This is a genomic window from Peribacillus sp. 05N428 (genome assembly GCF_056397085.1).
Map to the genome: position 1 here is coordinate 57030 of NZ_JBFTMS010000019.1, position 47322 is coordinate 104351.

Genomic DNA, 47322 nt, shown 5'->3' on the forward strand with positions numbered 1-47322 from the left:
AAGTTTCCTGAGAAACGTATGGTCATCATAAGCTGTATGGACACTCGGCTCGTTGAACTATTGCCAAAATCCTTGAATGTCAAAAATGGTGATGTCAAAATCCTGAAGACTGCCGGGGCAATCGTCTCCCACCCATTCGGAAGTGTCATGCGGAGTATCCTTGTTGCTATTTATGAGCTAAAGGCAGATGAAGTATTGGTCATACCTCACCATGACTGCGGGATGGCATCAGTCGATGCCGATGCTGTAATGGACAAGATGATCGAACGTGATATACCGAAGAGCACCATCGATACACTGGGAGCTGCAGGAATCGATATCCGCAGTTGGCTTCGCGGATTTGATGATGTTTATGAAAGTTGTAAGAACAGCGTCGAAGTGATTAAAGGACATCCATTGATTCCTAAAAATATTCCTGTGCATGGTCTAATCATTTCGCCTGATACAGGGAAGCTGGAATTGGTAGTAGATGGGTATTCTCAAGAACAAAAATAATATATTCATCGAGGCTGTCGGGAGCATTTCCGACAGTTTTTTTCAAATTTTTATCATTGCTATTTATTTTTATCCTTTTTTTTGTTAAAATCGCCAAGTGTAGTTTGTCACTAATACAAACGGGTGGGCGAGGGATAAATTTGATAAGGACACAACATGAAGAAATTAAACTTGGAAACGTTTTTTCATTTTTCCGACTATGGAACGAATGGAAAACGTGAAATCCTTGCTGGAGTGGTCGGCTATTTTACGATAGTCTATATTCTCATCGTGAATTCCCTGATTTTATCGGAAGCGGGCATACCGATTAATGGTGCAGTGATTGCCACGATTCTTTTATCTGCTTTAAGCTGTGTCATGATAGGATTTTGGGCGAATGTCCCAATCCTTCTCGTTCCAGGAATGGGCGTCAATGCCCTATTTGCTTATACCATGGTTCAAGGAATGGGTCTATCATGGCAATCGGCTCTTGGTGCTGTGTTTATCTCAGGGGTAATTTTTGTAATCATCGCTTTTACAAAATACTCCAAAATCATCAGTGATTCGATTCCAAGTTCGATAAAAGAAGCCATATCTGTTGGTCTTGGCCTATTCTTGATGCTGATCGGACTTGAAAAGGGCGGGATAATCACAAGAGGTTCATCATCAATCGTCGCACTGGGAGATTTAAGCGATCCAGCGGTGTTTGCAACGGTGTTGACCTTTTTACTGGCAATCACGCTGTTCATCAAGAATATCCCCGGTAATTTCATGATAACCATCCTGGCAGGCAGCCTCATTGCCTATTGGTTCGGGACGGTTCAACTATCGGAAATCCATTTTTCAGGCATTAACACAGCTTCCTACGGCGATCTCTTCTTTTCATTATCGTTCTTGGAAGCGAACCGGATTGAATTCTGGATAAGTGTATTTGCGATGACGATGGTTCTTGTTTTTGAAAATATTGGTCTTGTACACGGGCATGTAGACAGTATCAACCGCCAGGATGCATATAAAAAGTCGCTGCAGGCGACAAGTGTGTCCGTTCTATTATCAGGCTTATTCGGTTCGAGTCCTACCGTCGCAACAGTAGAAACGGCAGCAGGAATCGCATCGGGAGGCAGGACTGGTCTTACTTCAGTGGTGACGGGCGTGCTATTCATCCTATCACTGTTATTTATACCGGTGATTAAAGTAATCCCTGATAGCGCCATTGCCCCCATCTTGATTATCATTGGCATTTTGATGCTCGGAAACATAAAAAAGCTGAATTTCAGTGATTTAACCGAGAGCATACCTGCAATCATGATCATCACGATCATTCCTTTCACATACAGTATTGCCGATGGAATGGCATTCGGTTTCATCCTGTACCCATTCTTGAAGCTTGTAACCGGAAAAGCGAGAGAAGTGTCAGCCCCGATGTATGTGAGTGCCGGAATGTTTATTGTCTATTTCATCATTGGTATGATCGGTTAAAATTCAAAAGAGCGGTTGGAATGAGTTAATTCTTATTCCAACCGCTCTTCTTATTGGTTTTTTCGTCGAAAAAAATGGATTTAATGTGATTTACGCGATGACACATCCATCTTGAAAATGCTATGATATAGAATATTAAAAAAATGATAAATGACAAGCAGCTTATTAGAGGATGTGACAGGATGATTATTGAAGGTTTAAAAAGCCATGGTTCAGGAAATGATTTCTTGATAATTGATGAATTGACTACGACCCTGATGTTTACGGAAGAAGAGCGGAAAAATTTCGCAAAGGCCCTATGCAATCGGGAGAGGCTCGGAGCGGATGGTATTTTGTTCGTAATGAAAAGTGAACATGCTGATTGCCGGATGCGTGTCTTTAATGCGGATGGATCGGAAGCCTCGATGTGCGGCAACGGACTTCGCTGTGTGGCACGTTACGCGAACGACGTTCTGGGGCTAGATAAAATGATCGTGGAAACCATGAAGGCAAATTTACTAGTCGAAAAAACGGAAGATATTTATGAGGGCATTCCGACTTTCAAGGTGGAAATTTCACCAGTAAGTTTTAATGTGAAGGATCTACCTCTTATATTGGCTAAAGAACAGCTGCAAAACGAAACATTGCCGGAACTTCATGATACCCTGCTATTTTCGGCATTGGCGGTTCCTAATCCACATTTGATCACACTCGTCGATAGTGATGTTTTACAAAGTGATTTGCAGGAAGAACTTTCAACAAAGGTCAATCAACCGAATGAACTTTTCCCTGATGGTGTCAATGTCAGCTTTGTGAAAGAGTTGGAACCAGGGAGCATTTATGTGCGGACATTCGAACGTGGAGTAGGCTTCACGAATGCATGCGGAACGGCGATGTCGGCTTCTAGCCTAGTAACATGCTCTGTTGGGTTAAACGCGTTGGAAAGTGAAATATCTGTCTACAATAACGGCGGAAAAGTTAAATGCGTGGTCCACCATGATGTAGAAAGCCAAACGTATTCAATTGATTTAATCGGGAATGCAACCTATGAATTCAAAGTATCGATTGAAATGGACTTAGATCAGCCTGAAAAATTTGAAATACTTGAAAAAGAGGATTTTGAATTGGAAACAAGCTTATATGCCAAGCTGCAGGATGAAGTGCAAAGTTATTTGAGAACAAAATTATTATGAAATTTTTAAACTGCAGGCGAACTCGAAAAAAACGAGTTTTCCTGCAGTTTTCTTATTTTAAAAAAGTTGCAGTTGATTTCAGAGATCCGTTCACTTTCCGCCGACTGTCTGCCAAGCCTCCTCGGCTCAAGAGCCTGTGGGGTCTCGACTAGCCAGTTATTCGGCAGGAGTGTCGCAAATTTCTTCAATTCATTAAAGATTATAGTAAAAAACATGTAGGTAACCTAGTCTTAAACATTATACGGATGAGACTAGCCTAGAGTTTTTCTTAAAGAAACGCCCCAGTTGATTGGCCGTAAGGTACGGGACTCCTGCGGGAAAAGCGTTGCCAAGGGAGACCCCGCAGGCCAGCGCCGAGGGCGGACCGCCCGTGGAAAGCGATTTTCTAGAGCAAATTTCCATCTTACCAATTAGTTATGGGTCTTTTTTTGTTTTAGGAACGATAATACTTCCAAAAAGGCTGGTCCATTATCCACCAGTCGGTAATCCATAAACGCACACCCGTCCCTTTTTATTCTGTTTGGTATGGTTTCAATCGTAAAGTCCTTTAACTGGAGACTTTCGTTCACTTCCTCCCAAAACAAAGGTGTAGCCACACCAGCGAAAGAATTTCCCCGTGGGGAATAAGGAAGAATGATGGTTTTTCCTTCACTATGCTGCACAAAGTCCAAGTAAAGTCGATTATGCCGATTTATTTTCATTCTTTCCGTTGTAAAATCATTCGAGTGGGAACTTGTTAAATAATCACCGAGAAAGTCAGTGAATATGCGTGTCTCCTGATAAGTAAATGTGTCTTCAGGCAGAGGGATGTGAATTTGCAGTCCTTTGTTACCTGAGGTTTTTACAAAAGCTTTTATCCTTAATGATTCCATCACCTTTTTTATTTCCTGTGCAGCCTTTACCGCAAAGGAGAAATATTCGATGGAAGGAGGGTCCAAGTCCAGGACGATTTCGTCGGGTCTTGTTTTACCGGCTTTCTGAAATGGGGCATGAAATTCCAATGCAAGTTGATTACCAAACCAAAGGAGAGTTTCAATGTCGTTACACAGCATATACTCGATATCCTCATCCATGAACGTTTTAATAAAGTCCGGCGCATAATCAGGTTTGTTTTTTTGGAAAAATCTTTCTTTATCCAAAGTTCCATGAGGATAGCGGATCGTGGTAAGAAGCTTATCCTTCAAGAAGGGTAAGAAGAAAGCTGAAACCTCCCGTAAATAATGTAGGTATTCTACTTTTACCACCTGTTTACCTTCTGTTTTCCAAAGCGGTTTATCCTTGGAAGTTATTTGTACAGTATCTGGAAATGTATATTGCCCTAGCACGAATTTCTCCCAGGTACATTCGTCGGGAGAAGTTTGTAAAAGCCACTGTGAAAACTGAGGTTCACGCAATTCATTTTCCTCATATACGTGTAAGAATTGAACTTCAATGCAAATGGATGGATGGATATAAAAAAATTGTTCGTCTTCATCTGATGCATTTTGTTTGATCAATTGATGCAATATACTTTTATCTCGAGCACTCAGTCCATTTTTGACACTCCCGATTTTCGTCACGGCACCTTCTTTGAAAACTGCGAGGGACACGTAGCCATTTTCTTTGTGCAATGCTGTGATGAAACAAGAAACGGTCTTCCAATTTTTCACCTTAATCCAAGATGTTGTACGTCTTCCTTCTTGCCAAGCACCCCGGATTTCCTTAGCGACAATCCCTTCGCCATCTAACAAGGTGACCTTATTCAAGGCATTATCCAAAACGTCAAAACTCTCTATTAATTGTATCAAAGCCTTATCGTTGGGATCGGGAGGCATAGGTAGACCGAGTTTTCCCCCCATATTCAACATCAATTCCCTTCGTTCCACCATTGGATTAGCTGCTACATCTTTTCCGCTGATGCGAAGCAGGTCAAACGCTATAAACCGACATGGGGAAAAACGGGCATTTTCTGAAATTAAGGATTGTTTCCCAAGGCGTCCTCGCCACTGTATTTGAAAAAAGTCCGCTTTCGCTTGATTGGTAAGCCAGACCAATTCTCCATCTAACTGAAGCGGGAGATAATCTTCCAGGTCCAGGTCTTTGATGTAAGCAATGATTTCTGGGAATTGAGGTGATAATTCCTTTTCATTTCGACTCGAAATGCTTATGGTATCGGATTCTATCGTTAATATAGCCCTAAAGCCGTCATATTTGACTTCATAACGCCAATCCTTGGAGTTGGGGGCTTCAGGGTAATAGGTAGGCAGCATCGGTTTCATATTTGTATTTACCTCCGCAAATAATTGATAACATTATTTTGCCAAAAAAACGAAGTGTTACAGTTGGCAATTGTTTTTTCGGTTTTTTTTGAACAAAGGGGAATAATAAAATTGTTCTTCTCATCAAAAATAAGTTATGAGGTGACGAATATGCATACGATGTGGAAGGGAAGCATATCATTCGGCTTGGTGAACATTCCGATCAAACTTCATGCTGCAACGGAGGATAAGGATATATCTTTAAGGACGTTGCATAAGGAATGTCATACACCGATTAAATACGAGAAGGTTTGTCCAGTATGCGAGAAAGAAGTGGGGAAGGATGATATAGTCCGCGCTTTTGAGTATACAAAGGGAAAGTTTGTTGTATTGGAAGACAATGAACTAGAACAACTGAAAAAACAAAACGAAGAAAAAGCCGTGGAAATCGTGGATTTTGTTAAAATTGAAGAAATAGATCCCATTTATTTTAACCGGAGTTATTACATGTCCCCAAATGACGGGGGGATAAAAGCTTATTCCCTTTTGAGGCAGGCCCTCAAGGAATCGAATAAGGTGGGGTTGGCAAAAATCATCATTCGATCCAAAGAACAAATGGCGGTAATCCGAGTCGTTGATAATACCTTGGTTATGGAAACGATTCATTATCCGGATGAAGTCCGCTCCACAGCGGATGTTCCGAATATCCCTGCCAATGATACCATAGTAAAAAAAGAAATCGATACTGCCGTATTATTGATAGATCAATTAACGACTACTTTCGATCCGACAAAATACACCGATGACTATCGAACCGCGTTACTAGAATTGATTGAATCAAAGAAAACGGGACAGACGACGATTACAGCGAAAACAAAAGAACCAGTTTCCAACAATGTAACTGATTTAATGGAGGCATTACAGGCATCCATAGACCGTACAAAACATGATGAACCGGAAAAGAAAAAGACGACCCGAAAGAAAGCGGCACCGAAAAAAAAGAAACAAGCGTAAACAGGAAGCTGAGCGGAAGACGGATGATGTCGCTCGGCTTTCTGCTTGTTTTTGCAAGGAATCAGGCTTCTAATAAGGAAATGAAAGGGACTTGATAAGGAGGGAAGGAAAGTACAAATAGGTGAGTCGATCAAGATGCAAGAAACTGAATGGAATTACAGGGAATTAGTGGATATTAATGAAAGCAAAAAAAATTCGCTCCCTAAAGAGCGACAATGAGGAATTCAATCGTGAAAATCAACATATAGGCGAACGGTTGTAGTTTTCGACTATATATTGTGTTCATATTCTACCATATTTAATTCTGAAATAGCAACTAAATTACTGAAACTAACCTATGAATTTTTCTGGAAATCAATGATATTTCGCCCATTAACTGCTCATATGGCTTTTTCATTTCATATACATATAAAAAGGTACTGAATAAAATGGATTTTTAGTATAATTTATACATATAGGATGATATAAATTTAATATGAATGGAAGATGCAAAATGGAAAATGGAAAAATCAAATCACTACATGCGGGGAAGCCGAAACATGAAATTTTTTCGAATATCGATATCTTTTCAGCCATGGATAAACAAGCACAGAATAATTTGACAGTGACTAAAGCTGGCATAATCGGCGATGGTGTCGGTAATGTAAAGTTCCATGGAGGTCCTGATCGGGCTTTGTGCTTTTACCCATTTGAGCATTATTCATTATGGAATGAAAAATTCTCTAAAAAGCTGGATATCCCTGCATTCGGTGAAAATTTAACTATAGCGGGGATGAGGGAAGAAACAACGTATATCGGCGATATTTATCAAATAGGCGATGTGATTGTTCAAATTAACCAAGGGAGGATACCTTGTTCGACCATTTCCTTCTTCAATCAAGAACCTAAGTTTTTGGAACGCGTGCTGAAAACGAGTTTCACTGGTTATTTTGCAAGAGTACTTCAAGAAGGAACGATAAATAAACAAAACGAGATTGTGCTAATAGATCGTCTACAAGAAAAAATTTCTGTCCATTACGCAGCAGAGGTCATCCTTCATAAACGGGATGGGCTGGAAGGTGCTAAGGCTTTACTTACACTAGACTCGTTAGCGGAAGACTGGAAACAAAGGATCTTGAAGAGGGTTCAAGCAGCAAAAAATTGAATGATTTTTGCAAAAGTGAAAAAAATGTCGATCAGGTATTGAAATTGACAGATTATTAATGTAAATTAAATATAATCAAATTTTGAAATCTTATGAAAATTATATAAATGGATCTTATCGAGAGAGGTGGAGGGACTGGCCCGAAGAAACCTCAGCAACCAGCTTAGGCAAAGGTGCTAAATCCAGCAAGCAGAGCTTGATAGATGAGGAGAATGTTTCAAAAACCTTCTTCTTTGAGAAGGTTTTTTTTCCTTTTCTCTCATACTCATAGACTACTACAAAAACAGGATTGTTTTTGAGAGAGGGTGTAATGATGAATTTTCGTAAAGAATTAAAAGAAAGAATGCTGATTGGAGAAGGGGCAATGGGGACCTTGCTTTACTCTAATGGCATTGATCAATGTTATGAGGAATTAAACTGTACGAACCCAGATCAAATAGAGTCCATCCATCGAGCCTATCTGGAAGCTGGTGCAGATATCCTTCAATCGAATACATACGGAGCCAATTTCAATAAATTGAAGCGGTATGGACTTGAAGATGAAGTGAGCAGAATCAATCGCCAGGGAGTTATTCTTGCTAAAAAAGCGGCAAAAGGAAAAGCATACGTCTTCGGTACCATAGGGGCCCAGCGGAGTATCAGGAAATCGGATTTAAGCATGGAAGAGATAAAACGGGGTTTTCGTGAACAGCTATACAGTCTGTTGATGGAAAATCCTGATGGGATTCTCCTGGAAACATTTTATGACCTGGAAGAACTGGAAACCGTCCTGCAAATCGTTAAAAATGAAACGGGACTGCCGATTATCGCAAATGTCTCGATGCATGAACTGGGTAATCTTCAAAGTGGAATCCATTTAAATGAAGCCTTTCAAAAACTCGAGCAATTGGGTGCCGATGTGGTTGGTGTAAATTGCCGCCTCGGACCACATCATATGATTCGGGCCTTGGAAGAAGTGAGTTTGCCAAAGCAAGCATCGATTGCCATTTACCCTAACGCCAGCCTGCCGGATTATGTCGATGGGAGGCTCGTTTATAAAGCTGTGCCGGAATATTTCGGTTCTAGTGCCCTGGAACTTCGTGAGCAAGGCGCCGCGATCATAGGAGGGTGCTGTGGAACGACTCCACTGCATATTCAAGCTGTAAAGCATGCAATTGGAAGTTTGGCTCCCGTGAAAGAGAAATTTACGAAATCCCGTGAAATAGAAGTAATTGAAGTGAACGATAGGGAATTGGAACTTCCCCTTTACGAAAAAGCCAAAACGGAACGGACGATTCTTGTTGAGCTTGATCCACCGAAAAAGCTAGGGATAGAGAGCTTCATGACTGGTGCTGAGGTTTTGAAAAAAGCAGGGGTCGATTCCATTACATTAGCGGACAATTCACTTGCCTCACCAAGGATATCGAATGATGCACTGGCTAATTTACTGAAGAACCAATTGAATATAAATCCGATGGTGCATATAACATGCCGAGATCGAAATTTGATTGGCCTGCAGTCACATTTAATGGGTCTGCAGACGGTAGGGCTGAACGAAATATTGATCATCACCGGAGACCCTTCAAAAATTGGGGACTTCCCGGGTGCCACTTCGGTTTATGATTTATCTTCCTTTGACCTGATAAGCATGGTCAAACAATTTAATGAAGGTCTTTCCTATTCCGGTCAAAGTTTGGGGCAACGGGCAAATTTTAAAATTGCGGCAGCTTTTAATCCCAATGTGAAATATCTGGATAAAGCCGTACTGAGAATGGAAAAGAAGATTGCCTGCGGTGCTCAATCCTTTTTGACACAGCCAATTTATTCCGTGGAGCAAATCGAAGAAGTATATGAAGCGACAAAACATCTAGAAACCCCGATTTTCATCGGTATCATGCCCTTAACAAGCACCCGGAACGCCGAATTCATCCATAATGAGATCCCAGGCATCAAATTGCCTGATAATGTTAGAAGGGCCATGGCTCTAGCGGGGGATGACCCTGTAAAGTCAAGGATTGAAGGGGTGAATATTGCGCGGGAACTGGTGGACGCGGCTAGGGAAAAATTCAAGGGCATATATTTAATCACTCCATTCCTTCGCTATGAAATGACGGCGGAACTTACGAAATATATTAGAAAAGTCGATAGTAAACAGACATCAGAGGTGGCAGTACATGAATAAAAAAGCGATTCAAGATCAGTTAAATTCTAAAATTCTCCTACTTGATGGGGCGATGGGAACGATGCTTCAAGCGGAGAATTTGACAGCAGACGATTTTGGCGGGGAACAATTCGAGGGCTGCAATGAATATTTATCACTGACGCAACCGGAAATCATCCAATCCATTCATGAAAAATATTTAGCGGCGGGCGCAGATATCATAGAAACAAATACCTTTGGAGCGACCAGCATCGTCCTTGAGGAATACCAAATAAGTACGATTGCCTACAAGCTAAATAAAATTTCCGCTGAGCTTGCCGTTAAAGCTTGTGAAAAGTATTCCAATGATGAATGGCCAAGATATGTAGCTGGCTCGATGGGCCCCACTACAAAAACGCTTTCCGTAACGGGAGGAACGACTTTTGATGTTTTGACAGATTCTTATGAAGAGCAGGCACTGGGTCTCTTGGATGGCGGGGTAGACTTGCTGTTGGTGGAAACCTGTCAGGATATGCTTAATGTCAAGGCTGCCTTTTCTGGAATCAAAGCAGCATTCGCTAAAACGGGAAAAGATGTGCCTGTCATCATATCAGGAACAATCGAACCGATGGGCACGACACTTGCCGGACAGTCCATAGAAGCTTTTTATTTATCGGTTGAACATATGAAGCCCGTAGCTGTCGGCCTTAATTGTGCAACAGGGCCGGAATTCATGATAGACCATATCAGGACACTTGCAGATATATCAAATAGCGCCATCAGCTGTTATCCGAATGCCGGGCTCCCTGATGAAGAAGGCCACTATCATGAATCACCTGCTTCCCTGGCAGAGAAAATGAAGCAATTTGCCGAGAAGGGATGGGTCAATATCATTGGCGGATGTTGTGGTACCACGCCAGAACATATTAAAGAACTTTCCAGGGTACTCGAAGGAATGAAGCCACGTACACTTACGGAAACTGCCCATGGTCATGCCGTATCAGGGATAGAGCCGCTCATTTATGATGATTCAATGCGCCCTTTATTCGTAGGGGAGAGAACGAATGTTATCGGTTCCCGAAAATTCAAGGAGCTGATACGCGGAAAGCATTACGAACCAGCTGCCGAAATTGCACGTAACCAGGTAAAAAAAGGCGCCCATGTCATTGATATCTGTCTTGCTGATCCTGATGGGGATGAGCTTGGCGACATGAAGGAATTTGTAGAAGAGGTCGTCAAAAAAGTGAAAGTCCCATTGGTCATCGACACTACGGATGAAGTCGTACTCGAACAAGCATTAAAACATTCACAAGGAAAATCGATCATTAATTCCATAAACCTTGAAGATGGTGAAGAGCGCTTTGAAAAAATAGTGCCCTTAGTCCATCAATATGGTGCTGCCGTTGTCGTAGGAACCATTGATGAAATTGGGATGGCCGTTGATGCTGAACGGAAATTGGAAGTGGCTACACGGTCTGTGGATTTGCTCGTCAATAAGTACGGTCTAAACAAAAATGACATCATTTTTGATCCGCTGGTATTTCCTGTAGGCACAGGGGATGAACAATATATCGGATCTGCATTGGAGACGGTGAATGGAATAAAGGCGATTAAAGAAAAGTTTCCGGAATGCCTAACGATACTTGGGATTTCCAACGTTTCTTTCGGTCTACCGGCGAGGGGAAGGGAAATATTAAATGCCGTTTTCCTTTACCATTGTACAAAAGCGGGTCTCGATTATGCTATCGTGAATACAGAAAAACTTGAACGTTTCGCCTTGATACCGGAAGAGGAAGTACAATTGGCTGAGGCACTCCTGTTTGAGACTTCAACTGAAACTTTAGCGATTTTTACCGAATTTTATCGTGGGAAAAAAGCGGAGAAGAAGGATGATGGTGTGATCCTGCCATTGGACGAACGTCTTGGTAACTATATTATCGAAGGAACGAAAGAAGGATTGATTGATGATTTAAATGAAGCGATAGAGCGCGGTGATACCCCGTTGGAAATCATCAATGGACCATTGATGGATGGGATGAGTGAAGTGGGGCGGCTGTTCAATGACAACCAACTTATTGTCGCAGAGGTGCTTCAGAGTGCTGAAGCGATGAAGGCGGCTGTAGCTCACCTTGAACCACTTATGGAAAACTCTGAAGATAGTGCTAAGAAAGGGAAAATCCTGTTGGCGACCGTCAAGGGAGATGTGCATGATATCGGGAAAAACCTAGTGGATATCATTCTATCCAATAACGGCTATGAAGTCATTGATTTGGGAATAAAGGTCGCACCGCAACAAATCATTGAAGAGGTTCGAAAACATGAGCCAACCATCATTGGCCTATCTGGGTTACTTGTCAAATCTGCACAGCAAATGGTTTTAACCGCGCAGGATTTAAGGCAAGCGGGAATAGATACCCCAATTTTAGTTGGAGGGGCAGCATTATCCCGTAAATTCACCGATTTTAAAATTTCACCTGAATATGAAGGGCCGGTTTTATATTCCAAAGATGCGATGGATGGTTTGGCAGTAACGAATATTTTGCATGACGCCGACAAAAAAGTGGTTTACTTGGAAGAGTTGGTCGAGAAACGAGAAAGATCGAAAGCGAATGCCGCCATTGCTGCCACGTTGGAGAAACCTGTTCGTAAGCAGTCCACAGCGGCTCCTTTAAGCGATGCTCCTGTTCAAACACCGCGTGACATCAAACGTCACGTCCTGAAAAACTATCCATTGGATGTCGTCCAGCCATATATAAATAGGCAAATGCTGATTGGACATCATTTGGGGTTAAAAGGCAAAGTTTCCGAATTGCTTAAGCAAGGGAATGAAAAAGCAGTGCAGCTCAATGATCTCGTTGACGAATTGATAGAATTCCTAAAGACGGAACCGGATTATGGCCTGAATGCAGTTTATCAATTTTTCCCTGCTCAAAGCGAAGGAGATAAGCTATTTATATACAACCCGGACAATCATCATGAGGTTTTGGAAACTTTCGACTTCCCCCGGCAAGATACGAATCCGCATCTTTGTTTAGCGGACTTCGCAAAACCGATCTCCTCCGGACAAATGGATTATGTTGGTTTCTTCCTAGTCACTGCCGGAAAAGGAATCAGAAAATGGGCGGAAAAACTGAAGCTTGAAGGTGATTTCTTGAAAAATCACGCCCTTCAATCACTTGCTCTCGAGACAGCTGAAGGGTTCGCGGAAAGAATTCATCAATTAATGCGGGATGATTTAGGTATAAGCGATCCGATTGATATGTCCATGAAAGAGCGATTTGCAGCTAAGTACACCGGGCAAAGGTTTTCATTTGGTTATCCTGCTTGTCCTAATCTGGAGGACCAGGAGAAGCTATTCCGCCTGTTGCAACCTCAAGATATTGGCGTGGAATTGACTGAAGGATGCATGATGGAACCAGAGGCTTCCGTTTCAGCCATTGTTTTTGCACATCCTGAAGCTCGTTACTTTAATGTCGATCGATAACTTCATTTAATAAAGGCAGCGGTATTTTTTACCGCTGCCTTATTGCGCATGAAACCCCTTAACTGGTACACCTTAATGGTCAAAAGGAAGGGGATGCAGCACCTATGAAGAAGATGCTAAAAATAATTCTTGTCATGGCGAGTTCTTTCATTATTATTTTGTCTGATGTGGATGTGCAAAACATTCAAGTACATGCAGTGGTTCCTGAAGAGATCACACCGTTACTAAAAAGTAAGGCGAATCAGAAAATCGCTTATTTGACCTTTGATGACGGACCATCCTTGAATACCATGAAGATATTGGGGATTTTGGACCGCTATCATGTTAAGGCCACATTTTTCGTTAAAGGTAACGAAGAACCATACGCTAAGAGATGTTATCAGGAAATGATATCCCGCGGTCATTCGATTGCCCTTCATTCTTATACACATGATTATTCCATCGTTTATCGGTCGACTGAGAGTTTCTTTCAAGATTTGAATAGGCTTGAAACCATGCTGCAAGAGGATTATGGGATAAAAAGCCGTATTGTGCGCCTTCCTGGCGGCTCGAATAATCGTCTGCGGCATCAGGCGTCAACAAAACCAATCATCAATGGAATCCTTCAACAATTAAAGGAAAAAGGGTATATTTATTTTGATTGGTCCATTGACTCGACAGATGGCTTCAGTCCGTCAATAAGTGAACAACAAATCATTACTGCTGTACAAAAAGGGACGAAAAACCAAAAGCATGTTAATATCTTATTGCATGATATCAATAGTATGAAAAATACAGTGAAAGCATTGCCTGATATAATTGAATTCCTTAAAAAAGAAGGATATACCTTTGATACTATTGATGAGACAACGCCGAAAATGCAATTTAATTGATGAACACATTGTTTAACTATAGTAAATTAAGGTATAGGATATTGAGATTACAATGTGAAAGGATTTATCGTCTCTATGATGCCATCATTGTTTTTATCACATGGAACACCGCTATTAGCTTTGGAAAAGAATAGCTATACTCTTTTTTTGAAGGAGTATATGCAAACTATGAAGAAACCTGCTGCCATCGTTATTTTGTCAGCACATTGGGAAAATGAAGATCAAATGATTTCTGCAGTGCGGAAGCATGAAGTCATTTACGATTTTGCTGGATTTCCTGAAGAAATATTTCAGATAACATATCCTGCGAGGGGATGCCTGGAGCTGTCAGATCGAATTTTAACCTTATTGTCCAGGATAGATGTATTGGGGGAACTTGATGAAAGGCGCCCCCTGGATCATGGAGCATGGGGGCTTTTGCATCTCATGTACCCAGAAGCTGATATCCCGACCGTATCTATGTCCATTAGTCCTTCGCTGCCATTGGACAAGCAGTATGAAATTGGGAAAGCATTGAGGGAATTAAAGGAAAATAATGTCCTGATCATAGGAAGCGGCGGAATTGTCCATAATTTCACACATATTCAGAAAGATATGCATGTTGCAGAGGGATGGGCAATCGAGTTTGAGAACTGGGTCGAAGAAAAAATCCTGAAATGGGATTTGCAATCTTTGTTCAATTATGAAGATATTGCCCCTTACAGTACAGAGGCTGTGCCTTCCAAAGAGCATTTCATTCCATTGGTCATCGCAATGGGCTCAGGGGATGACAATAAAAAAGCGGCTCTTCTGCACAGAAGCTTTCAATATGGCAATCTAAGTTTAACAGCTTGGAAGTTTGAGTGAGGTGAAAGGGTTTTCAAACTAGTTAAATTTACCTGAAAAATAATCATTATACAAAAATACAAAAATCTTTTTTCAGCGAAAAAAAGACTTAAATGAGCAAAAAAGACAGTTAAAAGCGATTTTTGACGAATTAAGCAGAAATATAGTTGAAAAAAGGTTGTATAAAGTGGTTTAACCTTTGGATATTTCGACAAAAACATGTTAATATAACATCTGAAAACGTTTTATCCTTTAAAATTTTATTATTCAATAACCAAAGTTATTTATTATATATCTTATATATATCATATATTTGGGGAAAATTTAGAAGAAAGAAATTTGGGGATGGATAAAACGTAATGAAAAAAATTATGAGAAAAATTTGGGGGTTTACAAAATGACCATCAATGATTCTAAGGTATTAGACCACTGGAAAGCTTTTTCGGGTCCAAACCTTGGGTATGTCATGGAGCAATACGATTTATTTCTAGCCAACCCGGAAGAAGTGGATCCGGAACTGAAAAACTTTTTTGAAGTAGCAGGTCCTCCTTCATTCGATGTATCGGCAGAAACAACGACTGTATGTGCATCAACTGTACAAACTGGAGAAGTTCTTCCAATGAAGAAAATTATGTCTGCAGTTAATTTAGCTGAAAATATCCGTGCATACGGGCATCTTGCTGCAAATATTTATCCTTTAAAAGAAGAAGCTCTGGACACTGAACAAATTCACTTTGAAAAATATGGCTTGACTGCAGATGATTTAAGGAAAATACCGGCTGACTTAATTTGTCCGGAATCACCTGAAGACGTGAAAGACGGATACGAAGCCGTACAATACCTAAAACAACTCTATACAAAAACGATAGCCTTTGAATTTCATCATGTTAATGACTTGGATGAAAAGCAATGGCTTACTGATATGGTCGAATCTGGAAACATGTTCCCGGAAGTGGGAAAAGAGAAAAGAGAACTATTACTTAAACGATTGAATGAAGTAGAAGGTTTCGAGAAATTCCTTCACCGCACATATGTAGGGCAAAAACGTTTCTCTATTGAAGGACTGGATGCTTTGGTTCCGATTTTAGATGAAATGATCTCACAAACTGTCCAAAACGGAACGGGTAATGTGAATATCGCCATGGCTCACCGTGGACGTTTGAATGTGCTTGCACATGTATTAGGAAAGCCTTATGAGGTCATTTTCTCTGAATTCCAACATTCACCGAATAAAGATTTGGTTCCTTCCGAAGGTTCGACAGGCATTAACAATGGATGGACAGGTGATGTTAAATATCATTTAGGTCTGGATAAACAGATTACTAAAGCTAATATACAAAAAGCAAGGATTACACTTGCCAATAACCCAAGTCACTTGGAAGTGGTCGGTCCAATCGTGGAAGGGTATTCTCGTGCGGCTCAAGAAGACCGTACAGAAAAAGGATTCCCGGTGCAAGACATTTCCAAATCTCTTGCAATCCTGATTCATGGTGATGCTGCATTCCCAGGTGAAGGAATTGTACCTGAAACGTTTAACTTAAGCCGTTTACGCGGTTATCAAGTTGGCGGCGCAATCCATATCATCGCCAATAACATGATCGGTTTTACAACGGAAAGTGAAGATTCACGTTCAACCTTATATGCTAGTGATTTGGCAAAAGGCTTTGAAGTGCCGATCGTGCATGTAAATGCAGATGATCCAGAAGCATGTATGGCTGCTGTGAACCTTGCTAACCTATATCGTGAAAAATACAACAAGGATTTCTTGATCGACCTGATCGGTTACAGACGTTTCGGCCATAACGAAATGGATGAGCCATTGGTGACTCAACCTGAAATGTATGCATTAATCCATAAGCATCCAACCGTAAAAGAGCTTTATGGGAAAAAACTTATTGAATCCGGCGAGTTCACTGAAGCTGAAGTTAAAGCGATTGCTGAGCAAGTGGATACAAGGCTTGCAGATGCATATGCGAAAATTTCCGGAAATAAACCGGAAGCTTCCAAAGAATGTAATCCTCCTGGGATTATTGAAAAAGGACTTCCAGCCATTGAAACGGCAGTTCCGACACAAGAACTTGTTACAATTAACGAAGAGCTTGTTAAGTGGCCGGAAGGATTCACCCCTAATAAAAAATTAGGAAAGATTTTATCACGTCGCTTGGATTCCTTTGGTCCTGAAGGAAAAATCGATTGGGCACATGCCGAGACATTGGCTTTTGCTTCGATTTTAAGTGACGGCACGCCAATCCGTTTGACAGGACAAGATTCAGAGCGTGGAACATTCGCACAACGTAATATCATGTTACATGATAGTGTTAATGGAAAAACATATTCACCACTTCACACACTTGAAACTGCCAAAGCTTCATTCGCTGTTCATAACAGCCCGCTTACGGAAACGGCAGTTCTGGCTTATGAATATGGTTATAATGTTTTTGCACCTGAGACACTTGTATTATGGGAAGGCCAATTCGGTGACTTCGCTAATACTGCACAAGTTATCTTTGACCAATTCATCGCGGCTGGCCGTGCAAAATGGGGTCAAAAATCTGGTCTTGTCATGCTGCTTCCACACGGTTATGAAGGACAAGGGCCAGAGCACTCAAGTGCACGACTGGAACGCTTCCTTCAATTAGCAGCTGAAAACAACTGGACAGTTGCTAACTTAAGTTCGGCAGCTCAATACTTCCATATCCTTAGAAGACAAGCTAAGATTTTGGATCAAGAACAAGTACGTCCGCTTGTCATCATGACACCGAAGAGTATGCTTCGTAATCAGGTGATGGCTTCTACAACAGAAGAATTCAGTGAAGGCGCATTTGAATCATTCGTAGAAACCAAAGCCTTGGGCAAAAAACCTAAATCGGTTGAACGCATTGTTTTTGCAACAGGTAAATTGGCGGTTGAACTTCGTGAAAAAGCGGCAACTGAAAAAAATACGGATTGGTTGCAAATCATCAGTATCGAAGAAATTTATCCATTCCCATTCACTGGAGTTCAAGAAGCCCTGAAAAAATATACAAATCTTAAAGAAATCTTCTGGGCTCAAGAAGAACCTAAAAACATGGGTGCTTGGACATTTGTTGAACCTCGCCTAAATGCAGCGGCTCCTGGCAATCTTTCAGTAACATATATAGGAAGGAAGCGCAGATCAAGCCCGGCTGAGGGAGATCCACTTGTCCATAAAAATGAACAACAACGGATTATGACTCAAGCAATTACACGCAATAATGAGGGGGAGAAATAAAAATGGCTGAAGTAAAAGTACCTGAATTAGCAGAATCAATTTCTGAAGGATCTATTGCGCAATGGTTAAAACAACCCGGTGATCACGTTGAAAAAGGAGAATATGTCCTTGAACTTGAAACGGATAAAGTGAACGTTGAAATCATTTCAGATTATACTGGTACACTTTCGGAACATTTAGCAGAAGAAGGCGATACTGTCCAAGTCGGACAGGCTATCGCCATCGTTGATGAAAATGGATCAGCTGCAGCAGCTCCAAAAGCGGAAGCTCCTAAGGTTGAAGAAGCTAAAGCAGAACCAGTTAAGGCTGAACAAGCGGCTCCTGCTAAAGAGGCTCCTAAAGCAGAAGCGAAAGAAGCATCATCCACTCAACAAGTTATTGCATCACCAGCTGCAAGGAAATTGGCTCGTGAAAAAGGAATTGACTTGACTCAAGTGCCTGTAGCAGATCCACTAGGTCGTGTACGTGTACAAGACGTAGAAGCGGCAAGTAATGCACCTGCAGCTCCTGCAGCACCTGCGGCAGCTCCAAAACAAGCTCCTGCAGCTAAACAAGCAGCCGCCCCTGTTGAAGTGAATGATGACCGCATTGAAGTGGTTAAGATGACACGCCGTCGTCAAACCATTGCCAAACGTCTAGTTCAAGTACAATCAGAAGCAGCCATGCTTACTACTTTTAACGAAGTCGATCTTTCTGCAGTCATGGAATTGCGTAACCGCCATAAGGATTCTTTCGTGAAAACAAATGATGTTAAACTTGGTTTCATGTCATTCTTCACTAAAGCGGTCATTGGCGCATTGAAAAAATATCCGTTATTGAATGCTGAAATCCAAGGCGACCATATCCTGAAAAAGAACTTTTATGATATCGGTGTAGCAGTATCCACTGATGAAGGTCTTGTCGTTCCGGTTGTAAGGGATGCTGACCGCAAAAGCTTTGCTGAAATCGAAAAGAACATTTCGGATTTAGCTGTTAAAGCGCGTAACAACAAACTGGGACTTTCAGATCTATCAGGTGGTACTTTTACCATCACTAACGGAGGGACTTTCGGTTCCCTATTATCAACACCAATCTTGAATGCCCCTCAAGTTGGGATCTTGGGCATGCATACAATCAAGACTCGTCCAATCGCTGTTGGAGACCAAATCGAAAACAGACCAATGATGTACCTTGCATTATCTTATGATCACCGTATCGTAGACGGAAAAGAAGCAGTTGGTTTCTTAGTGGCAATCAAAGATATGCTTGAAGATCCAGAACAACTTTTACTTCAAGGCTAATTAGATAATACTACCCCCCTGTCATTTTGACATGGGGGTTTTTTTTGTTGAATTGAAAGGATATTTTCATAGAAAAAAAGATAAGGGAATTCAAGAAGGTTCATGTCTAATAAAAATGAATGTTTTTGAATGTATTTTTGAATGAATTTGATTATTTTTAAACGTTTATGATTGATTATTCCTTCATTTTCATATATGATGATGATATTAAAGTGAGGTGGGCGAATTGTTGACAACTGAAAGGCACCAGTTCATCTTATCGATCCTTAAAGAACAAGGAACGGTAAAGCTGCAGGAGCTTGTAGATCAGTTACAAGCCTCGGAGTCGACCATTCGGAGAGATTTAGTGCAACTCGAAGAAATGAAGCTCTTGAAACGCGTGCATGGCGGGGCCTCTTTACTGCAAAGAAAAGGCCTTGAACCAACAACTATGGAAAAGCAATACAAAGCAAGAGCTGAAAAACAACTTATAGCAAAGCTGGCGGCTTCATTCATAGAGAAAAATGATTGTATATATCTTGATGCAGGCACGACAACTGCCGAAATGATTCCTTATTTAAAAGATAAAAATATAACGGTGCTGACAAATGGTCTTATGCATATTCCAAAACTCATCGAATTGGAAATCAAAACAGTGTTAGTTGGCGGAACGATAAAATTTTCGACAAATGCAATTATAGGAAGTAATGCTGTACAGTTTTTGAATGAATACCGTTTTGATAAATGTTTCTTGGGAATGAACGGCATCCATCAAGAATTGGGTTTCACAACACCCGACCCGGAGGAAGCCCTGCTGAAGAAGATGGCATTACGCCTCTCTAACGAGACCTACGTGCTTGCTGACAGTTCAAAACTTAATGAAGCCACTTTTGCCAAGGTGGCAGATGTAAGCGATGCCATTATCATTACTGACAGCAATGATGAAGAGGCTGTTGCTCACCTTCAAAAAAATCCAAAGGTAAAGGTCGTGACCATTTAATGATTTATACAGTGACACTTAATCCATCCATCGATTACCTGGTCGAAGTGGAGAGCTTTCAAATGGGCAAGGTGAATCGAACCAGTTATGATGCAAAATTCCCAGGAGGGAAAGGGATCAATGTTTCCCGTGTGCTAAAAAGGCTGGGTAATAGTACAACAGCGTTAGGATTCATCGGTGGACAAACAGGTGAATTTGTAAAAAGGTTTTTAAGACAGGAAGAGATTTTCACGGACTTTACAGAAATAGCTGGAGATACAAGAATTAACATTAAATTGAAAACAGGGCTTGAGACCGAAATAAATAGCCAAGGGCCAGTCATTTCAAAAGGGAACTATCAACAATTATTTAGTCAGATTGAACAGTTGAACAATAATGATATCCTCATTTTGTCAGGAAGCATCCCTCCAAGCGTTCCTTCGGATGTATACGAAGCCATGGCAAGGTCTTGTACCCACAATGGCATTAAAGTGGTGGTGGATACGAGTGGCAAGGAATTACTGGATGTCCTTCCACACCGGCCATTTTTAATAAAGCCGAATCATCATGAACTGGGTGAGCTTTTTTCCACCGAAATAAGTACGATTGATGATGCTAGGGAATATGGCGCTAAATTGGTTGAAGCAGGAGCACAGAACGTTATTGTATCAATGGCGGGACAAGGTGCCGTCCTTTGCTCCGGTGGAGAATCATATTCCGCAAATGTTCCAAGAGGGAACGTCATCAACTCAGTGGGGGCAGGTGATTCCATGGTCGCAGGTTTCATCGGGACATATGAAAGGACAGGGGATATTCTATCCGCTTTCCGCTTCAGTCTTGCAGCAGGAAGTGCTACAGCCTTTTCATCCGATCTCGGTACATTGGATAAAATTGAAGAATTATTACCGCAAATTGCTATCAATCAACTAACAGGAGGCTGACTCTATGAAAATTACAGACTTGTTAAAATTGGATACAATCATAATCAATCTGCAAAGTGATACAAAGCAAGCAGTCATTGATGAACTATCAGGAAAGTTAGCCGAGGCAGACAGGTTAAATGATGTGGAGGGTTTCAAAGCTGCCATCTTAAAACGTGAAGAGCAAAGCACAACCGGGATTGGTGAAGGGATAGCCATACCGCATGCAAAAACAAATGCTGTAAAGATACCTGCCATCTGTTTCGGCAAATCGGTCAGTGGTGTGGATTATGAATCGCTTGATGGACAGCCGGCCCATTTGTTCTTTATGATTGCAGCCAGTGAAGGAGCGAATGCAGATCACTTGGAAACCCTTTCCCGGCTTTCTTCATTACTGATGGATGATAAATTCAGGGCCCGATTGATTTCTGCTTCTTCTGGTGAGGAAGTGTTGGAGATAATCAATCAAAAAGAAATGGAAGCTTATGAAGAAGAAAGGGAAGAGCAGCAATCGAGCAATGGTGCCAGCAGTAACGAGAAAGGAGGCAAAATCCTTGCCGTTACAGCTTGTCCGACAGGAATTGCCCATACTTATATGGCTGCCGATGCGTTAAAAGCCAAAGCGAAGGAAATGGGAATCGATTTCAAAGTGGAAACAAATGGTTCCACAGGAATCAAAAATGGTTTAACCGCCGCAGAAATTGATGAGGCGGATGCCATTATCGTTGCGGCCGATAAGCAGGTTGAAATGAATCGTTTTAATGGAAAACATGTCATTATTGTCCCTGTTGCCCATGGGATCCGGAAGACCGAGGAACTGTTAACCAGAGCCGTGAATCAGGATGCACCTGTTTACAATGGAACTGGAAATGATAAAAATGATGAAGGTGAATCAGCTAAAGGAGGATTGGGGATTTACAAGCACTTAATGAATGGCGTAAGTAATATGCTTCCATTTGTCGTCGGGGGCGGAATCTTGATTGCGCTTTCTTTCTTTTTTGGAATCGAGGCAGCCGATCCGGCAAATCCGAATTATAATCCCATTGCCAAAGCATTAAGTGATATTGGCGGGGGAAATGGTGCCTTCTTCTTACTTGTCCCAATACTCGCTGGATTCATTGCATCAAGTATAGCCGACCGTCCAGGTTTTGCCCCTGGTATGGTAGGGGGATTATTGGCAGCACAGGCTAATGCCGGTTTTCTTGGCGGACTGATCGCCGGTTTCCTTGCAGGTTATGTCGTCTTACTATTAAGAAAATTGTTTTCCAAATTACCGCAAACACTTGATGGCATTAAACCGGTTTTACTCTATCCTGTATTCGGGATGTTAATTACAGGGTTTATCATGATATTTCTCGTAAATGAACCAGTAACTGCAATTAACACGGGCCTGACCAATTGGCTGCAGGGCTTATCCGGCACGAACGCAATATTCCTCGGCTTGATTCTTGGGGGTATGATGGCTGTGGATATGGGTGGCCCCTTAAATAAAGCGGCATTCACTTTTGGGATTGCAGCCATTGAAGCATCAAGTTTCGGACCGCATGCTGCAGTTATGGCCGGTGGAATGGTTCCTCCTCTTGGAATCGCACTTGCAACTACATTCTTTAAAAGTAAATTCAGTGAAATGGAAAGGAAATCCGGCTTCACTAATTACTTCATGGGTGCTTCGTTCATTACAGAGGGGGCCATTCCTTTTGCGGCGGCGGATCCATTGCGGGTTATTGTGAGCAGTGTTATTGGGTCAGCTACGGCAGGGGCGCTGTCAATGGCTTTTAGTGTAACATTGCCAGCGCCGCATGGGGGTATATTCGTCATCCCCCTAGTCAACCATCCTTTCCGTTATTTGCTGGCGATTTTAATAGGAGCCCTCATTACCGCTTTAATATTGGGATTCTGGAAAAAGAAACAAAAATAAATATACTGCAAAAGCGGGTCCGAGATAAATGGACCCGCTTTTTATCATTTCCATTCCAATATTTCGATCCGGTTGCCGAAGGGATCGGATAAATATATACGGTTCGCACCGGGCAACCTCCCGTCTTCAATAAAAGAAATATGCGTAGTCATTAAATGTTGTATAAATTCGGTGAGATTTTCAACTTCAAGTGCTGGATGCGCTTTTCTTGCGGGAATGAAATGATCCTCCGTTCCGACATGAATCTTGATCGATCCCGATTTGAACCATAACCCGCCATTGGAACTTAATGACGAAGGCTTTTTCACTTCCCGGAACATTAGTATCTCAGTGAAAAACTTTCTTGATTGGTCCTCGGTATTTTTAGGAGATGCTAATTGGTAATGGTCGATTGACTTAAAAATGAAGTTCATCTTGCAACTCCTTCCAATTCCTTATATATCCAATTTTAAAGTGAAAGATCATTAAGGATAGATTATTTTTTAAATTGTCATTGATAAGATTTCCTTATGTTTAAGTCGTGAATGGTTTAAGAAAGCTTGAATTTTTATGTTTATGGGTAAAGAAGTATTAAAATGAACAAAAGGAGTGAATGTACATGCTGAAGAAAAATACCTTAAAAACGGTGAAAAGGGATGATATGATAGATGTTACGACAGAAGTACAGGCATTCATCATGGAAAAGGGGATTCAAGAGGGGGTAGCTCTTATATATTGTCCACATACGACTGCAGGGATCACGATCAATGAAAATGCTGACCCCGATGTCAAAAAGGATATATTAAGAAGACTGGATGAGCAATACCCATGGAATCATACATTGGATTTACATATGGAAGGAAACACGGCTGCCCATTTGAAATCAAGTACGGTTGGTTCTTCACAACAGGTGATCATCCATAAAGGGAGCTTAGTCCTTGGTACTTGGCAGGGTGTGTATTTTTGTGAATTCGATGGTCCCAGAGAAAGGCAATATTTTATTAAATTATGTGTCGACCAGTAAAATGGAAGGTACAGCATGGATGAAGTGGGAGGAAGCGGATTGGATGATGTTCGGATTGAAGGAAGCAAAGTCATATTGAGAAATGTTAAACAAGCCGATTTAAAAAGTTTATGGAGCCTGAAATATGGCGAAACCGATCCGGAATGGAAAAAGTGGGATGCACCTTATCTCCCTCTTGAACTCATTGATTTCCATACGTTTATCGATAAAGAAACGAAGCATAAAACCTATGATGAGAAAATCGGGGCTTACTCCGAGCTATTAATGGAAAAAAACGATCAAATAATTGGATCTGTTGTATATTACTGGGAACATGAACCTTCACGCTGGCTTGAAATCGGGATTACCATTTTCGATCCCAAGTATTGGAATGGCGGTCATGGAACAGAAGCATTAATGATGTTCATTGGGTATTTATTCGAAAACCTGGAGATTGAGCGGGTTGGACTTACAACTTGGTCAGGTAATGAACGTATGATTGCAGTTGGAAAAAAGGTGGGCATGCAAGTAGAGGGAAGAATGAGAAAATGCCGCTATCATGATGGTTATTATTATGATTCAATCAGAATGGGAATGCTGCGGGAAGAGTGGGAATCATTAAAATTTTGAAGGTAAATGGAACCGAGAAAATTTTTCCTTCATTTCCTTGGAAAAAATTTAGCACTGTTTTCTCCCATATGGTCTGTTATCCTAGGAAGGTGCTTAACGAGGAGGTAACAGGATGAAATTATCAGTATTAATATCCGTGATAATGACTCTAAGTGTCATCGTACTTGGTATAGCTTTTCCTAAGGGAACGACAAGTAAAGCTTCTGATGGGGCAACCAAACATGTCATTAAACAAGGTGAATCGATATGGGATATCGCAAAGCAGCACGGTGTTCCGATCGGTAAGTTAAAAGAAGTCAATCATAACGTAAATAATGTTGCCGAACCTGGTAAAACATTGATTATTCCGCATGTAATGAATGATAAAGATAAAGAATTATTAGCAAGGCTTGTGCATGCAGAAGCAAAAGGGGAACCATACAGAGGAAAGGTCGAGGTGGCGGGAGTTGTTTTGAATCGCCTTGATAGCAATGAATTCCCTGATACGGTCCGGGAAGTGATTTATCAAAAAAACCAATTCTCGCCTGTTGGTGATGGCAGTATTAACAAACCGGCAGGAAATGATGCAAAGAGAGCTGTCAATGAAGCATTGGCTATTCATGGCTACACAAATGATGCCTTGTATTTTTGGAATCCCAGTATTTCGGACAGCGAATGGATGAAACAATTAGAAGTAATAAAAATTATCGGCGGACACCATTTTGCCATATAAACTGCATCTCAAGAACCGGCTTTCCAAAAGGGGAGCCGGTTCTTTTATATTAGAATACCGTTAACCGATATCAGCCCACATTTCGCGGGGATTCAGTTCATAAATGCTGTTTTCGCGGTACATGATGCTTCCGATAATGAGTTCACGTCTTATCGTTGCGTAATCATCATGGAAAGACTGGATGAATTCATTCAGTTCTTTTTCTGGATATTTACGTCCCTTTTCCAGAAGGCTTCCAATATGATGAAGTACGATCATTTTCTTTTTTCTCTGTGCTGGTATGGTTTTTAGTCGACCATCTGGCGTAAAAAAGTTTTCAAGGATCTTTTTATGTTCTAAAATCAGCTTTTGATTATCCATTTTATTGGAGTCCCCCTTAGTTGAAACCATTTTAGGCAATGCTGACGAATAATGCTTCAGGACATCTTCATTCAAAAAATAATAGACCGTATTTTTTTCCCTCCGATCCTTCACTAAATTAATGTCTTTCAATTTCGATAAATGGTGTGAGATGGTCGGAGCCGTCAATTTTAGTATTCCCGCAAGTGCTTGTCCGTGTTTTGGACCGTTTGCCAGGATGGATATTATCCTGATCCTTGTCACATCACCAATCGTCTTGTGGAAAGCGACCAATTTTTCTAATTGCACTTTTATCCCCCTTTTTAATTAGATTATTATCTAATTAGATAATAATCTAATTAGTGGCAGTTAATCAAGTTACTATTCACTTTTCTATATTGCTTGGAAGATCTGATGTATACTTTAGGGAATACTAAAAAAAATAATCCGGAATTAAGGAGCTGTAACATGGCCAATACTCATGTATATACAAAAAAAGAAGAAGTGGTCAATGCGATAACCCACGGTGTCGGCGTTTTGTTGAGTATTGCCGCACTTGTGTTTTTAATCATATTCTCAGCCCAAACAGGATCGCCTTGGAATGTAGTCATTTCGGTCATATATGGTGTTTCCATGCTTCTTTTATACGTCTCTTCCACTTTAGTGCATAGTTTTCCAGAAGGTAAAACAAAGGATATATTTGAAATCTTTGATCATTCAGCCATATATATATTCATCGCAGGAACATACACGCCCATCATGCTTCTTGTGATCAAAGGGTCACTAGGCTGGACCCTGCTGGGTATCATTTGGGGAGTTGCAATCATTGGCGTCGTCTTCAAAGCTTTCTATGTGAAAAAATTCCTCTTCCTTTCGACGATCCTTTATATTGCCATGGGGTGGATGATCGTTATCGTTTGGGGACCACTTACAGCTACGATGCCTGCAGCGGGTATCCAGTTACTGATTGCAGGGGGATTGCTTTATACGTTTGGAGCCATCTTTTATGTTTGGCGCGGTTTTCCGTTCCATCACGCGGTTTGGCATGTATTCGTGCTTGGGGGAACTGCCACACACTTTTTTGCGGTATTGTTTTATATCCTTCCACAATGATCACTTGGCCGATTTGATGTATTTGAGAGAGTGGTTGAGGTTTTAAATGACGCCGATCAGGAAATAATTAAGGTATACAAACTAAAGGAGGAAAAAACTAATGAGAAGATCAATCAAAATATTATCAGTGCCGTTTGCCGCTATGCTTGTTTTGGCTGGATGCGGCGAAGAAAACGATGAAGTGAAAAACCCGCCGGTTCAGGAAAATGAAAATCAAGCGGAAAATAATCCTGAAACAGGTACGGATAATAATGAAAAACTGCCTTTCACATATAAGGATTTTCAATTAGAAGTGGATTATACCGGCAATGATAACGAATACGAAGCTGAATATGATACAATGGGAGCTCAAACAGAAGCTTCGATCGAGGACAAACTTAACAAACACGAAGTTCATGGTGATGAAGCAATGAAAGAATTGACCCCGATTCTAGAAAAATTGACATTCACTAAAGATTCAACAGATGAGGAAGTCATTCAAGAAGTGACAAAAGCTTTTAATTTGAAGGATGACTATCAAGAATTTGATTTAGAGGTCGTTTTCGAAGATAGTACGAAAAAAGAATATAAAGTGAATAATAAGTAACTAAAATACGTTACTATATTCCCCATATTCATATGTGCCGACAATAGTTGTCAAATTACTGTTCCTATAGTAAAATGATTACGGTTAGCAAAGGGGATAATATACATTTGCTATTCATATTCGGACTTATGGGGATAGGACCGCAATAAACACTTGCAAAAAAGATTCTTTTTTAAGAGTCTTTTTTTTTGCAGTGATCTGGAAGTTGAATATAGAAGAAAAGAGAGGATACCACAAGCGGTACCCTCTCTTTCATTTACCCATCATTGGGAAATTGGTGCATTTTTTTTAGGCAGCATATTAGCCGACGCTAACCTTGAACGGATCGTGATGCCAAGCCAAGATGCAAGGAATGCCTTTAAAACGCCTACGATTATAAATGGTGCAAAACCGCTGGCAAATGCCACTGGCCAAGATAATGAACTCATATATTTTAACCAAACCGTACCGATTATTAAAGTAATTATCATCCCGATTGTATTTGCAACGAAAGCCATTGCAACTGAGAAACGGGTTTTTTCCAATATCAGACCCGTTATATATACTGTCGGGATATAGGATAATAAATAACCGCCAGTCGGACCGAATATCTTAGCTAGTCCCCCAGACATTTCAGCGAAAACCGGTACTCCCGCTGCCCCTATGAACAAGTATAATAAAACGGAAGAGGTTCCATAACGTGAACCCAGTATCGTTGCTGCCAGTCCAACAGCTAGAGTCTGTCCTGTAATCGGAACTAAGGGCAGTGGTATTGTAATTTGGGCAAGTATTCCTATAAGTGCTGCAAATAATGCTGTAACCATCATCATTCTTAACTTCTCATGACGCTCCTTCATCGTGCTTCCTCCCTTTATGTAAACCTTGTGTTATAACGAGTTGACATATAAAGAATTTTAATATGTTAAGTAAACACTGTCAATGGTATTATGCATTTTATTTCAATAATGGTCCTAGAGAATACAGGGTTTTCCAAGGCTAAATTCAAAACTTGGAAAATAAATGAAACTTTTTGAATGCATCATTCGTATGAATGGTAAGTGAAGTAAATGGAGGGGATTATAACCATATATTAATAATGCTGGTAAAACACTTATCCTGGGCCATTAAAGCAGTATGCGGCTTGGAAAAATCGAATTTAAAGGATGAAAGAGATGGAGTTATTCGGAGTTCCATTAGAAACTGTCTATTTATACGGATTAATTATATTCGGGGGGGTAACATTCTTATTTATCTTGTTTAATGATATATTTTCCGGCCTTGAATTACCTGATATATTTAATCCTACGCTCATTTTTAGCTTTTTGACCGTGTTTTTTGCAAGTGGTTTTTTGCTTGAATCGCTTTCAGGGCTTAATGCTGGATTGTGTGCCGGCATTTCCCTCATCATCTCATTTACCATCGTCACTTTACTGAATGTATTTGTTTTGATTCCCATTTCATCAGCGGAAGAAAGTTTGACATTTCATGATAATGACCTGAGAGGAAGGGTCGGCAGGGTTCTCACATCAATCCCTGTTGACGGGTTTGGGGAAGTCCTGATAGAAAGCATCAGTGGAAGCATCGCAAAAACTGCGGCCAGCTATAAGAATGAAGGAATTGTTTCGGATACAAAGGTCTTGATCATCGAAGTGAAAAATGGGGTTGTCTATGTTATGCCCCACCAGGATTGAAAAAAAAGAGTAGGAGGTAAGGTATGTTTGATTTGATTTGGATCGTTGTCGCCATTGTTGCAGTTTTACTTATCGCACTTATTGCTGTCTTTGTTACGAAATATCGCACGGCTGGTCCCGATGAGGCATTGATCGTGACCGGAAGCTACTTAGGAAGCAAAAATGTTCACATCGACGAATCAGGAAATAAAATTAAAATCGTCCGCGGCGGGGGAGCTTTCGTTCTCCCGGTATTCCAGCAAGCGGAACCACTAAGCTTATTGTCAAGCAAGCTTGAGGTTTCAACTCCGGAAGTATACACAGAACAGGGAGTTCCTGTCATGGCAGATGGTGTATCGATCATCAAGATTGGCGGTTCAATCACCGATATAGCCACAGCTGCAGAGCAATTCCTTGGTAAATCGAAAGATGACCGTGAACAGGAAGCGCGGGAAGTATTGGAAGGGCATCTTCGCTCCATCCTTGGTTCGATGACCGTCGAGGAAATTTATAAAAACCGTGAAAAGTTTTCCCAGGAAGTACAGAGGGTTGCCTCGCAGGACTTAGCTAAAATGGGACTCATTATCGTATCGTTCACGATTAAAGATGTTCGGGATAAAAATGGATATCTTGAGTCGCTCGGAAAGCCAAGGATTGCACAGGTGAAGAGGGATGCCGATATAGCTACCGCCGATGCAGAGAAAGAAACGCGAATCAAGCGAGCCGAAGCTTCGAAGGAAGCGCAGCGTGCCGAACTTGAAAGGGCAACTGAAATAGCCGAAGCCGAAAAAATCAATAAGCTAAAGGTTGCGGAATTCCGTCGTGAGCAGGATATTGCCAAGGCACGGGCTGACCAAGCTTACGATCTTGAAACGGCTAGATCTAAACAAGATGTAACAGAACAGGAAATGCAAATCAGGATCATTGAACGTCAGAAGCAAATTGAGCTGGAGGAAAAAGAAATCCTTCGCCGTGAAAAGCAATATGATTCAGAAGTGAAGAAAAAGGCCGATGCCGACCGTTATGCGGTAGAGCAGGCAGCCTCCGCTAACAAGATGAAACAGATTACAGAAGCGGATGCCGATAAGTATAAAATTGAAGCCATGGCGAAAGCGGAAGCGGAACGTGTTCGCATGGACGGTCTTGCTAAAGCGGACGCCCAAAGGGCACAAGGTACGACAGAAGCGGAAATCATCCGGTTAAAAGGGGTAGCAGAAGCAGAAGCCAAGCAGAAAATAGCTGAAGCTTTTGAACAGTTCGGGCAAGCCGCTGTAATGGACATGATTTTGAAAATGCTGCCCGAATATGCAAAACAAGTGGCAAGCCCGCTTAGTAATATCGACAAGATCACTGTAGTGGACACAGGCGGAAGCGGTGCGAATGGCGGGGCTAATAAAGTGACTGGATATGCAACGGATTTAATGGCAACCTTGCAGGAGTCATTAAAAGCATCTTCGGGAATTGACGTCAAAGACTTGCTTGAGAATTTCTCAGGAAAGCGAAATTTACCATTCACCACCATCAGCCAGGAGAATGTCGAAGCGAACATGAATATGGCAGCAAGCAAGGAAGAGTAACGATTGAAAATACATGGTAAATCCTACTGTTCAACACGAAATTAAAGCTGATGTATTACCAATACAGATAGGTTATTGGACTTACTTATAGAGAATAAACCAACAGGGATCCATTTTCATTCAGTAATACTCAATTGACTAATAAAATTGATTAAATGAAAAAGTTGAAATAGAACAAAAGATTCGAAGAATAAATTAAAATAAACAACCAAGATGATTGGTTGTTTATTTTTTGCTTTTTAATAAGGCCTAAATTGTTTTTTTAGTTTTCGCTATTACTTAATGTTTGAAACCGATATTTGGATGTACTTAATACTTAAACTTAGTAACGTATTTAAAGACAAGTCTTTTCTTTAAACCTATTTAGTCAACGTATTTAAATCAACATATGCAGAGAAATCTCGTTTTGTTTTTGCTAGGTAGGATGCTTTGTTGAATGCAAAATCATACATTTTATCGACAAAATAAGATTCATCATCGTAAATGACACTATCAGCAATATAATATTCACAATATGGTGGACATCTTGAAGGTGCACTCCTGGCAGCTGATCAGGCAGTTTTTGAAATCACTAATCTAAAAAAACAGACCTTAATAAAGGTAACTTAACATTCTATTAAACAATTAACTATTTTATTTTTTATCTTATTTTCAAAAATTCCATTACTAAACTGTAGGAGCTAATAGGTGATGAAAATTATGAAAGCTATACAGATTCCGTCTAAAGGCGAATGAATTATCTGTATTAGAAGCAGCACCACTTATGTGTGCTGGTGAAACAACGTTTAGTGCATTAAGAAACAGCAAAGCTCGGCCTGGCTATCGTGTATGTCTCCAATAATCTATAATAAATATTTTTTAATTATTTGTTAAATTCTGAATTATTTGTTGAAATATATATTGGAAGGTGTTTTAATAAATGTAAGAATATAACTTATCGGATATGTGATGTCTGAAAGGATAGAGGATGGGTGTGTAAATATGGGGAAAATATTCACCAAGAAAGTATCGGAAACAGTCGAAGAAGAAATAGAGAAGATGATTGAGTCTGGCAAATTCCAGTCAGGTGAAAAGCTACCTTCCGTTAGGGAATTATGTGATTTATTCGGTGTTGGACGTTCCGCTGTCCGAGATGCAATCACAACACTTAAAGGAAAAGGTACTGTTTACGTGAAACAAGGGGAAGGTACATACATTTGCGAATTTGATTCCGCAAAATTGTTTACCAACCATATGTTAATCCCCAGCTGTGAAGACATAAAAGACTTATTTCAAGTCAGGAAAATATTGGAGACAGGCATTGCGGAAATGGCTGCTTCCAATCGGTCGGTACAAGATTTGGTACGTATGGAAGAAATCCTTTCAAACCTCTGTATCAATGGCTGGGAAGGGGACTACCACTTTCATATGGCGATTGCTAATGCGACAGGAAACAAAAGCCTGATCCAATTAGTGCAAACCATTTCAACCACCATGAAGAAGGCAATGATTGATTTTCACAGGTATATTCAAGAGAATGAGAACATCGTAAAAACGATGGATGAACAACATGATAAAATCTATGAATCAATAAAGATGGGGAACCCTATAAAAGCTAATCAGTCGATGATTAACCACTTACAATATGTTGAAGAAATTTTGCAAAACAATATTTTACAAAAGGTATGAAGTTTAAAATGTTTTTTTTGCAACAATATAGAAACGATGTTAGTTATTACGAAACAAAAAGGAGGCGTGGGTTTTGATCGTAGCGGATCTTCTATCAGATTTAAAGTCATTTTTACCTGATGTGCAAATAGTTGATGGGAAAAACCAAAGGCATCTACTTGGGAATGGTGGTCAGGTATCTGTTTACCCGAAAACAGAGGGAGAAATAGCAAGTATTTTAAAGTATGCAAACGATAAAGGGAAAAAAATAACGGTGGTAGGAGGCGGAACCAAGAGAGGTTTTGGAGGATTGATTGAAACAGCTGATATCTTACTCTCATTATCGAAATATAAAGGAATTGTCAAACATACTGTAGGAGATATGACATTAACGGTTAAAGCAGGTACTTCATTTAAAGAATTGCAAGAATATTTGGCACAACATAATCAGAAGGTTTCGCTGGACCCTGTATGGCCTGAAGATGCGACAATTGGCGGAATCATTGCTTCAAATGAAAGCGGTCCCAAAAGATTGGGTTATGGTTCTTCCAGAGATGTGGTAATAGGACTTCGCTTGGTTTACCCGGATGGCAGTATCATAAGAGCTGGGGGAAATGTAGTAAAGAATGTTGCTGGGTACGATATGAACAAACTTTTTATAGGATCGATGGGTACACTTGGTATTTTATCTGAAGTGACTTTGAAGCTTAGACCAATACCAAAGTACGAAAGCCTTGGACTGTTAGTGTTTCCCAATGGAAATCTCGAAGAAGTTCGGTCACTAGCAGTTAAGTTGTTGGATTCAGTGATGGAACCAATCGCTTTGGAACTGCTAAATCCTGCTTTATCGGAAAGGTTAACGGGTCAAAACGTTTATACCTTAGCAATTTCATTTGAAGATGTGGAGAGCTCTGTTCATTACCAGGAGGATTTTGTAAAGAACATCCAACCTTCTAACGCAAAAATGACAGTGCTTTCACAAAATCAGGCACAAGCTTTTTGGGAAAAATTTTATTCGATTTCTCCAAATGGGGCAACACTTGCTAGTGGAAATCAGATAGAAGCGGCATTGAAAATAGGCGTTGTTAACCTAGATGTTTTGAAGGTCATTAAAGAAAGCCACATTTTACATCACTCTAGTACTCTTACAGTAGAAGCACATGGTGGACTAGGTCATGGAATATGCCAGGTTAACCTAAAGGGAACTGAAGATGAAGAATTAACACAGGTAATATTAAAGCTCAGAAAATCCGTCGAAGCATTGGGTGGTTATGTGATTGCGAAGCATCTGCCTTTAACGCTCCGTCAGCAAATAGATGTATGGGGTGAAAAACCATCACATTTCTTCTTGTTAGAAGGAATTAAAACAAAGATCGATCCTAATAGAGTACTTAATAATAAAAGATTCGTGGGAGGGATTTAATAGTGAGTCTGAGAGAAGTAGATATAAATCAAGATCCATCATGTACATCCAATATCTTAAGCAACTATCTATGGAGTGATAAGCCTGATGAAAACAAATGGGCAGATTGCGTACATTGTGGTATGTGTTTGGAATCCTGCCCAACATATGAGCTAACAGGCCAGGAACAGCATTCTCCCCGTGGGCGTGTTCATCTTATCAAATCAGTAGCAGAAGGAAAGCTCGAGGTGAACGAGCAATTCATGGATCCTGTTTTTGCTTGTCTTGACTGTCGTGCATGTACCACTGCTTGTCCAGCGAATGTAGATGTCGGAGGATTAATTGAAGAGGCTCGCGGACAAATTCGACAGGCGATTCCATTGACAGGAGTGAAAGGAAAAGTAAGTAGATTAGTACTTGAAGGAATGTTCCCACATCAAAACAGACTGAATACAGTGGGGAGTTTATTAAAGTTCTATCAGAAGAGCGGATTGCAGAAAGTGGTTCGCAAAATAGGGTTAATGAATATTATGCCACAGCATTTAATTGAGATGGAAGCAATTATGCCTGAAATTAAAGAGCCTGTACGCAAAAAATACAAAAATGAAAAAGTGATCAAAGCATTAGGAAAAACTAAAGCAGAAGTGGCGTTTATGACAGGTTGCGTGATGGACGTTATGTTCAGTGATATTAATCAGTCCACGATTAATGTTTTAACACGAAACGGAAATGATGTGACAATTCCGCAAAACCAAACTTGCTGTGGAGCCTTACATGTTCATGCCGGTGACCGTGAAACTGGAAGAAAGCTGGCGAAACAGAATATCGAAGCGTTTAAGGATGCTGATAAAGTCATCGTTAACGCAGCAGGATGCGGCTGTATGCTTCAGGAATATGCTGAATTGTTTCGGGAAGAGCCTGAATGGCATGATAAAGCTGAAAAATTTTCCGCTAAGGTCGAGGACATCTCTAAATATATTCATGAAACAGGCTATGAAATACCAAAAGCTGAATTGAACACTCGTATCACATATCATGACGCATGCCATTTAGCACATGGTCAAGGAATTCGCCAGGAACCGAGAGACCTTCTTGTTAGTATTCCAGGAGTTGAAATGGTACATATGCCAAACGCTGATCGCTGCTGTGGAAGTGCAGGTATATATAACATCACTAATCCGGAAATGGCCGGTGCCGTGCTAGAAAGCAAAATGCAAAATGTGCCAGGCGATGTTGAGATGATTTCAATGGGTAACCCAGGATGTATGCTTCAGATGGCAATGGGGGTACAGAAATATGGTAGAAATCAAAAAGTCGTCCATACAATTCAGCTTCTGGATTGGGCTTATCAAAAAGAGGATGATCTAAAGGGGGGACAGTAAATGGCACCGAAAAAAATAAAATCGAATGATCGACATATAAAGAATTTAGAGGCTATTGTTGGCGACGCCAATTCAATTCTATTTCACAAAGAGGATCTGCTTGCCTATGATAGCGATGGATTTACGCTTCATAGACACTTACCTAAAGCGGTTGTTTTTCCAAAAGATACTCAGGAAGTAGCCAAACTAGTTAAATATTGTTCCGAAAATAAACTGCCGTTCCTAGCCCGTGGCGCTGGAACTGGATTAAGCGGCGGTGCTATACCTTTAAATGAAGAAGTCATTATCAGTCTGGTCAGGATGAAGAAGCTATTAAGCGTTGATCTCGAAAATAGGCGTGCTGTTGTACAGCCTGGTTTTATCAATCTTAAACTCACGAACTCTATCTCTGATAAAGGATATTACTATGCTCCGGATCCTTCTAGCCAATATTGTTGTACAATTGGCGGAAATGTCGCAGAGAATGCTGGAGGGGCTCACTGTCTTAAGTATGGAGTAACCACGAATCACATTCTAGGGCTGGAAGTTGTACTTCCTAACGGGGAAATTATAGAAATGGGTGGAAATGGAATTCCTGATTCTCCTGGATATGATTTGCTCGGTCTGTTGACAGGGTCTGAAGGAACATTAGGCATTGTAACGAAAATCACTGTTCGTATATTGAAAAATCCGGAAGCGAAACAAACTGTTCTTGCTTATTTTGATAAAGTGGAGGACGGAAGTCAGGCCGTATCTGATATAATTTCAGCAGGAATCGTACCGGCAGCCCTTGAAATGATGGATAAAACAGCGATTGAAGGAGTGGAGGCGGCTGCTTTTCCAGTAGGTCATCCAAGTGATATTGAGGCTGTCCTACTCATTGAAGTGGATGGAATCTCATTAGGTATTGAAGAGCAAATTAATCACATTTTGGAAGTGTGTAAGTACAGAAATGTACTTGAAGTGAAGGTAGCACAGGATGAACTCGAAAGAGGTAGATGGTGGGCCAATCGTAAAACAGGATTTGGTGCCATGGGAGCCATTTCACCGGACTATTTAGTACAGGACGGTGTTATTCCACGAAGCAAATTGCCCGAGGTATTAAACAAAATCAATCGAATCAGCGAAGAATATGGTTTGCGAATCGCTAATATTTTCCACGCGGGTGATGGGAATTTACATCCACTTGTTCTTTTCGATGCCAGAATCCCTGGGGAAAGCGAAAAGGCCCTGGCAGCTGGTAGTGCCTGCTTAAAAGCATGTGCTGATGTTGGGGGGACGATTACAGGTGAACACGGAGTGGGGATTGAAAAAATAGAGGAAATGCGTTTCGTCTTTTCTGACGAAGAGATTATTGCACAAACAGATATTCGAGAAGTATTCAATCCTCATAACCTTTTAAATGCAGGGAAATTATTCCCGATGCCGGGACGCTGTGTTGAGATAAAAAGAGATTTAAAAGAAAAAGAAGCAGCTGCTATATCTTAAATATGTTTGTCTAGTAAGGCGCAGTCCATAAAACGGATGAAGCCAATTCATTTCGTGGCAAAGTCCTTTTGCTAAAGTTTAGAGATAAATATAAATTATTATAATATTATGAAATATTCGAATCCATATCAGGTATCGTGCCATCGTTTTTATACACAGATAAAGAAACATTGTTTTGTAAAAACAAATAGAGCAATTAGGATAATTACATCCTAGAGTGAACAAATTACTTTTTTCCAGAGAAGAATTATCTAAAATAAAATCTTGATTTACAAGGAGGAACTCATAGTGACAAAATATATTAAATCAGGGAATCTTCAAGTTGCAACGGAATTATTTGAATTTATTAATTCAGAAGCTCTACCAGGTAGTGAAGTGGATCGTGATCAGTTTTGGTCTGGTTTAGAAAATTTGATAAATGAATTAACTCCTAAAAATAAGGAATTATTGGCACATCGTGAAGAGATTCAAAATCAAATAAATGCTTGGTATCGAAAAAATAATAATGATTTTGATTTTGAAGAGTATAAATCATTTTTAAAAGAAATTGGATATCTTGAACCAGAGGCTGAAGATTTCAAGATCACCACTGAAGGTGTGGATGCCGAAGTAGCTATCCAAGCTGGACCGCAACTGGTTGTTCCAGTTAATAATGCTCGTTATGCAATCAATGCCGCCAACGCCCGCTGGGGAAGCCTTTATGACGCACTTTATGGTACAGATGCAATCAGTGAAGAAGATGGTGCACATCGAGAAGGTGGCTACAACCCAGTTCGTGGTGCTAAGGTTATTGAGTTTGGAAGAGAGTTTCTTGACCAAGCAGCTCCATTAAGGGAAGCTTCTCATAAAGATGCTGTAAAATACACAATTGAGTCTGGAAAGCTGAATGTTGCACTCCGGAATGGAGAAACGACAGGACTTGAGGACGAATCGAAATTAACTGGCTATCAAGGACAACCACAAAACCCAAGTGCTGTACTTTTGAAAAATAATGGCCTGCACTTTGAAATTCAATTCAATTTCAGTCATCCAATCGGAAAAACTGACGAGGCTGGCGTTAAAGATATTCTATTAGAAGCAGCAGTAACGACGATTATGGACTGTGAAGATTCAGTAACTGCGGTAGATGCCGAGGATAAAGTTCTAGTTTACCGTAACTGGTTAGGATTAATGAAAGGAGATTTATCTGCTACCTTCATAAAAGGCAATAAATCAACGACAAGAACTCTTAATCCTAATCGCATTTATTTGACCCCGACTGGAGAAGAATTGTCTTTGTCAGGTCGTTCACTTTTGTTTGTTCGTAATGTAGGTCATTTAATGACGAATAATGCAATCTTAGATCAAAATGGGGAGGAAATCCAAGAGGGAATTTTAGATGCAATCATCACTAGTCTTCTTGGAAAACATACTCTTTTAGGAAACGGCCCATACCAAAACACATCCGAAGGATCCATTTACATCGTTAAACCTAAAATGCATGGATCAAAAGAGGTCGCTTTTGCCAACCATCTATTTGATCAAGTAGAGGAATTGCTCGGTCTAAAACGGAATACTCTAAAAATTGGTGTTATGGATGAGGAGCGCCGCACATCTTTAAACTTAAAAGCTTGCATAAGCGAAGTTAAGGAACGGGTAGTATTCATAAATACCGGATTTTTAGACCGTACTGGTGATGAAATCCATACCTCTATGGAAGCGGGAGCAATGATTCGAAAAAGTGAAATGAAATCATCCACTTGGTTGCAAGCCTATGAAAAATCGAATGTTAATACAGGCCTTGTAAGCGGCTTCCAGGGGCGTGCCCAGATTGGAAAGGGTATGTGGGCTATGCCGGACTTGATGGATGAAATGTTAAAACAAAAGATTGGACATGTAAAAACAGGTGCAACTACGGCGTGGGTTCCATCACCTACTGCAGCTACATTGCATGCACTGCACTACCATCAAGTTGATGTAACGAAGGTCCAAAATGAAAAGATCAGTGAATCTAGAGACTTGAGGGATGAAATTTTACAATTCCCAGTTGCGAAACATTCTAATTGGAGCCCGGAGGAAATACAGGAAGAGATTAATAACAATGCTCAAACTATGCTAGGTTATGTTGTTCGCTGGGTGGACCAGGGAGTTGGTTGCTCGAAAGTACCTGATATCAACGACGTGGGACTAATGGAAGATCGTGCGACCTTACGTATATCCAGCCAACACATGGCGAACTGGCTACACCACGGTATCATAACAAAGGAACAAGTGCTAGAGACGCTTCAGCGTATGGCTAAAGTAGTAGACGAACAAAATGCTGGAGACGCTGCATATCGCTCAATTTCTGCGAATTTTGACGATTCGGTGGCATTTCAAGCTGCATGTGACCTGATTTTTGAAGGTTATAATCAGCCAAGTGGCTACACTGAGCCAATATTGCATCGTCGCCGCATTGAAGCAAAAGCAAAGTTTGCTATAAAACAATAAACAACTAGGGGACATTCTATTTTTTACAACGTCACGATTTACAATGTAAAGAGTATATTGCTAATTTAATTGAAGTACTGCAGTTTCAACAACTAACTTTCATTATTAAATAGTGATAACAGATTAGGGGAGTTGAAGCTATGAAAGACCTTCGGGAAAAAGCACTAGACCTTCATATGAGTACTAAAGGGAAAATAAATGTAAATGTAAAGTAGCTGTAGAAATTTCCAGGGATTTTTAAAGGGGCACTTCAGGTGTTCGCTTCTGAAATTAATGAGTAAATGAAAGTGGCAGCGGTTTATGCAATTGCAAACTTAATTCAGCCGCAAGAACTGACACATGATTATGTAATACCAAATGCTTTCGACAACCGAGTAGTAGAATCTGTCGCCAATGCTGTAGCAGAGGCAGCAATACAGTCTGGTGTTGCGAGAAAAAAAACCGAAATAGAAGTCTGAGAGGAGCAATAAAACAATGAAGTTTACTAGGTTTATAGCTAATTCTTCCATTCATACAGGTGTTATAGAAAAAGGTATAATAAGAGTAATTAAGGGCGATATTTTTGGTGCTTGGGAGTATACAGGCCAAACATTTTCTCAGGGTGAAGTTAAGTCTATTGCACCCCTAGAACCAAATCAAATCATTGGAATCGGTGCAAACTTCGTTTCAAATGTGGAGGATCTTCCGGAACAGCTCCCGGAAATTCCAGTATTCTTCTTTAAGCCAACTTCATCAGTGATTGGACCTGAAGATGAAATTATCATTCCAGAGGGTATCAAGGAAGTAAAGTTTGAATCCGAATTAGCGATTGTCATTGGGAAAGAGGCAAAAAATGTGCCTGAATCCGACGTACTGGATTATGTTTTTGGATACACAGTTGGAAATGACGTAACAGCACCTCAGTTTTTCCACCAGGATGGCCACTGGACAATTGGTAAATCATTTGACACGTTCACTCCATTAGGTCCTGTTATTGAAACCATACTTGATCCTTTTAATGTAAAGGTCAAAGCAAAACTGAACGATGTTGAAAAACAAAACAGTTCAACTGAACTGATGATTATTCCAATTCGCAGAATGGTTTCCTATCTGACGAAAGTTATGACACTTAAACCGGGAGATGTAATTTTAACAGGTAGTCCTGTTGGAGCAGAGTTGGTCGGCGCAGGCGACGTTATAGAATGTGAAATAAAGGAAATTGGAATTCTTCGAAATACATTTGTTACGGCTAAAGAAGGTGCAAGAGCGTATTAGGTACGGTTAAAAATTTTTAGAGGTTAGTTCCAAATTGCTGGAATCAATTGATTTGAGATCGGAAGCAAGGCAATACTTGCAAGAACTGGAGAATACCACAAATAAGGTTATCCATCTAGTTGTTTATGACCAAGGTGAAGTGGTGTATATTGAAAAGTTAGAAGGAAACGAAACTCTGCGAATGCACGCTAAAGTTGGAAAACGAGAACCCATGCATTGTACTTCAGTCGGCAAAGCAATTCTTGCTTATTTGCCATCTAATGTCGTGCTTAACATTCTTGAGCAAAAGGGAATGCCAATGCATACTGACAAAACGATTACGAATAAAGATGATTTCCTTCAAGAACTCATTCAGGTTAGAATTAAAGGCTGTGCATTGGATCTAGAAGAAAATGAATACGGAATTACTTGTATTGCCGTTCCTATTTTCGTTCATTCGGGGAAAGTCATTGCTGCTGTCATCATATCTGGTCCAACAAGGCTTGGAATTCAAAGTGGAATTACTTTCCAATATATTTTTAGAATTTTTTTTCAAAGAAAATTTGCCCGATATATCTTTTTTTCAAAATAATCGGGCAAATTTTGATATTGGTTTTAAAATTTTACCAATAATTTGTATAATTAAAATAGGATTAGTGATTGTTATATAACAACTACTTATATAGTTACTAAACATAGTGTTTTTTCGCAAACTTACAGAAACATTGTTTCTTAATACGAAACAGAAAGGGGGAATTGTCTTATAGAGTGTTATCATGCCGATAGAAAGTGTTAAGGGAAATATTATGTAGAGAAGACAGCAGATTTCCTAGCGTTTTTCTTTTTGTATATCTCACCCTTAGTCGCAATAAACCTTTAGTAACTAAAGGTTTAAAGTACTTTATAGTCCCTTTACCGGACAAGCACTATTATGATTTTATCATTACGCAACCAAGATAAAATCACAAACATCCGGACTTTACAACACGAAAAAATTGAATATTTTCAGTGGATTCAAATTTTTTTTCACTTTCTTGTAAATTAGAGCAGAAGAAATGGTAGCATATTTTAATAAAAATATGTAAGCGGTTACTTTTAGGGACTATAAATTGGAGGGTACAATATGACATATACACAAAACTTTACAGTGGTAGGAGATAGCCTCGCTTTATCCGCTATCGTGGCAGTAATTCCAATACTTTATTTCTTCTGGGCATTGGCAGTGAAGAGAATGAAAGGGTATCTGGCAGGGCTCACGACGCTATTAATTGCTTTGATGTTGGCGGTTATTGCATTTGGAATGCCAACACAAATGGCGATTATGTCTGCTACACACGGGGCAGTATACGGGGTTTTGCCTATTGGTTGGATCATTATCAGTTCAGTTTTCCTTTATAAATTAACCGTAAAAACAGGACAATTTGATATTATTCGTAATTCAGTTGTTTCACTTACGGAAGACCGTCGTCTTCAGGCACTATTGGTAGCGTTCTCATTTGGGGCATTTCTTGAAGGAGCCGCTGGTTTCGGTGCGCCTGTTGCCATTTCTGCTGCACTTCTTGTTGGTCTTGGATTCAATCCTTTATATGCAGCTGGCTTGTGTTTAATTGCCAATACAGCACCGGTTGCATTTGGTGCAATAGGAGCACCAATTATTGCGCTTGAGGGACCTACCGGAATTTCTGCGATGGAGATTTCAAAAATGGTTGGTCGCCAATTACCGTTTTTATCTGTAGTCATACCATTTTATTTAATCGTGATTATGGCAGGCTTTAAAAAAGCCTTCGAAGTCATGCCTGCAATTTTAGTAACTGGTATTACTTTTGCTGTAACACAATTCTTAAGCTCTAACTTCCTTGGACCAGAACTTCCGGATATTTTATCGGCTCTTGTTTCATTACTTGCTTTAGCAGTTTTCCTTAAATTTTGGAAACCGAAAACCATCTTCCGTTTTTCAGCCGAACAAGAAATGGCTGCAACACTTGCTGTAAATGAACCTACTGGCCACAAGCTAACTTATACCGGCGGACAAATTTTTAAAGCGTGGTCACCATTCCTGGTTTTAACGGGAGTAATCTCCCTTTGGGGAATTCCAACCATAAAGCAGGCACTAACAGGACACTATGAAGGAACAAATGTTGTTTTATCAATGATTAATTCTATAGGGCATGCATTTTCGTTTATACCTAACGTTCCATTATTAAATAATAAGATTATAAACGCTGCGGGAGAAGCGATACCTGCCTTTTACAAGCTGGAATTGCTAGGTGCTGCTGGTACAGCGGTTCTGATTGCAGCAATCATTACGAAATATATTGTAAAAATTTCTTGGAAGGGTTGGATAGTTACATTCGGTGAAACACTAAACGAACTTAAATTTCCCATTATCACAATCGCTTCTGTTGTAGGATACGCTTATGTAACAAACTCTTCAGGAATGAGCACATCTATGGGGATGGTATTGGCGAAAACAGGATTTTTATTCCCTTTCTTCTCTCCTATACTAGGGTGGCTAGGAGTGTTCATTACTGGTTCTGATACTTCAGCCAACTTACTATTCGGTAACATGCAAAAAGTTACAGCTACTTCAATAGGCATGGATCCGGTGCTCGCAGTGGCAGCGAACTCTTCAGGCGGAGTTACCGGAAAGATGATTTCGCCTCAATCAATTGCAGTAGCTTGCGCCGCAGTAGGCCTAGCAGGGAAAGAATCTGATTTGTTTCGATTCACTATAAAGCATAGTATTATACTGGTGATTATTGTTGGAATCATGACATATTTGCAGAATGGGGTGTTATCCTGGATGATTCCTTAAGTAAGATTGCAAAGCAAATATCTTTATTTAGAGTCAATATGAGATCAATATGAGTTGATAAAAATAAGAAAAACACCATTTAAAAGTCGCAAGTTTGTCAAACGACTTTTAAATGGTGTTTTTTCATTGGAAAAGAAAGATAGCTACGCATGAAGTTGATGGCGCACTTATAGAATTAAATCCAAGAAGATATAATGTCCCACCTCTTGTTGAACACCATATGATTAATAAAACTAATTTTTATGTAGAATTTATAGTTACTTCTGCCAAAAAGTTGGGGCAATAGAGTTTCGCCCTAAAGGTTTATATCCAGTATTCTCCTTTTGGAGGAACTTTTTAAATATACATCTCTGTGATTGTTTCACGCTTTTAAATAAAGTCACGGTGTTTATAAAAAAGATAGATACAGGCTCAAAGGCGCTGAGTAGGCTTCCGGACCGCCAGCGAAAAGAGAGTGCTTGGAGAGGAAATTAACGTTCATTGTACAAACCATAAAAAGACTATAGACAACAGTCTGAACACCGCAAAATGCGGTGTTTTTATTTGTGAATTTTCTTTCATTTTATACAATAGCTATTCTAAAAAAGATTGAATGATGTAAATTCTATCTATGTCTCGTGTTGAAATATTACATATACTTCTTAATTACTTTTTAAAAAGTTCTACAATAGATGAAATTGAAGCCAAGCCCCCTTCTAATTAAGTGCCTCTCCGAAAATCTTAATAAAGAACAATTGATATCAATTTTGGAGGCTATCGAATGATCTAATCAATACAGCAATTGGCATCCAGTAAATGCTTCAGAATCAACAAGTAATTAACTAACAGAAAGGATGTTTCAGAGTTGACTAATGTTTTAATCCTTGGAGCAAACGGGTCACTTGCTCGTGTAGCTATTGATATGTTCCTTAAAGAAACTGACGCACAGTTGACGCTTTATATGCGAAATTCACGAAGACTAAGAAAAATCGATTCTAATCGTGTTCAGGTAATCGAAGGGGACGTTATAGACCTAGAAAAACTAAAAGAGGCTATGAATGGACAAGATGTTGTGTATGCCAATCTAGCTGGTAATTTAGAACAAATGGCGACAACGGTAGTGGAGGCAATGAATGCCACTGGGGTAAAGCGTTTGATTTGGATCAGTTCCATGGGAATTTATGATGAAGTCCCAGGTCAGAGATATAGCAGTATATTAGACCCTTATCGTAATTCGGCTGAAATCATTGAAGCCTCAGATCTTAATTATACGATTTTAAGACCCGGATGGTTTACCAATAAAGATGAAATTGATTACCAAATTACTCAGAAAGGCGAACCATTTAAAGGTCATGATATATCCAGAAAAAGTCTTGCAGACTTGATTGTTAAATTAGCAGTAACGCCTGGAATGGAAGTTCGAAACAGTTTAGGGGTAAGCAAACCCAGTTCATAAAAATATGAAATTGGAATGTAGATAGCCGTTTCCTTATAGGAAAACGTCTGTTTTAGTACAAGTTTGTGAACATGCGTACTTTATTGGAGGTCTAACAAACACTAAAGAAGCGGTCTGTTGAAGAACATTAAAAGTAGTAGAGCCTGTGTAAATTTTAGGAGGATAAATAATGAAAGAAGTTATTCTTTGGACCGGTGCCGGACAGATCGGCATGGCGATAGCAAGAAGAATCGGCTTTGGTAAGAAAATTATTATTGGTGATAAGAACCTAGATAATGCCAAGGCTATTGCAAAAATTATGGAAGAAGCCGGATTTGATGTGGTGCCTGTCGAAACGGACATTTCTTCCAGAGAATCTATTTTAAAATGGATTGCAGAAGGTCAGAAATATGGTGAAATCTCTGTTCTTATCAATGCAGCTGGTGTATCACCTAGTCAAGCACCTATTGAAACAATTTTGAAGGTAGATTTGTATGGAACCGCAGTATTGCTGGAGGAAGTAGGTAAGGTCATAGCTCCTGGAGGCGTTGGTGTAACAATTTCCAGTCAGTCTGGACATAGAATGCCTCAATTGGGGATTGAAATTGACGAACAGCTGGCAACGACACCAACTGAAGAACTCCTTAGTTTAGAAGTCCTTCGACCAGAAAACATCAGGGACACGTTGCACGCCTATCAAATGGCGAAACGTTGCAATGTGAAACGAGTTATGTATGAATCTATACGTTGGGGGGAAAAAGATGCTCGTATCAATTCCATTTCCCCAGGGATTATCGTAACTCCATTGGCTATAGATGAATTTAATGGTCCAAGAGGAGAATTCTATAAGAATATGTTTGCCAAGTGCCCTGCCAGACGCCCAGGAACAGCTGATGAGGTTGCAAATGTGGCTGAGCTGCTAATGATGCCACAGGGAGCTTTCATCACGGGGTCTGATTTCTTAATTGACGGGGGAGCGACTGCTGCTTATTTTTACGGACCACTTAAACCAGCAGAACGATGAAAGAAATCTCAAAATGCTGTCTCAATTAGAAATGAGGCAGTATTTTTTATAAAGTTACCCCCCCTTATATTATAGGAAATTGGCATAGGTCAATTCCTATGCCATTTATAATGTCATTTAATCAAGATGCACCTCAAAAGGGACGAATTAATACTAGGTAAAGTTGGCTTTTTAATACATTAAAAAAAGCGAGAGACAATATTCATTTATTGTTGGAGTTTCTCTAAAATTCGTCAAATTTCCCATTTGGGTATTTCACAATCCTAAGTTTCTTACCTCGCATCAAGTAGGGGGCGAACTGTTTAGTTGACGGGATCTAGTCCCACAGGTGCGGACGTTCTACCCCGGCTACGGTTATCATATATCGATATAAAAAATGGTCAACCAGAAATATTTTCTGGATGACCTTATAATACGAAAGGGTGCGTTAGTTCTTTAAAGAGCTGTGGCGATCACTCTTTTTCTTGTGGAGTTAACGGGGTAATCTAATATAATAAGAATTATAGAAAGTATAAAGGACCGGAAATTCACTATATTAAAGGGTGGGAAATGACATGCCAAGAAAGTACCGATTATATCAAATTGATTCATTTACGAAAGAAAAATTATCGGGTAATCCTGCTGGTGTAATTACAAATGCAGATGGTTTATCTTCGGGTGAGATGCAGAGGATTGCAAGAGAGCTAAACAATTCGGAAACGGCATTTATCTTTAAATCAGCCAATAGTGAATCTGATGTACATATTCGTTTTTTTACGCCTACACATGAGGTTCCCCTTTGTGGACATGCGACGATTGCGGCCCACTATGCTCGTGCAGTTGAAAATAGTTTAAATACAGTTAAAGTTTATCATAAAACCGGTGTCGGCATTTTACCAGTCGATGTGATTAATGAAGATAATGATTACAAAATTATCATGACGCAGGGTAGTATTAGTTTTGAAACGGTGATTGATGGTGTAGCTTTGGAAAACATATTAACGGCTCTCAATATTAGTGAAAAAGATTTATTAGAAGATTGTCCAGTACAAATCGTTTCTACCGGGCATTCCAAGGTGATGATTGGAATTAAGGGTTCTGAACTTCTTCACCAATTAAACCCTAATATGGATCTACTTACAAAAGTCAGTGGGTTAATTAATTGCAATGGTTTCTATGTTTTTACGATAAATGCTCCCGACTCGGAAATTTTAATTCATGGAAGAATGTTTGCTCCTGCAATTGGTATTAACGAAGACCCTGTTACGGGTAATGCGAACGGTCCTTTAGGCGCATACTTAATACACCATGGACTTGTCAAACATGATAATTCTTTATTCAGCTTTAAAGCAGTGCAGGGCGAAGCTATAAAACGGTCGGGTATCATTGATGTCCAAGTGAAAATTTGTAATCAGGAACCAGAGGAAGTAAGGATTGCGGGAAATGCTGTAATCGTATTTAAGTCCGAGTTATTACTAGAATAGCCATTTAACGTGCGTTAGCTTAAGATCGAAGCTGTCTCAAGGCAGCCTTTTTCTTATGGCACTAACGGGGCAGGTTAGTCGAATTATATGTTATGATGGAAAAAAATAGATTTTTCGGGGGGATTAAAATGGTTACATGCTATTTGAAATATGTTATTGACCCATATAAATTAAATGAGTTCGAGGAATACGGTAAGATGTGGATTCGATTAGTTAATAAATTAGGCGGTACACATCAGGGTTATTTCCTTCCACATGAGGGTGCTAATAAT

General features: G+C 40.1%; 35 protein-coding genes, 2 pseudogenes and 1 riboswitch (1 of these 38 cut by a window edge). Of the genes and pseudogenes, 33 read left to right on the forward strand and 4 right to left on the reverse strand.

Annotated features, from left to right (window positions below; genetic code table 11):
• The 3 genes from AC1DIV_RS17655 to dapF form a co-directional block, all read left to right on the forward strand.
• A protein-coding gene (locus AC1DIV_RS17655) for a beta-class carbonic anhydrase (protein WP_048688633.1) crosses the window boundary here: on the forward strand, positions 1-495 show its 3' portion. 78 nt of this gene lie to the left of the window's left edge; only the last 495 of its 573 coding nucleotides appear in the window; its start codon lies off the left edge, out of view; its stop codon occupies positions 493-495.
• Between the two features lie 156 nt (positions 496-651).
• Entirely contained in the window at positions 652-1953 is a 1302-nt protein-coding gene (locus tag AC1DIV_RS17660; RefSeq protein WP_340876678.1) for an NCS2 family permease, read from the forward strand.
• Positions 1954-2135: 182 nt separating this feature from the next.
• Positions 2136-3125, forward strand: a complete 990-nt coding sequence (dapF, locus tag AC1DIV_RS17665; RefSeq protein ID WP_340876676.1) for a diaminopimelate epimerase — start codon at positions 2136-2138, stop codon at positions 3123-3125.
• 410 nt (positions 3126-3535) lie between these two features.
• Here dapF and ligD read toward each other — a convergent pair whose 3' ends face one another.
• Complete coding sequence (gene ligD / locus AC1DIV_RS17670; protein ID WP_477576993.1) at positions 3536-5383, reverse strand: DNA ligase D; 1848 nt, start codon at positions 5381-5383, stop codon at positions 3536-3538.
• A gap of 150 nt (positions 5384-5533) precedes the next feature.
• On the opposite strand from ligD, the gene ku reads away from it, so the two are divergent.
• From ku to AC1DIV_RS17725, 11 genes are all read left to right on the forward strand, one after another.
• Positions 5534-6376 (forward strand): non-homologous end joining protein Ku, encoded by an 843-nt coding sequence (ku, locus tag AC1DIV_RS17675; RefSeq protein WP_048687774.1) that lies wholly within the window; start codon positions 5534-5536, stop codon positions 6374-6376.
• Positions 6377-6869: 493 nt separating this feature from the next.
• Positions 6870-7520 (forward strand): MOSC domain-containing protein, encoded by a 651-nt coding sequence (locus AC1DIV_RS17680; RefSeq protein WP_477576995.1) that lies wholly within the window; start codon positions 6870-6872, stop codon positions 7518-7520.
• Between the two features lie 111 nt (positions 7521-7631).
• A riboswitch (SAM riboswitch) is annotated at positions 7632-7730 on the forward strand.
• A 103-nt stretch (positions 7731-7833) separates the two neighbouring features.
• A complete protein-coding gene (locus AC1DIV_RS17685) occupies positions 7834-9681 on the forward strand; it encodes a bifunctional homocysteine S-methyltransferase/methylenetetrahydrofolate reductase (RefSeq protein WP_340876672.1) in 1848 nt (615 codons plus the stop codon).
• On the forward strand, positions 9674-13123 hold the full coding sequence (gene metH / locus AC1DIV_RS17690) for a methionine synthase (protein ID WP_477576997.1): 3450 nt from the start codon (positions 9674-9676) through the stop codon (positions 13121-13123). Before AC1DIV_RS17685 ends, metH begins: the two co-directional genes overlap by 8 nt.
• A 104-nt stretch (positions 13124-13227) precedes the next feature.
• Positions 13228-13995: a polysaccharide deacetylase family protein gene (locus AC1DIV_RS17695; RefSeq protein ID WP_477576998.1), complete on the forward strand. Its 768-nt coding sequence runs from the start codon at positions 13228-13230 to the stop codon at positions 13993-13995.
• A gap of 78 nt (positions 13996-14073) precedes the next feature.
• On the forward strand, positions 14074-14841 hold the full coding sequence (locus AC1DIV_RS17700; protein WP_477577004.1) for a dioxygenase family protein: 768 nt from the start codon (positions 14074-14076) through the stop codon (positions 14839-14841).
• Between the two features lie 376 nt (positions 14842-15217).
• A complete protein-coding gene (locus AC1DIV_RS17705) occupies positions 15218-18070 on the forward strand; it encodes a 2-oxoglutarate dehydrogenase E1 component (protein WP_477577000.1) in 2853 nt (950 codons plus the stop codon).
• 2 nt (positions 18071-18072) lie between these two features.
• Positions 18073-19350 (forward strand): 2-oxoglutarate dehydrogenase complex dihydrolipoyllysine-residue succinyltransferase, encoded by a 1278-nt coding sequence (gene odhB / locus AC1DIV_RS17710; RefSeq protein WP_054400414.1) that lies wholly within the window; start codon positions 18073-18075, stop codon positions 19348-19350.
• Between the two features lie 226 nt (positions 19351-19576).
• On the forward strand, positions 19577-20329 hold the full coding sequence (locus AC1DIV_RS17715) for a DeoR/GlpR family DNA-binding transcription regulator (RefSeq protein ID WP_323597456.1): 753 nt from the start codon (positions 19577-19579) through the stop codon (positions 20327-20329).
• Positions 20329-21249 (forward strand): 1-phosphofructokinase, encoded by a 921-nt coding sequence (gene pfkB / locus AC1DIV_RS17720; RefSeq protein ID WP_340876666.1) that lies wholly within the window; start codon positions 20329-20331, stop codon positions 21247-21249. The genes AC1DIV_RS17715 and pfkB overlap by 1 nt, the downstream gene beginning before the upstream one ends.
• A 4-nt stretch (positions 21250-21253) precedes the next feature.
• Positions 21254-23146 carry a PTS fructose transporter subunit IIABC gene (locus AC1DIV_RS17725; protein ID WP_340876665.1) on the forward strand — a complete coding sequence of 631 codons (1893 nt, stop codon included), beginning with the start codon at positions 21254-21256 and terminating at the stop codon, positions 23144-23146.
• Between the two features lie 44 nt (positions 23147-23190).
• Here AC1DIV_RS17725 and AC1DIV_RS17730 read toward each other — a convergent pair whose 3' ends face one another.
• On the reverse strand, positions 23191-23559 hold the full coding sequence (locus tag AC1DIV_RS17730) for a VOC family protein (protein WP_340876664.1): 369 nt from the start codon (positions 23557-23559) through the stop codon (positions 23191-23193).
• A 185-nt stretch (positions 23560-23744) separates the two neighbouring features.
• On the opposite strand from AC1DIV_RS17730, the gene AC1DIV_RS17735 reads away from it, so the two are divergent.
• The 3 genes from AC1DIV_RS17735 to AC1DIV_RS17745 all read left to right on the forward strand — a co-directional run bounded on the left by AC1DIV_RS17735 (position 23745) and on the right by AC1DIV_RS17745 (position 25470).
• A complete protein-coding gene (locus AC1DIV_RS17735) occupies positions 23745-24149 on the forward strand; it encodes a secondary thiamine-phosphate synthase enzyme YjbQ (RefSeq protein WP_340876663.1) in 405 nt (134 codons plus the stop codon).
• A 39-nt stretch (positions 24150-24188) separates the two neighbouring features.
• A complete protein-coding gene (locus AC1DIV_RS17740) occupies positions 24189-24758 on the forward strand; it encodes a GNAT family N-acetyltransferase (protein WP_340878539.1) in 570 nt (189 codons plus the stop codon).
• Positions 24759-24870: 112 nt separating this feature from the next.
• Positions 24871-25470 (forward strand): cell wall hydrolase, encoded by a 600-nt coding sequence (locus AC1DIV_RS17745; protein ID WP_052137268.1) that lies wholly within the window; start codon positions 24871-24873, stop codon positions 25468-25470.
• 60 nt (positions 25471-25530) lie between these two features.
• On the opposite strand, the gene AC1DIV_RS17750 is transcribed toward AC1DIV_RS17745, so the two are convergent.
• A complete protein-coding gene (locus AC1DIV_RS17750; protein WP_048679985.1) occupies positions 25531-26118 on the reverse strand; it encodes a DUF2087 domain-containing protein in 588 nt (195 codons plus the stop codon).
• 159 nt (positions 26119-26277) lie between these two features.
• Here AC1DIV_RS17750 and trhA point away from each other — a divergent pair, with 159 nt between their 5' ends.
• Together trhA and AC1DIV_RS17760 are read left to right on the forward strand one after the other, a co-directional pair.
• On the forward strand, positions 26278-26922 hold the full coding sequence (trhA, locus tag AC1DIV_RS17755; protein ID WP_072273139.1) for a PAQR family membrane homeostasis protein TrhA: 645 nt from the start codon (positions 26278-26280) through the stop codon (positions 26920-26922).
• Between the two features lie 100 nt (positions 26923-27022).
• Positions 27023-27508, forward strand: a complete 486-nt coding sequence (locus tag AC1DIV_RS17760) for a YusW family protein (protein ID WP_063593840.1) — start codon at positions 27023-27025, stop codon at positions 27506-27508.
• A 263-nt stretch (positions 27509-27771) separates the two neighbouring features.
• Here AC1DIV_RS17760 and AC1DIV_RS17765 read toward each other — a convergent pair whose 3' ends face one another.
• On the reverse strand, positions 27772-28344 hold the full coding sequence (locus AC1DIV_RS17765; protein ID WP_340876662.1) for a biotin transporter BioY: 573 nt from the start codon (positions 28342-28344) through the stop codon (positions 27772-27774).
• Positions 28345-28659: 315 nt separating this feature from the next.
• On the opposite strand from AC1DIV_RS17765, the gene AC1DIV_RS17770 reads away from it, so the two are divergent.
• From AC1DIV_RS17770 to AC1DIV_RS17835, 14 genes and pseudogenes are all read left to right on the forward strand, one after another.
• The gene (locus AC1DIV_RS17770; RefSeq protein ID WP_264894927.1) at positions 28660-29178 is read left to right on the forward strand and encodes an NfeD family protein; all 519 of its coding nucleotides are present in this window, start codon (positions 28660-28662) and stop codon (positions 29176-29178) included.
• 23 nt (positions 29179-29201) lie between these two features.
• Positions 29202-30734 carry a flotillin family protein gene (locus AC1DIV_RS17775; protein ID WP_340876661.1) on the forward strand — a complete coding sequence of 511 codons (1533 nt, stop codon included), beginning with the start codon at positions 29202-29204 and terminating at the stop codon, positions 30732-30734.
• 981 nt (positions 30735-31715) lie between these two features.
• Entirely contained in the window at positions 31716-32402 is a 687-nt protein-coding gene (locus tag AC1DIV_RS17780) for a FadR/GntR family transcriptional regulator (RefSeq protein ID WP_240520696.1), read from the forward strand.
• A 73-nt stretch (positions 32403-32475) separates the two neighbouring features.
• Complete coding sequence (locus AC1DIV_RS17785) at positions 32476-33804, forward strand: FAD-binding oxidoreductase (RefSeq protein WP_340876660.1); 1329 nt, start codon at positions 32476-32478, stop codon at positions 33802-33804.
• 2 nt (positions 33805-33806) lie between these two features.
• The gene (locus AC1DIV_RS17790) at positions 33807-35165 is read left to right on the forward strand and encodes a (Fe-S)-binding protein (RefSeq protein ID WP_340876659.1); all 1359 of its coding nucleotides are present in this window, start codon (positions 33807-33809) and stop codon (positions 35163-35165) included.
• A complete protein-coding gene (locus AC1DIV_RS17795) occupies positions 35166-36632 on the forward strand; it encodes an FAD-linked oxidase C-terminal domain-containing protein (RefSeq protein WP_340876658.1) in 1467 nt (488 codons plus the stop codon). It begins immediately after the preceding gene.
• 288 nt (positions 36633-36920) lie between these two features.
• Positions 36921-39101: a malate synthase G gene (locus tag AC1DIV_RS17800; RefSeq protein ID WP_340876657.1), complete on the forward strand. Its 2181-nt coding sequence runs from the start codon at positions 36921-36923 to the stop codon at positions 39099-39101.
• Positions 39102-39325: 224 nt separating this feature from the next.
• A pseudogene (locus AC1DIV_RS17805) lies at positions 39326-39559 on the forward strand (NAD-dependent malic enzyme); the annotation flags it as partial.
• Positions 39560-39575: 16 nt separating this feature from the next.
• Positions 39576-40355, forward strand: a complete 780-nt coding sequence (locus tag AC1DIV_RS17810; RefSeq protein ID WP_340876656.1) for a fumarylacetoacetate hydrolase family protein — start codon at positions 39576-39578, stop codon at positions 40353-40355.
• Positions 40356-40365: 10 nt separating this feature from the next.
• Positions 40366-40926 (forward strand): annotated as a pseudogene (locus tag AC1DIV_RS17815) (IclR family transcriptional regulator); the annotation flags it as partial.
• 531 nt (positions 40927-41457) lie between these two features.
• Complete coding sequence (locus tag AC1DIV_RS17820) at positions 41458-43149, forward strand: L-lactate permease (protein WP_262869403.1); 1692 nt, start codon at positions 41458-41460, stop codon at positions 43147-43149.
• 844 nt (positions 43150-43993) lie between these two features.
• Positions 43994-44584 carry an SDR family oxidoreductase gene (locus AC1DIV_RS17825; protein ID WP_340876655.1) on the forward strand — a complete coding sequence of 197 codons (591 nt, stop codon included), beginning with the start codon at positions 43994-43996 and terminating at the stop codon, positions 44582-44584.
• Positions 44585-44753: 169 nt separating this feature from the next.
• Complete coding sequence (locus AC1DIV_RS17830; RefSeq protein WP_340876654.1) at positions 44754-45587, forward strand: SDR family oxidoreductase; 834 nt, start codon at positions 44754-44756, stop codon at positions 45585-45587.
• A gap of 554 nt (positions 45588-46141) precedes the next feature.
• Positions 46142-47050, forward strand: a complete 909-nt coding sequence (locus AC1DIV_RS17835) for a PhzF family isomerase (protein ID WP_340876653.1) — start codon at positions 46142-46144, stop codon at positions 47048-47050.
• Positions 47051-47322: the final 272 nt, after the last annotated feature.

Coding starts and splice junctions, on each gene's coding strand:
- AC1DIV_RS17705 (WP_477577000.1), top strand. CDS start 15,218: ATGACCATCAATGATTCTAAGGTATTAGACCACTGGAAAGCTTTTTCG.
- AC1DIV_RS17835 (WP_340876653.1), top strand. CDS start 46,142: ATGCCAAGAAAGTACCGATTATATCAAATTGATTCATTTACGAAAGAA.
- AC1DIV_RS17795 (WP_340876658.1), top strand. CDS start 35,166: ATGGCACCGAAAAAAATAAAATCGAATGATCGACATATAAAGAATTTA.
- metH (WP_477576997.1), top strand. CDS start 9,674: ATGAATAAAAAAGCGATTCAAGATCAGTTAAATTCTAAAATTCTCCTA.
- dapF (WP_340876676.1), top strand. CDS start 2,136: ATGATTATTGAAGGTTTAAAAAGCCATGGTTCAGGAAATGATTTCTTG.
- AC1DIV_RS17745 (WP_052137268.1), top strand. CDS start 24,871: ATGAAATTATCAGTATTAATATCCGTGATAATGACTCTAAGTGTCATC.
- AC1DIV_RS17685 (WP_340876672.1), top strand. CDS start 7,834: ATGAATTTTCGTAAAGAATTAAAAGAAAGAATGCTGATTGGAGAAGGG.
- AC1DIV_RS17760 (WP_063593840.1), top strand. CDS start 27,023: ATGAGAAGATCAATCAAAATATTATCAGTGCCGTTTGCCGCTATGCTT.
- AC1DIV_RS17680 (WP_477576995.1), top strand. CDS start 6,870: ATGGAAAATGGAAAAATCAAATCACTACATGCGGGGAAGCCGAAACAT.
- AC1DIV_RS17695 (WP_477576998.1), top strand. CDS start 13,228: ATGAAGAAGATGCTAAAAATAATTCTTGTCATGGCGAGTTCTTTCATT.
- AC1DIV_RS17765 (WP_340876662.1), bottom strand. CDS start 28,344: ATGAAGGAGCGTCATGAGAAGTTAAGAATGATGATGGTTACAGCATTA.
- AC1DIV_RS17660 (WP_340876678.1), top strand. CDS start 652: ATGAAGAAATTAAACTTGGAAACGTTTTTTCATTTTTCCGACTATGGA.
- AC1DIV_RS17725 (WP_340876665.1), top strand. CDS start 21,254: ATGAAAATTACAGACTTGTTAAAATTGGATACAATCATAATCAATCTG.
- AC1DIV_RS17730 (WP_340876664.1), bottom strand. CDS start 23,559: ATGAACTTCATTTTTAAGTCAATCGACCATTACCAATTAGCATCTCCT.
- AC1DIV_RS17700 (WP_477577004.1), top strand. CDS start 14,074: ATGCCATCATTGTTTTTATCACATGGAACACCGCTATTAGCTTTGGAA.
- AC1DIV_RS17810 (WP_340876656.1), top strand. CDS start 39,576: ATGAAGTTTACTAGGTTTATAGCTAATTCTTCCATTCATACAGGTGTT.
- AC1DIV_RS17735 (WP_340876663.1), top strand. CDS start 23,745: ATGCTGAAGAAAAATACCTTAAAAACGGTGAAAAGGGATGATATGATA.
- AC1DIV_RS17775 (WP_340876661.1), top strand. CDS start 29,202: ATGTTTGATTTGATTTGGATCGTTGTCGCCATTGTTGCAGTTTTACTT.
- pfkB (WP_340876666.1), top strand. CDS start 20,329: ATGATTTATACAGTGACACTTAATCCATCCATCGATTACCTGGTCGAA.
- AC1DIV_RS17820 (WP_262869403.1), top strand. CDS start 41,458: ATGACATATACACAAAACTTTACAGTGGTAGGAGATAGCCTCGCTTTA.
- trhA (WP_072273139.1), top strand. CDS start 26,278: ATGGCCAATACTCATGTATATACAAAAAAAGAAGAAGTGGTCAATGCG.
- AC1DIV_RS17780 (WP_240520696.1), top strand. CDS start 31,716: ATGGGGAAAATATTCACCAAGAAAGTATCGGAAACAGTCGAAGAAGAA.
- odhB (WP_054400414.1), top strand. CDS start 18,073: ATGGCTGAAGTAAAAGTACCTGAATTAGCAGAATCAATTTCTGAAGGA.
- ligD (WP_477576993.1), bottom strand. CDS start 5,383: ATGAAACCGATGCTGCCTACCTATTACCCTGAAGCCCCCAACTCCAAG.
- AC1DIV_RS17830 (WP_340876654.1), top strand. CDS start 44,754: ATGAAAGAAGTTATTCTTTGGACCGGTGCCGGACAGATCGGCATGGCG.
- AC1DIV_RS17770 (WP_264894927.1), top strand. CDS start 28,660: ATGGAGTTATTCGGAGTTCCATTAGAAACTGTCTATTTATACGGATTA.
- ku (WP_048687774.1), top strand. CDS start 5,534: ATGCATACGATGTGGAAGGGAAGCATATCATTCGGCTTGGTGAACATT.